Origin of the sequence: Streptomyces sp. NPDC059255, from assembly GCF_042752355.1 — a bacterium.
Taxonomy (GTDB): Bacteria; Actinomycetota; Actinomycetes; order Streptomycetales; family Streptomycetaceae; genus Streptomyces.
In genome coordinates, this window is record NZ_JBHYZP010000032.1 from 17,056 (window position 1) to 74,726 (window position 57,671).

Below are 57,671 nucleotides of genomic sequence, written 5' to 3' on the forward strand. Positions count from 1 at the left end.
GCAGGTGTTCGGTGCGAACAGCGCGGGGCAGATCTGGACGCGTACGCAGGTGTCGATCGGTGGGGACTGGTCGGCCTGGACACAGCTCGACGGCGGGTTGTCGCAGGTGGCGGCGGAGACGAACGCGGACGGCCGGATCGAGCTGTTCGGCGTGAACAGCGCCGGCCAGGTGTGGCACCGTTCGCAGTCCACCCCGGGTGGGGCGTGGTCGCCGTGGGTCCAGTTCGACGGTGCGCTGGCGTCGATCGCGGCGGCGCGTAACGCGGATGGCCGGTTGCAGGTGTTCGGTGCGAACAGCGCGGGGCAGATCTGGACGCGTACGCAGGTGTCGATCGGTGGGGACTGGTCGGCCTGGACACAGCTCGACGGCGCGCTGACCCAGGTGGCGGCGGAGACGAACGCGGACGGCCGGATCGAGCTGTTCGGCGTGAACAGCGCCGGCCAGGTGTGGCACCGTTCGCAGTCCACCCCCGGTGGCGCCTGGTCGCCCTGGGCCCAGTTCGACGGAGCCCTGAGGCCGTAACCCGGCCCGGAACCGCACGGAACTGCACGGAGCCGCACCGTGCGCGCCGGCCGCGGCGGGGCCCCGGCCGGCGCGCGACGGTACCTCCCGCCGTCAGGGAGAGCGCTGGAGACCCGCCGCGGCCGTCAGCGCCTCCAGCGCGCTCGCCTGGGTGCGCCAGTCGGTCTGGTTGGGGCTGGTGCCGGACCAGCGCTGGCCGAGCCGGTTGAGGGAGTCCCGGTCGGTGGTCCAGATCGACTCGGCCTGTTTCCTGATGTACGCCCGGTACGGGGCCGAACCGGTGGCGTCCGCCAGATCGGCGAGGTGCCGCATGAAGATGCCCTTGAACTGCTTCTGGTTGTCGTCGCAGGACCGCGTACCGGTGTCGCAGGACTCGGTCAGCACCCCGTCGCTGGTCAGCACCGGAGAGGCCAGTGCGGCGTCGGCCAGCCGTCGGGCCGTGTCCAGGTACCGGGCGTTCCCGGTCGAGCGCCACAGCTGGGTGAAGGCGCCGATCGCGAGGCCCTGGTTGTAACTCCACACGGTCTGGCCGTTGTTGCCGCAGCCGCCGGTCAGTCCGTCGTTGACCAGACCCGACGAGTTGATCAGCCCGCTGGCGAGGTACCAGTCCGCCGCCGTGGCCGCGCGGGCGCCCCACGCGGTGTCGCCGCCGATCCGGTCGTGCAGCGAGGTGGTCAGCCACAGGTACAGCCCGTTGGTCACGGCGTTCTTGTAGGTGTGTTCCCGGTCCCACCACACCCCGCCGCCGCACGTTCCGGTGTCCCAGTGCTGCCGCACGTACTCGGTGATCGTGACCGCCTCGTCGAGGTAGCGCCGCTCGCCCGTGTAGTCGTACGCCGTCAGCCAGGCCACCGCCCACCAGGCCGCGTCGTCGACGGCGCGGCTGATGAAGTGGCCCTCGACCGGGTCCGAACCGCGCCCGCCCGCCGGGAAGACACCGCGGTTCTGCTCGAAGGTACGGGCGATCACCCAGTCGTAGTCGCGCCGCCCGGTGCGGTCGGCGAAGTCGACGACCGAGGTGAGCGCGACCGCCGAGTTCCACCAACTGCTCCGCCACCAGCCCTCGTCGGTGTGGTACGAAGCCATCAGCGCGTCCGCCGCCGCGCGCTCCCGGGTCGGCGCGGGCCTGACCCAGGCCGTGCAGCCGCCCTCCTGGTGGGACGCCTCCCGGCCACAGGCACGGACCGCGCCGCCGTACAGGAGACCACGGGGGTCCCGGGTGGCGAACATGACGGTCCGGGCCGAGGCGGCCCCGGCCCGCACGCTCGTCCGCCCGAGGGAGGAGCCCTCGGGCCAGCTCCCGCCGCCGTCCCAGGACCGGTCGAGCCAGATCTCGTCGCCCGGACCGCCGTTCTCGACGACACCCCAGGCCATACCTGTTCGCCGGTCGACATGGAGGCTGATGGCGCGCCCGAAGAGGGTGGCCGACGGCACGGGGGTGTCGTCGCCCGCCGCGGTGGCCGGATCGGCGCCGTCGCACGAGGCGCCGTCGCACACCGTCGGATACACCCAGTCGGTACAGGTGACCGCGGCGGCGTCGCCGCAGGCGCGGATCCAGCCGCGCCGGTGGCCCACCGGATCGGTGAGGTTGTACATCAGAGTGCGGGTGCCGGTCCAGGTACCGGGGATGCCCGCCCTGCCGAGCAGCGGCTCCCAGGTGGCGCCCCGGTCCCAGGACCGGTCCAGCCAGACCGAGTCGCCGCTCGCACCGTTGTCGATGCTCGCCCAGGCCATGCTGTCCGGGTCGGAGACGTGCAGCCGCAGGATCCGGCCGTTGATGTTCCGTTCCGGCACCGGGAAGGTGTCCTGCCGTGCCTTCGAGGGGTCCAGGGTGTCGCACGCCAGGGCGCAGACCGGCGTCGCGGCGCGGGAGACGGCGGGGAGGGCGACGAGGCCGGTCAGGGCCAGGATCAGGGCCAGGAGGCCGCCGAGGAGGGGACGGGTCCGCACTGACATGACGTACCGCCTTTCCGTGAAAGCCGTACGCGAAAGGGAAGGGACGGCCCGGCACTCCCCAACTCCCCCGAACACCACAGCACCGACCCGGTCGCTTGTCCAGGCCTCACGCGGACAACGTTGTCGGCCACGCGGGAGGAGTGAGCGGCCTGTCCGCCCCGCGGCGGGCCGCCCCCGCCCTTCGGCGGCCGGGTACCCTACGGGCCCGTACCGACGAGGTCAGCCCCCAACTCGGCCTCCGGGAAAGCCCCGACCGGCTCCGGCGTCCGCGCGCCGCACGGCCGGCCCCGCCCGAACCGAAGGACATCATGCCTCTCACCGGCACCGGAGACACCGTGGCCGCCGCAGCGGCGGCCGGCCACGCGGCCGCCGCGTTCAACATCATCCAGATCGAGCACGCCGAGGCCGTCATCACCGGCGCCGAGGCGGCGAACGCGCCGGTCATCCTCCAGATCAGCGAGAACGCCGTGCGCTACCACGGCGCGCTCGCCCCGCTGGCCCGCGCCGCCCTGGCCGCCGGGGAGCGGGCCGGCGTTCCGGTCTCCGTCCACCTCGACCATGTGACGGACCCGGCGCTGGTCGGGGAAGCCGTCGAACTCGGCCTGCACTCGGTGATGTTCGACGCCTCCACCCTCGACTACGCCGACAACGTCAAGGCCACCGCCGACGTGGTCGCCCGGTGCCACGCGGCGCGCGTATGGGTCGAGGCGGAACTCGGCGAGGTGGGCGGCAAGGACGGCGTGCACGCCCCCGGTGTACGCACCGACCCGGTGGAGGCCGCCGCCTACGTCGCCGCCACCGGTGTCGACGCGCTCGCCGTGGCGGTCGGCACGTCGCACGCCATGCTCACCCGCGACGCCGAACTGGACTACGGGCTGATCGGCGCGCTGCGCCGGGCCGTTCCCGTCCCCCTGGTCCTGCACGGTTCCTCGGGGGTGTCCGACCCCGGACTCGTCGAAGCGGTCGGCCGGGGCATGACGAAGATCAACATCTCGACCCACCTCAACAACGCCTTCACCGCCGCCGTGCGTGACCACCTCGCCGCCCACCCCGCCACCGTGGATCCCCGTCGCTACCTCGGGGCGGGCCGGGCGGCCGTCGCCACCGAGGTCACGCGACTGCTCGGCATCCTGCGCCAGGACCGCCAGGACCGCCCGGCCTGAGAACCCCGGTCCGGTCTTCCCACGGGAGGGCGCCGCCGCCTAGCGTGTGACACATGGAACCGCGGCAGGAGTTGCCCGTACAGCACTTCGACCACTGTCCGTGGCTCTTCGGGAACGAGGCGACCGGGGAACAGCGCCTCGCGCAGGCGGAGCGGCAGCGGTCGGTCGGCGGGGACAGCGAGGTCGGCGAGCGGTGTTACGTCGCCGGGTCGGCGGCCGTGTTCCCCGACCGGCTGCGGCTCGGCGACGACTCGTACATCGCCGCCCACGCCTACGTCACCGGCGAGTTGACCACGGGCACCGACTGCACGCTCAACCCGTTCACCGTCGTCCGCGGCACCGTCATGCTGGGGAGCGGGGTGCGGATCGGCGCGCACACCTCGCTGCTCGGCTTCAACCACTCCACCGCTCCCGACCGGCCGGTCTTCCGGCAGCCCCACACCAGCCGGGGCATCGTCGTCGGGGACGACGTGTGGATCGGCTCGCACGTGGTCGTGGTGGACGGCGTGACCATCGGCGACCACTGTGTGATCGGCGCGGGGGCGGTGGTCACCAAGGACCTGCCGGAGTGGACGGTGGCCGCCGGCAATCCCGCCCGGCCGCTCCGCGACCGGCGGGACACCGCAAATGCCTCCCCGGCCCGCGCGCAGGGCGGCGATGCCCTGGCCCGGTTCGCCGAAACGGCCCGGGGGCAGGCCGCGGACATCGTCGCCCGGTGCTGGGACGGCGAGCGGTACGCCGACCGGCCCGGGGCCGCCCCCACGGTGCGGGCGCACTGCGACGCGGTGGAGATCGCCGACCTGCTGCTCGCCACCCCTCCCGGGCAGCTCGACCGGGGAGAGCACGCCCGGCGGCTGTCGGCCCTGCAGGACCCGGGGACCGGCCTGGTACCGGAGTTCGGCGCACCGCTCGGCGCAACGCCGTCCGTGCCGCACGACGACGGCTTCCCCGGCGAAGGGCCCGCGCTCTACCACGTCCTGTCCGTCGGCTACGCCCTCGACCTGCTCGGTGCCTCGTTCCCGCATCCGGTGCGCGGCGCCCGGGAGATGACGGCCGAGCAGCTCGTCGCCCGCCTGGAGCGGCTGCCGTGGCGTGACGGGGCGTGGGGAGCGGGGGCGTGGATCGACAGCTGGGCCACGGCCGCCCACTGGAACCTGCGCCGCCCGGACGCCGAAGCCACCCGGCCGGGCAGCCTGGAGGCGCTCTTCGGCTGGCTGCTGACCCGGGCCGATCCGAGGACCGGTATGTGGGGCAGCCCTTCGCCGGTGGCCGGATGGCTGCAGGTCGTCAACGGCCACTACCGGCTGACACGCGGCTCGTTCGCGCAGTTCGGGCTGGAGGTGCCGCACCCGCGGCGGGTCGTGGACGCGGTGCTGGAACACGCCCGCGACCTCCGCCACTTCGGCGCGGGCCGGGAGAACGCCTGCAATGTGCTGGACGTCGCCCATCCGCTGTGGCTGTGCACCCGGCAGCTCGGCGGGGACACCGGTGGCGACGGCGGCTACCGCTCGGCCGAGATACGCGCCTGGGCCGAGCGGCAGCTGGCCGCCGCCCTGCCACGCTGGCAGGACGGCCGGGGCTTCGGCTTCGGCCCGGGAACGTCCGGGCCGGGACCCGAACCGGGGCTCCAGGGGACCGAGATGTGGCTCGCGATCGTCTGGCTCCTCGCCGACCTGCTCGGCCGCTCCGACGCCCTCGGCTACCGCCCCCGTGGTGTCCACCGTCCCGAACCGGTCCACGACGGCCCGCCGCGGACATGACCCCCGCTCCGGCGTCCGGACGGCTTCGTCCGGCGCCGGCCGGCCTCAGCCGGTGCGGTGCGCGGTGCGCCGACCGCCCGGGTGAGGGAACCGGGCGCGCACAGGCGCTCACCCGCACGCGGCCGAACCCCGTACCGCGTCGTACTTCGCCGTACCCACGGGTGGTCCGTACGTCCCCAACATCGGGGGCCTCCCCTCACAACGGGACATGTGACATAGTACTGAGGTGCCCGCTCCTCCTCGGCCGCTTCGGCCTCTCCGGATCGTCGTCGTGGGCGCCGGCATCGTCGGCGCGGCGACCGCCCGCGCCCTGGCCCGCGCCGGCTGCGACGTGACCGTCGTCGACCGCGGCGCCACGGCCGGGGGCACCTCCGCCGGCGGCGAGGGCAATCTGCTCGTCTCCGACAAGGAACCCGGCCCCGAGCTGCGGCTGGCGCAGCGTTCGCTCGCGGCCTGGGCGCGGATCGAGGACGAGCTGCGCGACGAACTGCCCGCCGGATTCCCCGGTCTCGAACTGGAACGCAAGGGCGGCCTGGTGGTCGCCACGACCGAGGCCGGCGCGGCGGCCCTGCTGGCGTTCGCGGACACCCAGCGGAGTGCCGGGGTGACGGCCGAGACGGTGGACGACGCCGGGGCCCATGAGCTGGAGCCCGATCTGACACCGCACAGCACCGCCGCGGTGTTCTACCCCGAGGACCTCCAGGTGCAGCCGGTGGCGGCGACCGAGGCGCTGCTGGCCGCCGCCCGCCGCCACGGCGCCCGGGTGCGGCAGGGCGTCGAGGTGACGGGGCCGGTGCTGTCGTCGGGCCGGCTGGCCGGCGTACGGCTGACCTCCGGGACCCTGCCCGCCGACGCCGTGGTGCTCGCCGCCGGGCCCTGGTCCGGCCTGGTCGCCGAGCGGCTCGGCGTCCGCCTCCCCGTGCGTCCGCGGCGCGGCACGGTGCTGGTGACCTCGCGGATGCCGGCCCGCGTACGGCACAAGGTGTACGACGCCGACTACGTGGGCGCGGTCGGTTCGGGCTCGGCCGACCTGCAGGTCTCCAGCGTGGTCGAGTCGACCGCCGCCGGGACCGTCCTGATCGGCTCCTCCCGCGAGCGCCGCGGCTTCGACGAGCGGATCGAGGCCCGGGTGCTCGCCGCGCTGGCCGCCAAGGCACTGCTGCTCTTCCCCTTCCTGGCCGACGCGCAGACGATGCGCGCGTACGGCGGGTTCCGGCCCTTCGTCCCCGACCACCTGCCGGTGATCGGCGCCGACCACCGGCTGCCCGGTCTGTGGCACGCGACCGGGCACGAGGGCGCCGGGATCGGCCTGAGCCTGGCCACCGCCGACCTGCTGCGCGACCAGCTCCTCGGCGGCGCCGACGCTGCCGCGGAGCCGCTGGCCGCCGAGTTCCGCCTGGACCGTCCCACCCTGCTGCCGCACCTCGAAGGGGCCGCCCGATGACGGGGATTCACATCGAGGTCGACGGGGACCGGATCGCCGGCCTCGCCGGCCAGACCATCGCCGGAGTGCTGCTGGCCGACGGGCGGGTGGCCTGGCGGCGTACCCGCACCGGCCGCCCTCGCGGGGTCTTCTGCGGGATCGGCGCCTGCTTCGACTGCCTGGTGACCGTCAACGGCCTGCGCGACGTACGGGCCTGCCAGCGGCGGGCCGTGGACGGCGACAGGATCGACCTGCAGGAGGACGATCGTGACTGAGGTACTCGTCGTGGGCGGCGGACCGGCCGGGATGGCCGCGGCGCTGGCCGCCCGCCGCCACGGCGCCCGGGTCGTGCTGCTCGAAGCCGGTGACGACGTCGGCGGGCAGTACTGGCGGCATCTGCCGGACGGGCGGGAGGACACGGACGACCGGGGAGACGCGGACGAGCGGCTGTGGCAGCACGGCTGGGACCGCTTCGTCGCGATGCGCGCCGCACTGCTCGGCGACGCGGGCTGCGAGGTCGTGACCGGCGCGCACGTCTGGTCCGTCGACCGGCGTGACGACGCCCCGCCGCTGGTGCACGTGCTCGTCGGGCAGCCGGACGGGCAGGGGCGCGAACCCCGTACCTACGATCCGGCGGCCCTGGTGCTCGCCACCGGGGCGTACGAGCGCACCCTGCCGTTCCCCGGCTGGGATCTGCCCGGGGTCTTCACCGCCGGGGCGGCGCAGGCGCTGGCCAAGGGCGAGCGGGTGGCCGTCGGCCGCCGCGTCCTGGTGGCCGGCGCCGGGCCCTTCCTGCTGCCCGTCGTCGCCGGCCTGCTGCGGATCGGCGCCGAGGTCGCGGGCGTGGTCGAGGCGGCGGGCCCGGCGCAGCTCGCCGGGGGCTGGGCGGCCCGGCCGTGGCGGCTGTTCGCGGCCCGGCGCAAGGCCGGTGAACTGGCCGGTTACGCACGCCAGTTGGCCGCCCACCGCATTCCGTACCGGACCGGCGCGGCGGTCGTCGCGGCGCACGGCACCGAGCGCGTGGCGGCGGTCACCGTGGCGCGCCTGACCCGGGACTGGACGCCGGTCCCCGGCACCGGACGGCGGATCGAGGTCGACGCCGTCTGCGTGAGCCACGGCTTCGTCCCGCGCACCGAGCTCGCCACCGCGGCCGGCTGCGCGGTCGGCGCGGACGGCGCGGTCACCGTCGACGAGCGGCAGCGCACCTCGGTGCCCGGGGTGCTGACGGCCGGTGAGCTGACCGGTATCGGCGGCGTCGACCTGGCGCTGGCCGAGGGCGCGATCGCCGGGAGCGTCGCCGCCGGGGGCACTCCCGCACCGGGCGCGGTCCGCGAGCGGGCGGTCTTCCGGGAGGTCGCCGCGCGGCTCGCCACCGCCCACGGCATCCGCCCCGGCTGGCGCTCCTGGGTGGACGACGACACCGTGGTGTGCCGCTGCGAGGACGTCACCGCGGGCGCCCTGCGGCGGACCGCGGAGCTGACCGGATCCCGCGGGCTGCGCTCGCTCAAACTGACCACCCGGGCCGGCCTCGGCCTGTGCCAGGGCCGCACCTGCGGCCGCGCGGTCGAGGACCTGCTCACCGGTGCGCACGGCCCCGGCCTGCTCGACCCGGGCCGTACCGCGCACCGGCCGATCGCGACCCCCGTACGCCTGGGCGAACTCGCCGCTTCCCCCAGGACCAGCAACCGAGAGGACGTCCCATGAGTTCCGCACCGACCGACCTGCGCGGGGTGATCGTCGCCACCGCGCTGCCCTTCAAGGAGAACCCCTCCGCCCCCTCCGGGCTGGAGGTCGACTACGACCGCTACGCGGAGCACTGCGACTGGCTCATCGGCAACGGCTGCCACGGCGTCGGTCCGAACGGATCGCTCGGCGAGTACTCGGCGCTGACCGACGCGGAGCGCCGCAAGGTCGTCCAGGTGGCCGTCGAGACGGTCGGCGGGCGCGGTGTCGTGGTGGCCGGGGTGCACGGGCCCGGCTGGCACCAGGCCAAACACTGGGCCGAACTGGCCGCCGAGGACGGCGCCGACGGCGTGCTGGCGCTGCCGCCGACGATGTACCGGGCCAGCCGTGAGCAGGTCGTCGAGCACTACACGAAGATCGACGAGGTCGGGCTGCCGATCATGGTCTACAACAACCCGGTCGACACCAAGGTCGACCTGGTCCCGGACCTGGTGGCCGAGATCGCCCAGCTGCCCCACGTGACCGCCATCAAGGAGTTCAGTGGGGACGTACGCCGGCTCTTCGAGATCACCGAGCTCTGCGACATCGACGTGGTGGCCGGCGCCGACGACGTGCTGTTCGAGCTGATGGCCGACGGGGCGGTCGGCTGGTTCGCCGGCTTCCCCAACACCTTCCCCGCCGAGTCGGTGGCGATCTACGACCACATGCTGGCCGGGCGCTTCGAGCAGGCCCGGGAGCTCTACCGGCACCTCGTCGCGGTGTTCCGGTGGGACTCGCGCACCGAGTTCGTCCAGGCCATCAAGCTCGGCATGGAAATGGTCGGCCGGTACGGCGGCCCGTGCCGCCCGCCGCGCGGCCCGCTCTCCGCCGAGCACGACGCCCGGGTGCGGGCCGACATGCGGCGGGCCATCGCCGCGGTCGAGGCGCACCGCGTGACGGCGGCCTGAGATGCGTACGTCACGGCTGTTCTCCGCGGTCGACTCGCACACCGAGGGCATGCCGACCAGGGTCGTGACCGGCGGCGTCGGGGTGATTCCCGGCGCCACCATGAACGAGCGGCGGCTGTACTTCGCCGAACACCTCGACCACGTACGGCGGCTGCTGGTGAACGAGCCGCGCGGCCACGCGGCGATGAGCGGCGCCGTCCTGCAGCCGCCGACCCGTCCCGACGCGGAGTTCGGCGTGCTGTTCATCGAGGTGTCCGGGTGCCTGCCGATGTGCGGCCACGGCACGATCGGGGTGGCCACGGTGCTGGTCGAGACCGGGATGGTCGAGGTCGTCGAGCCGGTGACCACCATCCGTCTCGACACCCCGGCCGGGCTGGTGGTGGCCAACGTCGCGGTCAAGGACGGGCACGCCGACAGCGTCACACTGGAGAACGTGCCCGCGTACTGCGACCGGCTCGACGCGACCGTCGAGGTGCCCGGCCTCGGCGAGGTCAGGTACAGCCTGGCGTTCGGCGGGAACTTCTACGCCATGGTGGACCTCGACGACGTACGGCTGCCGTTCGACCGCGCACGCAAGGACGAGATCCTGAGCGCCGGGCTGGCGATCATGGACGCGATCAACACGTCGGCGCCGCCCGCACACCCGCTGATCGACGGGGTCGGCCACTGCCACCACGTGGAGTTCATCGCCCCCGGTTCGGACGCCGCGCACTCGCGGCACGCCATGGCCATCCACCCCGGATGGTTCGACCGGTCGCCCTGCGGAACCGGTACGTCGGCCCGGATGGCCGAGCTGCACGCACGCGGTGAGCTGGCGCTGCACCGGGATTTCGTCAACGAGTCCTTCATCGGCAGCCGGTTCACCGGCCGCCTGGTGGGGGAGACGACGGTCGGTGGCCTGCCCGCGGTGCTGCCGACCATCACCGGCCGGGCCTGGGTGACCGGGATCGGCCAGTACATGCTGGACCCGACCGATCCCTACCCGGCGGGTTTCGAGTTCTGAGCCCCCGGGTGCGGCCGGGCCGTGCACGACCACACGCTCCGGCGGTCGGTGACATAGCGGGGGACACCGGCGCGGGTACCGGTACCGGTGGCGTCGGTCGCGGTGTTGTCGGGCCCCCGTCTCGATGTACCCCCGCACCTGCGACGACCGGTGAATGGGATACTCGGCACTGCGTCGGCCGACGGCGGTCGGCGGGATGTGACATTTTAGTGGTGGGAGGACGGCGCGGATGAGCTCATCAATCATCGGCCCGGTGTCGGTGGGGGCGAGCCTGCGCGGCACGGTGGAGGACGCGGTGGCCGCGGCCATCGTCTCGGGTGAACTGGCCCCGGGGACCCTGGTCACCGCGCCGACGCTGGCCGCGCGGTTCGGGATCTCCGCCACCCCGGTCCGTGAGGCCCTGCTCAACCTGCAGGGACGCGGATTCGTCGACGTGGTGCGCAACAAGGGCTTCCGGATCACCGAGGTCAGCGAGCAGGACCTCTGGGAGATCGTGCGGCTGCGCCAGCTCCTGGAGGCGCCGCCGATGCGGGAGATCGCACGGGCGCTGCAGCCCGAGGCCGCCGCCGACCTGCGGCGCAGGGCCCAGGTGATCGTCGACTCGGCCGCCGCGGCCGATCTGGCGGCCTACCTCGCCGCCGACATGGCCTTCCATCTGCGGCTCCTGGAACTGCACGGCAACCGCCGGCTGCTCGCGATGGTGAAGGATCTGCGGCAGCAGACCCGCATGGTGGGCCTGGCCGACATGATCGGCACCGCCGAGCTGGCCCGTTCGGCGGCCGAACACCACAGCCTGGTGGACCTGTTGGAGGCGCGCGACGGGCGGGGCGCGGAAACGCTGCTCACCGCCCACATCGGCCATGTGCTCGGCTGGTGGAACGGCCGCTCGGAGGAGTGAGGCACCGGTGTGACGAGCCCGCCCGGCCGAGCCGGGCGGGCTCGTCGGCGTGTGCCCGAACCGGAGTGTCACCCCGGTAAATTCTCGCGGAACCTCTTCTCCCGAGAGGTGTCACATACTACTGTCTCCTCAAGTGACCGGGCTCGCTGTGATCCCGGTCTCTCCGTGGGACCGGTCGTGGGCGCTTCGCTCTGCCCGCCGGCCCACCGGATTCGCAGCGCATCTGCCCACCGTTTCCGCACATAGTCGCTGGTCCGCCGGCCCGTCACCCGTCCCGCTCCGCCGGACGGCCGGGCTGCCCGCACCCGACCGGAAGGTAGGACCCCTTGAAGAGAACCTCGTCTTCAGCGGCGCTCGCTGGGCTGGCGGTCGGCGCACTCGCCCTTTCGGCATGCACCGGTGGCGGCACCTCGTCCAAAGCCACCGGCGGTGGGAGCGGCGGGACCGCGGCCAAGGGCGGGACCGTACAGGTCCTGCAGTCGACCGACTTCTCCTATCTCGACCCGACCCGCGGCTGGGACGGCGGCGTCAACGCGTTCTACCGCCTGATATACCGCCAGCTCATCACCAAGGCACCCAACGACGCCAAGGACCCCAACGCGATGGTCCCCGACCTCGCGGAGAGCCTCGGCAAGGTCTCCGCCGACGGTCTGACCTGGACCTACAAGCTCAAGGACGGGATCAAGTTCGACACCGGCGCGCCGATCACCTCCAAGGACGTCAAGTTCGGCATCAGCCGTAGCTGGGACCCGGAGATCGGCATCGGCTCGCCGTACCTCAAACAGCTGGTCGACGCCCCGAAGGGCTACCAGGGGCCGTACCGCTCGGGCGACCTGCCGACGATCGAGACACCCGACGACAAGACCATCGTCTTCCATCTCAAGGCGCCCTTCCCCGAGTTCGACGCGGCGCTCTCCCAGCCGGCGGGCACCCCCTTCCCGGTCGGCACCGGCGGGGGTGACTCGTTCATCAAGGACGTCGTCTCCTCCGGCCCGTACGACCTGGAGAAACTCACCCCGGGCAGCCTGATCCAGCTCAAGCGCAACCCGCACTGGGACGCGAAGGGCGACACGGTCCGCAAGGCCTACCCCGACGCGTGGCGCTTCACCGTCGGCGTCGAGGGCGCCACCATCGACGAGCGGCTCATCGCGGGCCAGGGCACCGACGTCAACGCGATCTCCGGCACCGTGCAGACAGCCACCATTGCCCGCCTGCAGACACCGCAGGCCAAGGCGCAGACGGTCAAGGCGCCGTCGACCTGTCTCACATACATGGGTCTCAACACGACGAAGAAACCGCTGAACGACGTGAAGGTGCGTCAGGCCGTCAACTACGCGGTGGACAAAGGCTCGGTGCTCAACGCCAGCGGCGGCCGGCAGCTCGCGACGCTCTCCACCGGCCTCCTGCCGGCGACGGTCTCCGGGCACGTCGACTACGACCCCTATCCGAGCGCGGACAACGCCGGTGACCCGGCCAAGGCCAAGCAACTGCTCACCGACGCGGGTTACCCGAACGGCTTCACGATGACCCTGGACGTACGCGCGAAAGAGCTCGACCAGGGCCAGGGCGAGGCGATCCAGCAGGCGCTCAAGCGGGCCGGTATCGAGGTCAAGCTGAACGTGATCGACGCGGCGACCTACTACGAGACGATCGGCACACCGTCGCAGCAGCACGACGCGGCGATCACCGGCTGGTGTCCGGACTGGGCGTCGAGCGCGTCGACGTTCCTGCCGCCCCTGTTCGACGGCCGGAAGATCACCGCCAAGGGCAACCAGAACCTCGCCCAGTTCAACGACGACGCCGTCAACGCCGAGATCGACCGGATCGGCGCGATGACCGACCTGGCCGCGGCGAACAAGGCCTGGGGAGAGCTGGACAAGAAGATCATGGCGCTGGCTCCCTTCGTCCCGCTGAACGTCGCGAACCGCATCTACCTGCCGGGCAGCAACCTGGCGGGGGTGGTCGCCCCCAGCGGAGACGTCGACTACGGGATCATCGGTCTCAAGGACCCGGCGAAGGGCTGACATGACGATCCCGTCAACCGGGACGCAGGTGCCGGAGGTGTCCGTAGAGGTCACCCCCGGCACCGCCCCCGACCCCCGCCGGAGCGTGGTCCGGAACCTGCTGCGCGACCCGGTGGCCGTGGCCTGCCTCGGCTACATCGCACTGATCGTGCTCATGGCGGTGTTCGCACCTCTCATCGTCCGGGTCAGCGGCTGGGACCCGTACGAGTTCGACCAGAGCGCCATCGACCCCGACCTCGGCGGCATGCCCGTCGGGTCCTGGGGCGGCATCTCCGGGTCGCACTGGCTCGGCGTCGAGCCCGGCAGCGGCCGGGACATCTTCGCCCGGATCGTGTACGGAGCCCGCTCCTCGATGCTCATCGCCCTCGGCGCGACGCTGCTCACCACGGTGCTCGGCATGGTGTTCGGCCTGCTCGCCGGCTACTTCGGCGGCCGGACCGACATGCTGATCTCGCGGGTCATGGAGTTCCTGATGGCGTTCCCCGCGCTCATCTTCATGATCGCCGTGCTCTCCGCACTGCCCGCGGACGACCGGCAGTACCTGCTGGTCGTGGTGATCTCGCTGTTCGGCTGGCCGTACCTGGCCCGGATCGTGCGCGGGCAGACCATGTCGCTCAAGGAGCGCGAGTTCGTCGAGGCGGCCCGCGCGTCCGGCGCCTCCCGCACCACCATCGTCTTCACCGAGATCCTGCCCAACCTGCGCTCGACCATCCTGGTCATGGTGACCCTGGCGATACCCGGCTACATCGGTACCGAGGCCGGGCTGTCCTTCCTCGGCGTCGGCCTGGTGCCGCCCACGCCGTCCTGGGGGCAGATGATCTCCAGCTCGGTGAACTGGTACGCGGTGGTCCCCACCTACTTCCTCGTCCCGGGCGTCTTCCTGGCGCTGCTGGTGCTGTCCTTCATGGTCCTCGGCGACCGCATCCGGACCGCCACCGAGCCGGGAGGCCGCTCATGACCCGCTACGTCGTGCACCGCGTGCTGGGCATGCTGCTCGTGCTGTTCCTGGTCTGCCTGTTCACCTACGTCATCTTCTTCGCCCTGTCGCCGGACCCCGCCGTACAGATCTGCGGCAAGAACTGCACCCCGGAGCGCATCGACCAGATCCGCGCCAACCTCGGCCTGACCGACCCGTTCCTCAGCCAGTTCCTGCACTTCCTGCAGGGGCTGTTCGCGGGCCGCGACTACGGCAGCGGCCCGTCCGTGGTGCACTGCCCGGCTCCCTGCCTCGGCTACTCGTTCCAGACCTCACAGCTCGTCACCGACATGATCCTGCAGCGGCTGCCGGTCACCGCGGTGGTCGCCCTCGGCGCGGCCGTGCTCTGGCTGGTCATGGGCGTGATCGGCGGTCTGCTCAGCGCCGTACGCGAAGGACGCTTCACCGACCGGTTCATCGCCGGACTCACCCTGGCCGGCATGTCGGTCCCGAACTACGTGCTCGCCCTGGCCCTCCAGTACGTGCTCGTGGTGTGGCTCCAGTGGCTGCCGTTCCCGCAGGCCGTCCAGTTCGCCGACGACCCGGGACAGTGGTTCCTCAACTTCATCATGCCGTGGACGGTGCTGGCCATCGGCTACGCCTCGTCGTACACCCGCCTCACCCGGGCCAACGTCATCGACACCCTGGACGAGAACTTCGTGCGGACCGCGAAAGCCAAGGGCCTGCGACCGGCCCTGGTGTGGCGGCGCCACGCGCTGCGGCCCGCGCTCACCCCGATCGTCACCATCGCGGGCATGGACTTCGCCGGACTGCTCGGCGGCGCGCTGATCACCGAGACGGTCTTCGGGATCAACGGCGTCGGCAAACTCGCGGCGGACTCCATCACCAAGAACGACCAGCCGGTGATCATGGCGGTGACGCTGCTCGCGGCCTTCTTCGTCGTGGTCGGCAACATGGCCGTCGACCTCGTGTACTCGGCGATCGACCCGCGGGTCGGAAGAGGAGCGGCGTCATGAGCGACCTGCTGCGCGTGCGGGGCCTGACCGTCGCCTTCCACGGCGCCCCGGTGGTCGACGCCGTCGACTTCGCCGTACCGCCCGGCGGCGCCCTCGGCATCGTCGGCGAGTCCGGCTCGGGCAAGTCGATGACCAGCCTCGCGATCATGGGGCTGCTCCCGAAGGGCGCCACCCGGACCGGCCGCGTCGAGTTCGACGGCGGCGACCTCACCACCCTGACCGAACGCGGGATGCGCGCCGTGCGCGGCGACCGGATCGCGATGGTGTTCCAGGACCCGCTCTCCTCGCTCAACCCGTACTACACCGTGGGCACACAGATCGCCGAGGCCTACCGCTCGCACCGCTCCGGCGTCAGCCGACGCGCCGCCCGCACCGCGGCGATCGAGGCGATGGAACGCGTGCACATCCGCGACGCGGCCCGCCGCGTCGACGAATACCCGCACCAGTTCTCCGGCGGCATGCGCCAGCGCGTGATGATCGCCATGGCGCTCAGCACCGAGCCCAGCCTGATCATCGCCGACGAGCCGACCACCGCGCTCGACGTCACCGTCCAGGCCCAGATCCTCGACCTGCTCGCCGAGGTACGCCGCGACACCGGCGCGGCGCTCATCCTCATCACCCACGACCTCGCCGTGGTCAGCGAGGTCGCCGACACACTGATCGTCATGCGGCACGGCAAGGTCGTCGAGTCCGGCACCGCCGAGCAGATCTTCTGCGACCCGCGGCACCCGTACACCCGGGCGCTGCTCGAAGCGGTCCCGCGGATCGACGACGAGATCGGCGAGCTCCAGACCCTGGGAGGCGACACATGAGCTCCGAACCACTGCTGCGGGCCCGGGACCTGGTCAAGGAATTCCCCGTCGCGGGTACGGCCGGACTGCTGCGCCCCGCGCGCACGTTCACCGCCGTCGACACCGTCTCCTTCGACCTGCACGCGGGCCGGACCCTCGCCCTGGTGGGGGAGTCCGGCTCGGGCAAGTCGACCACCGCGCGGCTCGCGGCCCGGCTGATCGACGTCACCTCGGGCACCGTCCACCTCGACGGCCGCGACATCACCGCCCTGCACGGGAAGGAGCTGCTGGAAGTGCGCCGCCAGATCCAGGTCGTGTTCCAGGACCCGTTCTCGTCGCTCAACCCCCGGCACACCGTCGAACGGATCGTCACCGCCCCCCTGCGCTACCAGAAACGGCCGATTCCCGGCGGCCCCCGGACGGTCGCCCGCGCGCTCATGGAACGGGTGGGGCTCGACCCCGATCACGTCGACCGCTACCCCGCGCAGTTCTCCGGCGGGCAGGCGCAGCGCATCGGCATCGCCCGCGCGCTCGCCGTGAGCCCGCGCGTGCTGGTCTGCGACGAGGCGGTCTCGGCCCTCGACGTCTCGGTGCAGGCACAGATCATCAACCTGCTGCGCGAACTCCAGCGCGAGGAGGGGTTCGGCTGCCTGTTCATCGCCCATGACCTCGCCGTGGTCCGGCAGATCGCCACCACCGTCGCGGTGATGACCGGCGGCCGCGTCGTGGAATCCGGCGAGCGGGACGCGGTCTTCGACGACCCGCGCCACGAGTACACCCGTACCCTGCTCGCCGCCGTGCCCCGGATCCGCCCCGAGTGGGACGCGCGCCGGCGGGCCAACACGAGCGGAGCCACCGCGTGAACCCGGTGGAGTACCCCCTGCCCGGCGCCTGGGTACGCGAGTTCACGGTGCCCGCGCCGCTCGACTGGTCCGATCCCGGCGGAGCGGGCATCGAGCTGTTCGTCCGGGAGTTCACCGACCCCGACCGCCGCCACGACGACCTGCCGCTGCTGACCTATCTGCAGGGCGGCCCCGGCGGCGCCAATCCCCGGCCCGCCCCGCTGGGCGGCTGGCTGCCGGAGGCCCTGACCCACTACCGGGTCGTTCTGGTCGACCAGCGCGGCACCGGGCGCAGCACCCCGGTCGACGGAACCGACATCGCGGGCTTCCCCGACGCCCGGGCGGCCGCCGACCACCTGCTGCGCTTCCGCGCCGACTCGATCGTGCGCGACCTCGAACACGTCCGGACCCGGTGCTACGACGGCAAGCGCTGGGCCACCCTCGGACAGAGCTTCGGCGGGTGGATCACCCTGACCTATCTCTCGTACGCGCCCGAGGCACTGACCGCCTGTTACGTCTGCGGCGGGATCCCCGGCACACCGCCCGATCCGGACGAGGTCTACCGGCGTACGTTCGACCGGGTGGCCGGCAAGACCGCCGACTTCTACCGGCGCTACCCGCGGGACGCCGCCGCGGTGGCGGCGATCGCCGACCGGCTCGCCGCCGGTGACGTGAGGCTGCCCGACGGCTCGCCCCTGTCGGTGCGCCGGTTCCAGACCCTGGGCGGGGAACTCGGCTTCGGCGCCGGCCATCAGCGCCTTCACTGGCTGGTCTCCGAGGCGGTCCGCCGGGACGGCCGCCTCGACGACGCGTTCCTGGAGACCGTGCTGGTGAAGACGTCGAACGCGGGCAACCCGCTGTTCTGGACCCTCCAGGAGTCGATCTACGGCGACGGACCGAACGGTCCCTTCCGCTGGTCGGCCCAGCGCGAACGGGACCGGCGGCCGGAGTTCGCCGGGGACCGCCGGCCGCTGCTGTTCACCTCGGAGATGACGTTTCCGTGGATGTTCGAGGAGATCCGGGCGCTGCGGCCGTTCGCGCCCGCGATGGCCGAGCTCGCCGAGCAGCGGGTCTGGAGCACGCTCTACGACCCGGCCCGGCTCGCCGCCAACGACGTCCCGTTGGCCGCAGCCGTCTACGCCGACGACGTGTTCGTCGACGCCGGGCTGCAGCGCGACACCCTGACCCGGGTCGGCAACGCGGCGACCTGGGTGACCAACGAGTACGAACACGACGGCATCGCCGACGGCCGGGTACTGCGCCGGCTGCGGGAGATGGTCCGCGACCGAGGAGGCGAAAAGCGTTGACCGAGACGACCACCACGCCGGCCGGCGGAACGGCCACCCCGCCGTACACCGGGGGGACCACGCCCTATGCCGGGGGGACCACCCCGCCGTACGCCGGTACGAAACCGCCGCGGCTGGCCGACGAGAGCCCCGGCTTCCTGGCCCGCATCGGGCAGGGCTGGGCCGCACGCGACATCCCGGCACCGGTGAGCCCGGCCGCGGCACGCGCGGCGGCCGAGCACCGGGCCCGGCTGAGCGCCTGCCTGCCGGACCGGACCCTCGTCCTGGCCGCGGGCCGCGCGCCCCGCCGTAACGGCGACGCCGACTACCCGTTCAGGGCGGACAGCGACTTCGTCTGGGCCACTTCGTGCCAGACCGAGGGCGCCGTCCTGGTGATGACACCGCGGCCGGGCGGCCATGACGCGGTGCTGTACATGCCGGCTCCGGCCCGGCCCGGCGAACGCGACTTCCACGCCAGCGCGGCGTACGGGGAACTGTGGGTCGGCCCCTCGGCGGGGCTCGCGGCCTGGTCGGCCGCGCTGGACCTGCCGGTGCGGCCGATCGGCGACCTCGGCGAGCGGCCCGGCGGCCCCGCGGACGACGTCCGCGCGGCGCTCTCCGACCTGCGCATGATCAAGGACGACTGGGAGATCGCCCAACTGCGGGAGGCCGTGGACCACACGGTCACCGGATTCGCCGCCGTCGCCGACGAGATCCCGCGGGCCGTCGCCGACGCCCTGGGGGAGCGCTGGCTCCAGGGCACCTTCGACCGGCACGCCCGCACCGTCGGCAACGGGCCCGGCTACAACACCATCGTCGGCTCCGGCGAACACGCCCCGATCCTGCACTGGGTCCGCTGCGACGGCCCGGTCCGCCCCGGCGAGACCCTGCTGCTCGACATGGGCGTCGAGGCGAACTCGCTGTACACCGCCGACGTGACCCGGACGCTCCCGGTGGGCGGCACCTTCTCACCGGCCCAGCGCCGGGTGCACGACCTGGTCGAGGCCGCGCACCGGGCCGGCATGGACCAGGTGCGCCCCGGCGCCACCTACACCGACTTCCACTTCGCCGCCATGGAGGTGCTGGCGCGCGGACTTCACGACTGGGGGCTCCTGCCGGTCTCGGTCGACGAGGCGCTCGCCCCCGAGGGCCAGCAGCACCGCCGCTACCTCGTCTGCGGCATCGGCCACCACCTGGGCCTGGACGTGCACGACTGCGCGACCTCGACGTACGAGCGCTACCAGGGTGCGCCGCTGCGGCCCGGCATGGTGCTGACGGTCGAACCCGGCCTGTACTTCCATGCCCACGACGAGACCCTGCCCCCCGAACTGCGCGGGATCGGCGTACGCCTGGAGGACGACCTCCTGGTCACCGGGACCGGGCACGAGGTGCTGTCGGGCGCGCTGCCGATCGACGCCGCCGGGATCGAGACATGGGCGGCCCGATGACCCGCGCGACTCCCTTCGCCCTGCGCGACGTCGAGCTTCTCGACGGGGTGCACTCCCGGACCAGGGACCAGATGCTGCATCTCGCCCGGGTGTTCCCCGTGGACCGGGTGCTCGCCGTCTTCCGGGCCAACGCGGGGCTCGACACCCACGGGGCGCTGCCCCCCGGCACCTGGGAGGACTTCGGCCACCCCGACGAGCGGGCCTGGTCCGAGGCCGACTACCCGGGCCCGGGCGTGGCACCCACGGCGAGCCTGCTGCGCGGGCACTACGCGGGGCACTTCCTGTCCATGCTCTCGCTGTCGTACGCCTCGACCGGCGAGGAGCTCCTGCGGGACAAGGCGGACGAGACCGTCGCGGGCCTGGCCGAGGTGCGCGACGCGCTCGCGGCGACCGGGCGTTACAGCCATCCGGGGTTTCTGGCGGCGTACGGCGAGTGGCAGTTCTCGCGGCTGGAGGACATGGCGCCGTACGGGGAGATCTGGGCGCCGTACTACACCTGCCACAAGATCATGGCGGGGCTGCTCGACGCGTACGAGCTGACCGGCTCCCGGCAGGCGCTGGAGATCGCCACCGGCATGGGCCACTGGGTGGCCGGCCGGATCCTGCGGCTGGACCGGGCGCGGCTGCAGCGCATGTGGTCCCTTTACATCGCCGGCGAGTTCGGCGGCATGAACGAGACCATGGCGCGACTGCACCGGATCACCGGAGAGCCGTCGTTCCTGCGCACCGCCGGGGCCTTCGAGGTCGACCGCGTGCTGGACGCCGCGGTGGCGGGCCGGGACGTGCTCGACGGCATGCACGCCAACCAGCACCTCCCCATGCTCGTCGGACACCTCGACCAGTACGACGCCACCGGCGACCGCCGCTACCTCGACGCGGTCGTCGCCCTCTGGGACCAGATCGTGCCCGGCCGGACCTTCGCGCACGGCGGCACCGGCGAGGGCGAACTCTGGGGCCCCGCCGACACCGTGGCCGGGTTCGTCAAGCGGCGCAACGCCGAGACCTGCGCCACCTACAACCTGCTGAAGATCGCCCGTTCGCTGTTCGGGCACACCCTCGACCGCCGGTACGCCGACTACGCCGAGCGCGCCTCGCTCAACCACATCGTCGGCTCCCGGGCCGACGTCACCTCGGACACCAGCCCCGAGGTCATGTACATGTACCCGGTGGACCCGGGCGCCCTCCGCGAGTACGACAACGTCGGCACCTGCTGCGGCGGCACCGGCCTGGAGAGCCACGTCAAACACCAGGAATCGGTGTGGTTCCACGCACCCGGGCAGTTGTACGTCACGAGTTACGTACCCTCGCGGCTGCGCCACGCCGACGGGGAAGTGACCCTGCGGACCCGCTACCCCCGCGACGGGAAGGTGGCGGTCGAGTTCGGCCTCGCCTTCTCCGGCGCACTGCACCTGCGCATCCCGCCCTGGGCCGCCGCCCCCCGGATCGACGGCGTGGAGACACCCGTGCCGGCCACCGGGTTCGTGACACTGCGCCGCGATTTCCGCCCCGGCGACATCGTCGAGCTCGACCTGCCGATGCCGCTGCGGCTGGTGCCCACCCCCGACGACCCCACCCTGGTCAGCGTGGAACTCGGCCCCACCGTGCTGCTCGCGCGCGACGACGCCACCACCACCCTGCCGGTCGCGGCGGCCGCCCACCGGCGTCTCGACGGCACCATCGCCGGGCACACCACCGATGGGGACCTGGTCTCGGTGCTCGGCCGGACCTTCGAACCCGCCTGGTCCGGCGGCGCCCACCGGCACCACATGTACCTGCGCCTGGCCGACCCGGAGATCGCCTTCCTGGGCAGCGCGCCCGGGGTGCCCGACCGCCACGACGCCGACGGCTGGTCGTTCCTCACCGGCCTGTGGGCGGACGGCGGATACGCCGGCATCGCCGCGTTCTTCACCGCGGTCCACCAAGGGGTGGTGCGGGCCGCCCGCACCGGGCTGCTGAGCCGGGACGAGGCGGCCCTGGTGCTCCTGGCGGCCGCCGCGAGCACCCTCGACGGCCCGGCTGTGCCGCGCCGCGGTGTCATCGGCCCGGACGGGGCGGACGCGGTGCGCGTGACCCGGACGGTCCCGGCGGACGGGCGGCCCGCCGAGGACGTCGTCGCCTGGTCGCTCCCGGCCGACATCGGCGTGGGGGATCCGCTGCCGGTGGTCCGGGTGGAGGTGACCGGCGATCGTGCCCCGTCCGGCTGGTACACCCGGGAGCCGGGCTTCGCGGTGACCTCGCTCTCGCCCGCCACCCTGGAGGCCGCGGTGGGCGAGGGCGCCTGGCGGCCCGCGACCGGGGTGACCGCCCTGGACCGCGAGGGCCACCACGTGCTCCGGGGCCGGGCCACCGACTCCTCCGGCCGGACCGTCCACGCCACGCGCGAGATCGCCGTGGACACGCGGCCCCCGGCGGTGCGTGCCGAGGTCCGTCCGCTCGGACCGAGCAACGTCGAGGTGACCCTCCACGCCGACGACGACGTGTCCGGCGTGGACCGCGTCCAATGGCGTACCCCGGAGACGTTCTGGGGCGTCTACCAGGAGCCGTTCACCAGGGCGCTGCGCGAGGAGCCGCAGATCCTCGAGTTCATCGCCACCGACCGCGCCGGGAACACCACACCGGTCCAGCGGGTGGCGCTGCCGCCGCTGCCCTGAGAATCCCGGGTGATTTTCCCGAACCGAAGGTTGCCGAAAGGGTTTTCGTACGTCAGTGTCAACAGTAATAGATGCCCCGTCCATCAGTGTCGGCCTTCACGCGCGCACCGGAGTCCTCTGCGTCCACCGTCCTTGTCCGGTGCCCGGGAAAAGGCCCGAAAGGTCGGCGTGGCAACCATCATCGGCCCCCAACGGGATGGTGTTTCCGTCGTGACGCTTCTGCAGGCTCGATTACGGCCACTGTGGCTCGCTGTCGTACTGACTCTCACGCTGGTGACCGGTGCCTCGGTCGCGCCGTCGGCGACGGCCCGCCCGTCGGCGCCCGCCGCGAAGTCCGTGTACATCCCCGCGAGATGGACCCAGACGGGCGAGGTGCCCTGGTCGGCCGACCGGAGCCGGGAGTCCGACAACTTCATCCTGCTGTGGGGCGAGAAGTCGGGCACCAACCCGGTGTCGGCGCCCTCGCCGTACAACTTCGACCCGAACAGCGTCATCACCCAGTTGGAGAACCTCTACCGGTTCTACGTCAGCACGATGGCCTTCACCCCGGAGACCGGGCTGCTGGCACAGCACAAGATCATCGTGATCGTCACCCGGACCTGGAACCGCACCGCGCTGGACGCCTGGGCCAGTGGCGGCTCTGTGGACAACAGGGTCGGCGTCATCAACGTCGCCCCGGGCGCCGCGCTGCCCGGTTCGTGGGGGCTGGCGCACGAACTCGCCCATGTCTTCCAGAACTACACGTTCCTGGGCCGGTCCGGCGCCGGCTTCGTCGATCCGAGCGCGGGCACGTTCTGGGAGACCAGCGCCGAGTTCATGGCGATGCAGGCGCTGCCCACCACCGCGGCGGGGGACCTCACCCGCTGGCTGCGTTCGGAGAACCTGTACTTCAGTTCCAGCCGGCACCACTACGGCAACTGGATGCTGGCGCAGTACATCAAGGACCGGGACGGTCTGGCGATGTTCAACCGGATCTGGAACGAGGCGCGCAGCACCGAGCACCCGCTGGAGACGTACCGCCGGATCGCCGGGATCACCCAGTCCGAACTGAACCGGCGGGTCGGCGAGTACGCCACCCGCACCGTCAACTACGACTTCGGCAACCGCTCGACGCTGATGCCGTTCCTCAACAACGTGTACGGCGCGGGCTTCCTCAACGCGTACAACGGGGGCAACGTCGAGGCCGTCGACCAGGGCCTGGGCCACTACCGGATCAACGCGCGGGTCGCGCCCTCGGACTACGGCTTCAACAAGATCAAGCTCGTGCCCGCGCAGGCCGGTGGGCTCGTGAAGATCCGGCTGAAGGGGCACGCGGAGACCGGCGCGAGCGGCTGGACGTTCGGACTGGTCGCGATGCGGGGCGGCACGGCACGCTACTCGCCGCTGACCTCGGGCACCGACGGGCAGATCAGCTTCCAGTTGCAGTCCGGCGAGAGCGAGGTCTGGCTGGTCGTCACCGCCACCCCGACCGCGGTGCCGCACTACGGCTTCCTGGACGGCTACACCAAGGCCCGGCGCTTCCCGTACGAGTTCCGCCTCTCCGGTGCCACCCCGTCCGGCTTCGAGCCCGGCCATGTCAAGCCCGCCGCGACCGGCGGCGGACACTGGCACGCCAACGGCGGCGGCTGGGTCTCCAACAGCGCCAATGTCGCCGCCTCGGCCTATGTCGGCCCGAAGGCCGCGGTCTACGCCGGTACGGTCACCGGCAACGCCCGCGTCGAGGGGCTCGGCTGGGTCAACGGCGGTACCGTCGGCGGCAACGCCGTGGTCAAGGACAACGCCCTGATCCAGGGCGGCGCCAACCTGTCCGGGAACATCGTCGTCGGCGGGGACGCCGAACTCGCCATCACCTGCGCCGCCGGCACCTACCTGATGTTCAACCCGGACCGGGGCTGCGACGGCCGCGGCGGCGAGTCCGACATCAACCCGTCGTTCACCGCCTTCCCCAGCGCCGACCTGGCGATCTCCTAGCACGGTGGGCCGCCTCGGCAGGCCGCCGGAATCGGAGAAGTCCCCGCCGGGGAAGGATTCTTGATTCGGTGGCCTCCGGAATTCCCCCGCTCCCGGCCCGATCTGCCTCCCCGGGCCGGGAGCGTGTTCGGTCCGCCGCACCCCGGCGGGCCTTTCCGGCGTCGTCGGTCGATATCGGCACCGAAAACGTTTCGGAAAAGCATTGCGATGCCGTCCATGACCGAAGAAACCCTTTACCGACTTGGACCGGGAGTGAATGCAGATATGACGCACAACGCGATGTCCCGTCGCCGGCTGCTGCGGTACGGAGCGGGGGCCGCCGGTGCGACCCTGGTCGGCGTGGCCGAAGCCGGACCGGTGGCCGCGGCCCCGGCCGGCCCGGTGGGAACGGGCGGCGTCGCCGGCCGGCCGCGGGTCGACCGCCTCCCGGTTCCCGCGTCGTGGCGGGCCGTCCCGTTCTCCCTCGACCAGGTCGACCTCGGGGCGAGCCTGTTCACCGAGAAACGCGACCGTATCCTCGCCTACGCCCGCGCCTACCCCGTCGACCGTGTCCTCAGCAATTTCCGCGCCGCGGCGGGGCTGGACACCGGGGGCGCCGAGCCGCCGGGCGGCTGGGACGACGCGACGGGCAACCTGCGCGGGCACTACAGCGGGCACTTCCTGTCGATGCTCGCCCAGGCGTGGGCGGGCACCGGGGAGGCCGTGTTCAAGGACAAGCTCGACGCCGTCGTCGCCGGGCTCAAGGAGTGCCAGGATGCCTGGACCGCCCAGGTCGGCCGGCCCGGCACACCGCCGCCACCGGCCGTGTGGTCGACCGGCCGGGCCGGCGGCGGGCTCCAACTCACCGGTGACGGACAGTACGTCGGGCTGCCCGACGCCACCGTGGACGGCCTCGACACGTTCACCATCGCCGTGTGGGTACGGCTCGCCGAGAAGCGGACCTGGTCGCGGGTGTTCGACTTCGGCACCGGCACCGGCACCTACATGTTCCTGACCGCCGACGACGGCGCCGGCCCCCGCTTCGCGATCACCACCGGCGGCAGCTCCGCCGAGCAGCGGATCCGGGGCGCCGCGCCCGTGCCGGTCGGACGGTGGGTCCATCTCGCGGTCACCCTCACGGGCGGCACGGGGACCCTCTACGTCGACGGCGCGGTCGCCGGCACGAACCCGGCGATGACCCTCTCGCCGGCCGACCTGGGCGCCCCGAAGAACAACTGGATCGGCCGTTCCCAGTTCGGGGACGCGCACCTGGCGGGCACCGTCGACGAGTTCCACCTGTACGACCGTGCCCTCGACGCGGCGGAGATCGCCACGCTCGCGGCCGCCGAGGGAGGCACGCACGGCAACCTCGCCTGGTACCGGTTCGACGAGACGTCCGGTTCGGCGGTCGCCGACTCCTCGGGACGCGGCTGGGACGCGGCGGTCGTCACCGGCCTCGGCGGTGCCCCCGGCCCGAGCCACGCCGGTTTCCTCGCGGCCTACCCCGAGACGCAGTTCATCCAGCTGGAGTCGTACGCGACGTACCCGGCGATCTGGGCGCCGTACTACACCTGCCACAAGATCATGCGGGGGCTGCTCGACGCGTACACCCTCACCGGCAACACGACGGCGCTCGCCGTCGCGACGGGGATGGGGGAGTGGGTGCACAGCCGGCTCGGCGCGCTGCCCCGCGAGCAGCTCGACCGGATGTGGTCGCTGTACATCGCCGGGGAGTACGGCGGCATGAACGAGGTCATGGCCGACCTGTACGCGCTGACCGGCGACGCGACGTTCCTGGCCACGGCGCGCTGCTTCGACAACACCGCTCTGCTCGCCGACTGCGTGGCCGGCACCGACAGCCTCGACGGCAAGCACGCGAACCAGCACATCCCGCAGTTCCTCGGCTATCTCCGCCTCTTCGAGAACGGCGGCGGCGAGGACTACCGGAAGGCCGCGGCCCACTTCTTCGACATGGTCGTGCCGCACCGCACCTACGTGCACGGCGGCACCGGCCAGGGCGAGGTCTTCCGCGGACGGGACGTCATCGCGGGCAGCATCGTCACGACGACCAACGCCGAGTCGTGCGCGGCGTACAACATGCTCAAGGTGGCGCGGGGGCTGTTCCTGCACGCGCCGGACGCGCGGTTCTTCGACTACTACGAGAAGACGCTGGTCAACCAGATCCTCGCCTCCCGGCAGGACACCGACAGCACCGACGACCCGCTGGTCACGTACATGGTGCCGGTCGGCCCCGGCGTGCGACGGGGATACGGCAACACCGGCACGTGCTGCGGCGGCACCGGGCTGGAGAACCACACCAAGTACCAGGACTCCATCTACTTCCGGTCACCGCGCGGCGACGCGCTCTACGTCAACCTGTATCTCCCGTCGACCCTGCGGTGGGCGGAGCGGGGACTGACCGTGACCCAGCGCGGCGACTACCCCAGGTCGGACACCACCACCCTGACGATCACCGGCGGCGGCCGGCTCGACCTGCGCCTGCGGGTGCCGTCGTGGGCCCGCTCCGGCTTCACGATCACGGTCAACGACCGGCAGCAGACCGTACGGGTGGGCAGCGACGGGTACGCGAGCCTCGCCAGGACCTGGCGGAACGGCGACCGGGTCGAGGCCCGCTTCCCGTTCCGGCTGCGGGTCGAGCGGGCCCTCGACGACCCCGGTCTGCAGGCCCTGCTCAACGGGCCCGTCGCGCTCGTCGCCAAGTCGGCGAGTCCGGGGGCCCTGCCGATGTCGTGGTACGGGTCCCTGACGCTCTCCGGCGACCTCGCCGCCGTCGCCGAGGCGGGGGAGCGGCCGATGACGTTCACGGCGGGCGGGGTGCCGTTCGAGCCGTTCTACCTGGGCGACACCGACCCCTACCACGCCTACTTCCGCCGGGAGGAGCCGCGGATCGTGTTCGCCGGCACCGACGCGGGCGTCGCGAACCGCGCCGACGCGAGCGGCACCACCTTCCTCGACCGGCTGTGGGCGGGCGCCCCGTTCACCGACCGCCGGGCGTTCCTGCGGGCGGTGAACGCCACCGTCCGTGCGTGGGAGGCCGCCGGGCTGCTGAGCCGGGCGGAGGGCGCCGCCGTCACCGAGGCCGCGGCCGCGGCGCCGATGAAACCCTGACGTCCGGCGGCCCGCGGGCCGTGAGGTATGAAGGGTGTTCCCGACCGACCGTCCTCCAGGGAGTTTCCGCGTGACGGCAGAGCTCGACGACTACCTCGCCTCCTTCGCGGAGCCGACCGGATATCTCAACTTCGGCAACTACGGGCCACCGTCGCGCGCCGTCGTGGAGACGATCGGCCGGCTCACGGCGGAGGCGAGCGCCGGTGTTCCCTCGGCGGGACTGCACGCGCGGGACGAGCACGCGCTCGCGGCGGTCGCGCGCCTCACCGGGTTCGACCGCGGCGCGGTGGCGCTGACGCCCAGCACGTCCTTCGGTCTTCTGCAGATCGCCTTCGGACTGCCGGGGGGCGCGGTGCTCGTCAGCGGCGCAGAGTTCCCCTCGAACCTGTACGCGTGGTGGCGGGCGCGGGACGCCGGGCTCATCACCGTGCGTACGCTGCCCGCCGTGCCCGGGGACGGGCTCGCGCCGGTGACGCCCGAACGCGTGGCGGCCTCCCTCACGCCGGACACCGTCGCGGTGGCGGTCAGCGCGGTGGACTTCCGCACCGGCTTCCGCGCCGACCTGGCCGGCATCCGCGCGGCGATCGGCGACCGCCTCCTCGTGGTCGACGGCATCCAGGGGTTCGGTGTCGTCGACCACGACTGGACCATGGCCGACGCACTCGTCGTCGGCGGTCAGAAGTGGCTCAGAGCGGGGTGGGGCACGGGCTTCGTGGCCCTCTCCGCGCGGGGCCTCGCCCGCCTCCGGCCGGTTCTCGGCGGCTGGACCGGTGTCGAGATGCCCTCGCACTACGACGGCGTGCCCCACGAACCGCTCCCCGGCGCGCAGCGCTTCTCGACGACCAACGGATCACCGTTCGCGTCCGGGGCGCTCGCGACGGCGCTCGCCCAGCTGGAGTCGGTCGGGGTCGCCACCGTGCAGCGTCGTATCGAGGAGACGGCGACCGCCTTCATCGACCGGCTCCTCGCCGCGGACCTGCCGGTGCTGTCGCCCGTCGCACCGCACGAGCGCGCGGGCCTCGTCGTGGTGGGCATCGCGCACGGCGCGGCCGGAACCGTCCACAAACGGCTCGACGCGGCGGGCGTGACCGCGACCGTGCACGGCGACGACCGCATACGTTTCAGCATCCACGCGACCACCACACCGGCCGCGCTCGACGCGGCCCTGACCGAGCTGGGAGCACCCGCCTGACGAACTCCGGGCCCGTTACGCCTCGCCGCAGGCCTCACCGACCGCGCTCGCACTCCAGGGACTGCAGGGCGACCGAGTCGGCCATGGCCTGCATGCCCTTGTCGTTGGGGTGCAGATGGTCGCCCCCGTCGAACGTCGGCAGGATCCGCCGGGCGTCGTACGGGCTGCGCAGCACCTTGTCGAAGTCCGCGACGGCGTCGACCGCCCCGCTCGTACGGATCCACTCGTTCACCTCGGCGCGTACGGCCTCCTTCTGGAGACTCCACTCCGACCAGCCCTGGAACGGCAGGACGGTGGCGCCGACGACGCAGAGTCCCGCCGCGTGCGACCGGTCGATGATCTCGCGGTACCCCGCCGTCAGGGCGGCGGCCGTGACGCCGGGGTGCGACACGATGTCGTTGATTCCCTCGAACAGGACGACCGTGCGCACACCCGGCAGCGACAGCACATCCCGGTCGAGCCGCTGGAGCGCGCTCGGCGCGGCGCCGTCCGCCAGGACCCGGTTGCCCGAGATCCCCGCGTTCGCCACGCCTGTCACGGTGGAGTCCGCGGAGGCGCGCAGCCGTCGGGCGAGGTGATCGGGCCAGCGCTGGTTCTTATCGGTGCTCGACTGCCAGCCGTCCGTGATGGAGTCCCCGAGCGTCACGACGGCGCCGCCGTCGCCGCGGTCCGCGTCCACGGTGACCGCGTCCAGGTAGAACCACGACCCCAGCCGCTCCGTGTACGCGCCGTCGCGCTCCTCCGCCGCGTGGTCGCCACGCGTGGCGTACGACGTCCGGAGCGCCATCCCGTGACCGGTCGCGGATCCGCCCGCGTCCCGTACGTACAGACTGACGGCCAGATCGCTCGTCGCCGGGACCCGGCCGGGCAGCCGGTCGCTGTAGCGGATCTCGCCCGGCGCCAGAGTCACGGACGCGGACCCGCCGAACACGATCCTCCGGTTGCTGCCGGGGCGCAGCCGGGCGCCGCTGTCGCGGAGCCCGGCGTACGCGCCGCCGATGACCAGGGGCCGGTCCCCGAAGGCGTTGGAGACCCGGACCCGCAGTCCCGTGCCGCCCGAGCTCGTCCGCAGGACCAGCCGGTAACTCCGGTCGCCGGCCGCGTCACCCATCCGGTCCGCGCTCGCCGCCCAGGTGACGACGGACCGCGCGGGAGGGGGAGGGACGACGATGGTCCCGGCGGCGCCGGCCGGACCGGCCGGCGGAGTGTGCGCCGGTCCCAGCAGTGTCGTGCCGAGAGCCGGCACACCGATCAGCACGAGGCGTACGGCACGGAGCACGGCTCGGCGTACGGACCCGCTCATCCGAAGTCCCGCAGGGTGACGGTCCTCCCGGACCGGATGTCCACCTCGTGCGAGACGCCGCCGGCCGTGACCCTCGTCCTGCGCCCGCCGACACTGCGGATCCTCGCCTCACGGACCTTCCCGTCACGCCAGCTCAGATCGACGACGAAACCGCCGCGCGCGCCGATGCCGGTCACCGAGCCGGACCGCGCCCAGGCGGCGGGCAGCGCCGGAAGCAGCTCGATATGGCCGGGCCGCGAGTGGAGCAGCATCTCGATCATGGCGGCCGGGGTGCCGAAGTTGGACTCGATCTGGAAGATTCCCCGGCCCTTCTCGACCTCGTAGATGTCGAAGAGGTTCATCGAACTGCCGTTGCCGCCGTCGACGGAGGGCCGCAGGTTGTTGATGACGAGCGCGTACGCGTGGTCCGCGTGCTTCAGCCGCGCCCAGCACAGGGCGCGCCAGGCGTTCGCCCAGCCGAAGCTCTCCATGCCACGGGCGGCGAGGAGTTCGGTGGCGCCCTTCACCAGCGCCGCGGGCGAGGCGTCGGGGCGGATACGGTCGCCGGGGAACAGGCCCATCAGCGGCGAGAGATGACGGTGGGTGGTCTCGCCGAGGTTGTCGGGGGACATCCACTCCTGGAGCCAACCGCTCTTCGGACTGACCTCGGGCAGGTACAGCCGTTCCTGGAGCCCGGCCACCGTCCTGGCGAACGCCGCGTCCCTGCCCAGGAGCCCGCATGCCTCCCGGTAGTTGGCGAACAGGTCGCGGACCACCTCCTGCGCGTAGGTGATGCCCTTCGTGTCCTGGGGGCCGTGCTCGGGTGACCAGTCGTTGTCGGCGACGAGGACCTCGCGCTCCTCGCCGGTCTCCGCGTCCTCGACCGTCGTGGTCACCAGCCGGGTCTCCCAGAACTCGCAGGCACCCTTGAGCATCGGGTAGATCTTCTTCACGTGCGCGAGATCCCGCGTGTACTGGTAGTGCTCCCACAGCGAGTTGCAGAGCCAGGCGTTTCCCGGCGGGTGCCACCACCAGCCGAGTCCGCCGTAGATGTTCGTCGAGTACGCCACGGTCCACCCGGCGACCCGGCCGGAGGAGTTGCGGAACCGGTTGCGCGGATCGTTGAAGTGGGTCCGGGTGTGCTCCGACCAGACCGGAAGCTGTGCGAGGCAGTAGTCGGTGAACGCGTCGAAGGTGCGCGAGAGCGCGGTGCGGTCGGCCAGCCAGTAGTTCATCTGAAGGTTGATGTCGGTGTGGTAATCGCCCATCCAGTCCGGGTCGTTGCCGTCCAGCCACGGCCCCTGGAGAGCCACCGGCAGACCGTCCCGCGAACTGCTCACCATCAGATAGCGCCCGAACTGGAGGTAGAGCGCTTCGAGTTCGGGGTCGGGTACGTCCTGCTGCGCACGGTGCTTCAGCCGCTCCCAGGTGTCGAGGGCTCGCTGCTCGGTCGTCGAGGGGCCCAGCGAGATGCTCATCCCCGCGAACTGGTCGCGGTAGTCGGCGACATGGGTGTGCAGCAGAGTGGTGGGGGAGTGGCGTACGGCGTCCCGGACCTTGGTCCTGGCGAGCGCGGTCGGATCGAGCCCCGGGGCGCGGAAGCCCGTGGCGGCGTCGGGGGCGTAGTCCGTTCCGCCGCTGATGACCACGGTCAGGTCGGCACACCGCGTGAAGACGATCCGCGAGCCGCTTGTGGTGACCGAACCGCTTCGGCTGCGCGCGGTGACGGCGGCGCCGTAGCGCAGCCCGTTCGCGAATTCCGCGCCGAGGAACAGGCTGTCCGTCCGCGCGTCCGCCGAGGTGGTCTCGCCATGGGTGCCGTCGAGCGAGAGGGTGCCGGTGTAGTGGCCGCCGCCGCCCTGCGAGAAATGGACGACGATGGCGTCGTCGGGGTGGCTGGCGAAGACGCGACGCTCGTAGGCGACGTCGGACCGGAGGTAGCCGGAGGTGACCAGGCCCTCGTCGAGGTCGAGTGCGCGGCGAAAGTCGTGGACCGTGCCCAGATCGTGGTCCGGGATGTCGACCGTCACCCGCGCCAGTTGAGTGAGGCTTCCGAAATCGGCACGTCCGTAGGGGAATTGACCGTCCGCTTCCAGTTCGTCGTTGATCCCGCCGGTCCACATCGTGGCGTCGGAGACGAAGAGCAGTTCGTGCCCGGGGTCGTTGCCGACCAGGGCGCCGAGCCGGCCGTTGCCGACGGGCAGGGCCCGTTCGAGCATCGTCGTGTCACCGGCGGGGGCGCGGTACCACATCCGGGTCGTCGGGCCCTCGCCGTCGGAGAGCAGGGGGGAGACGGCCGGGCGCCTGGGCGGCGCGGAGGCCGCGAAGGCGGGCAGGCCGCCGAGTGCGGAGAGGGCTCCGGCGCCGGCGGCCAGGGAGAGCACACGACGGCGGGCGGGGCCCGGGCCGTCGTCGGGGCCGGACCGCGCGGGACGGTGCGCCTGCTGGTCATGCACGGAAGAACTCCATTCCTGCGGACGGGAGGTACGCGGAAGTACGGAGCGGGGTCAGAGGCGCGGTACGTCGATCCTGTCGATGTCCGGCGCGTACCCGTCACCGCTGTCGAAGGTGACGGTGTTACTGCCCGCCTTCAGTGTGACCGGCACGCTGATCGAGTCGACCGCCGACCAGCCGCCGGTGGCGGGGAAGGCCGTCGCGACAGGTGCCTTGCCGTTGGCCGAGACACCGACCGGCCGCGGATCGCGGGAGGTGTAGGCGACCTTGACCAGATAGCGGCCGGCCTTGCCGACGACCACGTCCGTGAACCGGAGCGTGCTGCCGGTGTACAGGTTGCCGACCTTCCTGGCGCCCGAGCACTCGTCGCAGCCCGCGACCGCGGCGGAGCCGGTCAGGACGTTGTCCGGCGACTCGGCTTCGTACCCGGTCGTCCGCAGCTCCGCTCCCTGCGGAGTGACGGTGAACAGCCGTGAACCGTGGGCCGGTACGGCCTGGGTGATGCCGTCCTTGTGCCGGCCGAGGCTCTCGCGGTTCCACACGTCCCGTACGGAGGCCTGGCCGGTGAAGCCGAGTGCCTGCCAGTCGGCGGTCACGGGCGAGGGCGAGTCCCCCTGGTTGAACAGCGCGACGGTGTAGCTGCCGTCGGGGTTCCCGGACGCCCAGACCTGCTCGTCGCCGACGGAGGTGACGGGCTTGGCGGGCCTCCCCGGCCGCTGGTTGATCTCCAGCACGTCACGGTTGGTCATCAGCGACAGACCGTAGTCGTCCAGCTGGGTGAGGTCGTCCCCGCTGTACAGCGGGGACTTGGCGATCGCCCAGAGGGTCATGTAGCTCTGCCGTTCGGCCTTGGTCAGACCGCTCATGGCAGCGCTGCCGACATTGATCGCGTCCAGGTCGTTCCAGCCGCCGGGCCCGGCGTAGCGGGTCCAGCCGGGTGTGTCACGCCATCGGTCCTCGACCGAGTTCTCCCACGACACCAGGGTGTTGCAGTAGCACTCGACATCCGTGTCGACCCGCCATCCGTTGGACGTGGCCTGCCAGTCCTCCGCGTAGTCGATGTCGAGCGACCACGAGATCTCCAGGTGGATGGGGCGTCCGGTGTTCTTGATGGCCTGCTGCCAGGCGGCGACATCCGCGCGGTTGTCGTAGTTGTCGCCGCTTTTGAAGGAGCCGGGGCCCACCCCGTCGAGTTTGAGGAAGTCGTATCCCCAGTCGGCGATGAGCCGGGCCTGCGAGTCGATGTACTTCTGCGCGCACGGCTTCGAGAAGTCGATCTTGTACGAGCTGTCCCAGCCGTTGGTCGTCCGCAGATCGCCGTGGACGATGTCCCGGGTGGTGCAGTCGTCGGTGTTCCAGATCCGCGGCTCGCCCTCGCCGTACGCCTCCTTCTCCAGACCCACGGGGAGGTAGATGCCGGCCTTCAGTCCCTTGCCGTGAATACGGTCCGCGACCGCCTTCATCCCGCTCGGGAACCGCTCGGTGTCGGGCCTCTGGCGCGCGTACGCGTCGAACTCCGGAGTCCAGTCCCAGCCGCGCCACCAGCCGGCGTCGATGTTGACGTACTCGTAGCCGAACCTCTTCAGCTTCGACGCCAGGGCGTCCGTCTGCCGGTTCACATTGCTCTCGGTGAGGAAGCTGTAGTTGCCGCGGGGGTTGACCCCCGGATACGAGGTGGTCTGGAGGCTCCAACTGCTCCACCCCCTGTACGGCTTCTCGGCGACGGCCGTCCCGCCGGTGGCGGCGGCCGGGGCCGTGGACACCGCGCCGGTGGCCTCGGCCGGGCCTTGGCCCTGGGCCGTCGTCGGCACGGCGACCGCGAGACCTGCCGTGACGGCGAGGACGAGCGCGGCGCGCAGGGTTCTCGCGGCGGTGCGGGTGGGTGGGCGCATGGGAAGGGGCCTCCTGTTGTCCGGTGAAGAGGGGCGGTACGGGGGCGGGTCCGGCTACTTGCCCGCGCCGATCGTCAGACCGCTGATGAACTGGCGCTGGAGCGCGAAGTACACGATCAGCGTGGGAACCGCGGTCATCAGCGCGCCGGCCGCGATGAGGTTGGGATTGGTGAAGTACTGCCCCTCCAGGCTCGCGAGCGCGGAGGTGACGGGACGCTTGTCACCGGTCTCGATCAGTACGAGCGGCCAGAAGAAGTCGTTGTAGATCCAGATCGACTCCAGCGTCGCGAGCGCGGCGAACGCCGGGCGGCACAGCGGCAGCACGATCTGGAGGAACTGCCGCCAGACGGGAGCGCCGTCCACGAGCGCGGCCTCGGTGATCTCCTTGGGGATCGTCTTCATGTAGTTGCTGAGCACGAAGGTGCAGAAGCCGCACTGGTAGGCGACGTGGATGACGATGATGCCCCAGTAGGAGTTGTAGAGCAGATACGAGTCGCTCATCCAGCCGGGCAGGTTCCACTGGAGGTACAGCCGGTACAGCGGTGTGATGAGCACCTGGGCGGGGAGGAGATTCCCCGCGGTGAACAGCATCAGCAGCGCGATGTTCCAGCGGAAGTCGAAGCGCGAGACGTAGAAGGCGACCGCGGCGGAGAAGAACAGCGTGCCGAGTACCGCGGGCACGGTGACGAGCACCGAGTTCCAGAAGAAGTGCGCGAGACCCGACTGCGCCCAGGCATCGGTGAAGTTCTCCAGGCTCAGACCGCTCGGCCAGGACAGATAGCCGTTCCTCGCGGTGTCCTCGTACGGCCGCAGCGAGGTGTACACCGCCCACAGCAGCGGGACCAGCCAGAGCAGCGAGACGCCGGCGAGGAAGAGATGACGGCCCGTCTGGGCGCGGGGGCGTGACGCCTTCGCGGGAGGCGCCCCGTGCGGTGGCCGTGGCGGGGCGGCCGGGGATGTGGCGGTCGCGGTCACCGCTCCTCCTTGTCCTTGCGGAAGTTCTGTACGAGGAAGGTGCAGATGGCGGTCAGCGAGACCAGCAGCATGATCACCGCGATCGCCGAGCCGTAGCCGATGTGGCTGGTCTCGCCGACGATGTTGTCGGTGATCAGGAGGGAGAGCAGCTCCATGCCGGGCTTGCTGCCGATGCCGCCGCCGAGGACGTACACGATGTCGAAGGCGCGCAGCGACTCCATGGCCGTGACGACGAGGATGACGATGTTGACCGGTTTCAGCGCGGGGAAGACCACGCGCAGGAACGTCTGCCGGCCGTTGGCGCCGTCCAGCGCGGCGGCCTCCTTGAGCGCCGGGTCGAACCCCTTCAGCCCGGCCAGATAGAGGATCATGATGTAGCCGGTGTGCCGCCACGCGGACGCGACGAGCACCGCCCACAGGTTGAGGTCCGGATCGCCGAGCCAGTCGATGTGGGTGCCGGGCGAGGCCGCGCCGATGATGCCGTTCAGCAGGCCGTTGTCCGGGTTGTAGATGATCTCCCAGATCAGCCCGACCACCGCGAGGGACAGCACCATGGGCAGGAAGATCGCGGTCTGGTAGATCCGGGTGAAACGGATCTTCCGGTCGAGCTGGTACGCGAGGAATATACCGAACGGCGTCGGCAGCAGTGCGGTGAAGAGCAGCCAGATGACGTTGTGCTGGACGGCCGGCCAGAACGGCGGGTAATTGGTGAAGATCTCGCGGTAGTTGTCCCAGCCGATCCAGTCGATCTCGGAGAGCGAGATGCCGTCCCAACGGGTCAGGGAGAGCGCGAACGAGGCGAGCGCGGGCAGCCAGACGAGGACCAGCAGGGCCAGCAGCGGTACACCGACGATGACACCGAGGAAGAGCCGGTCGCGCAGGCCGAGCCGGCGCGGCCGGCGCCGGCGCGCCGAGGCGTCGCGCGCGGCCGGCGTGACCGGTTCCTCCGGTGCTTCGAGCGTGGACGTCATAGGAGTGGGCTTCCCTCGGACGGAGGCGACGGGGGCCGGGCGACGGGGGCCGGGGAGCGGGGGCCGGGGGCGGATCAGCCGGAGAAGAAGCGCCCGCGCTGGGACTCGATCTTCTTCAGCGTGGCCGCCCCGTCGTCGGGGTGGCCGAGCCACTGCGTCAGGCCGGGCAGCACGACGGTGGAGACGAACCCGGGATCGCTGTCGCGGTCGCCGAACTGGGTGATGTGCCGCGCGGCGCCGATCAGCTCGGCCGACTTCTTCTGCAGCGCGTTGTATGTGCTGGTGTCGGCCTTGCTGTGAACGGCGACATTGCTCGGGTCGACACTCAGGTAGATGCTCTCCGCCTCGGCGCTGCCGAGGAATTCGAGGAACTTCCGCGCGCCTTCGGCGTTCTTGGGCTTGCGGCTGAGCATGAATCCGTCGGTCGGCGCCTCGACGCTGTCCCTGCCGTGCGCCGGGTCGATCTCGGGGAAGGGGAAGAAGTCGATGTCCTCGCGCAGTGCCTCGTCGGTGACCTGCTGGCCGAGGAAGAGTCCGATGACGGCCATGCCGGACTTCTTGTCGAGCAGCGACTGCGCCGCGTCCTGCCAGGAACGCCCGCCGCCGCCCGGCTGGTAGTACGGGGCGAGTTCCCGCCACAGGTCGAGGACGGTGTTCATGCGCCGGTCGCTCCAGGCCACGCCGCCGCGCATCAGATCCATGTGGAAGTCGTAGCCGTTGGCACGCAGGTTCAGATAGTCGAAGGCGCCGAGGACGGACCAGCTGTCGCCGCCGCCGTAGCCGGAGGCGATCGGGGAGAGCCCGTCCTTCTTCATCTTCTTGGCCAGCGCGACGAACTGCGCCCAGGTGGCCGGCGCCGTGTAGCCGCGCTCCGCGAAGACGCTCTTCCGGTAGAAGACGGCCCACGGGTAGTTGTACAGCGGAACGAAGTAGTACGTGCCGTCCGTACCCCGGGAGAGCTGTTTGGCCGCCTCGCTGAAGCCGGAACCGATGGTCTCCCACACGTCGTCGACCGGACCGGCCAGCTTCTTCTCCGCGAAGTACCGCATGCGGTAGCCCGCGAACCAGGTGAAGGTGTCGTCCGGGGTGCCCTGGAGATAGCTGGAGATGCTCTTCTGGAAGGTGTCGTGGTCGACCGTGTTGGTCTTGGCCTTCAACCCGGTCTTCTCGGTGAATGCCCTGGTCATGGCCGCGTACGCCTTCTTGGGGGTGGCGTCGGCGCCGTTGGACCCGAAGGTCACGGACTTCGGATCCGCGGCGGGAGGACCGCCTCCGCACGCCGCCAGGGCAGGCCCGGCGAGGGCGGCGGCGCCCACTCCCATCAGCCCGTTGAGGACACCGCGTCGTCCCGGACCACCGGTGGCGGGCGTGCGGCTCTGCTGCGTCATCGCTTCTCCCGGAAGGTGTCTGACCCTGTGAAGGTCTGGATCGCGGTGGCCGCGGCCCCGCGCGCCCACTCCTCGAACGGCAGCGGACGGATGATCACGTCGCACTGATCGGCGGTACTGAAAGCGGTCGCGGCGAACGCTTCCTTGATCTGGGCGGCGAACAGGTCGTACGCCGCGAGTCCCTCGCCCGAGATGATCACGCGCTCGGGGCCGAGCAGATTGACCACCGCGCCGATCGCCCGGCCGATCGCCGCGCCCGCGTCCGCGTATGCCGCGCGGGCCTCCGGACGTCCGCCGTGCGCCAGTTGGAGCGCCTGCGCGGGGCCGGCCGGGGACTCGCCCGTGTCGCGCCGGATACGGCGCACGATGGCCGAGTCCGAGGCGATCGCCTCGACGCAGCCGTGGTTGCCGCAGTGGCACAGCGGTCCTCGCGGATCGATGGACAGATGGCCGATCTCACCGGCCACGCCGTGCGCCCCGGAGACCACCCGCCCGTTGACCACCAGGCCGCAGCCGATCCCGGCACCGACGGTGATCAGGGCGAAGTCGGTGAGTCCCACTCCGGCGCCGAACCACTGCTCGGCGACCGTCAGCGCCCGGACGTCGTTGTCCACGGTGGCGGGCAACCCGGTCGCCGCCGCCGTGAGTTCGGCGAGGGCGATGTCACGCCAGTCGAGGAACGGGGAGTAGCGGACCACTCCGGCCGCCCGGTCCACATCGCCGGAGACGGCGACCGCGAGGCCCCGCACCCGTACCCCGAACCCCTCGGCCTCCGTCCTCAATTCCTCCGTCAGTTCCGCGATCACGGCGATCACGGCACCGGGCGCACGATCGGTGAGCGCCACGTGGCGGGCCAGCCGGATCCGGCAGCACAGGTCCGCGAGGACCGCGATCACCTCGTCGGCCGTCACCTTCACACCGATGAACAGGGCCCGGCCGCCGTCCACCCGCACCGGGTTGGCGGGCCGGCCGACGGCGGGCGGGGCACTGTCGTCGGCGGCCTCGACGAAGTACCCGGCCGCCAGGAGCGGGCGCACGGCCTTGGTCACGGCGGCCGACGAGAGGCCGGTGCGCCGGGAGAGCTCCACACGGGAGAGCGGGCCCTGGGAGAGCACGGTGGTGAACACCAAGGAAGCGGCGGGGGTGGCCGCGGGGAAGGCCTCCACTGGGTCGGTCGTCGGCATGGGCCGGAAACGTAGGTGAGTTAATTTCCTCTGTCAATAAAAAAAGCAGGAGTCCTCAGAAACGAAAGTTGATCAGCCTCACATCCTGCAAAGGGCGGATGAGATACGTCCCGTGCTCCGCAACTCCTGGGAAGCCACCGGCTTCGGCCGTCCGACAACACCGACGCGGCCGACCGGGCGGAAACTCTGGGTGCTCGCCTGGCGGCGGGCGCCCCGCCGGGGTCGGCCGCAGCTGCCCGTCCACCTCGCCGGCCTCGGCCCGGCGGCGGTCCACCGGGACGTGACGACCGGGGTCACGCACCACGCGACCGTACTGATGGAGCACGGACTGCCACTGGAGCTACCGGCGGGGGACTGGGCGGGCACGGCGGTCCATCTGAAGCGGGTGTCATGACACCCATCAGGAACCCCCATCAGGAACGCACAGATTCCGACAGGATCATTGATTCGTTTGTGATCGAGTCCTAGGGTGAGGCTGACCCGGTGACCTCACCGTCATCTCCCGTGTCATCTGACGCAGCGTCAAGTTCCTTACGCACACGCCGTATTCGAGCCTTGATCAGGAACGTGGTTTCCCGTTCGCTCCGAGGAAGGTCACGGACATGCCGCACCCGCACGTGTCTCCCACGGCCGTCAGCCGCCGTCGTCTCCTTGAGGGCGGAGCCGCCGTCCTCGGCGCGCTCGCCCTGTCCACGTCGCCCGTACCGTCCTACGCGGCCGGCCGGCGCGAGGCGGTCGCCGGGGCCCCGGAGTGGAACGGCCGTATGAATGTCTTCCGGCTGGGAGCCGAGCCGGCGCACACCACCCTGATGCCGTACGCGACCCTCGGCCAGGCGCTGGCCGCCGACCGCACCCGCTCGCCGTACCGGCTCACGCTGGACGGCACGTGGAAGTTCGCCTACGCCGACCGCCCCGACGACCGGGATGCCGACTTCCACCGCACCGATCTCGACGACACCTCCTGGGACAGCATCCCCGTCCCCTCCGCGTGGCAACTGCACGGCTACGACTTCCCGATCTACGTGAACATCACATACCCGTGGTGGGGCGCCAACGGCCAGGGCGAGGAGGCGCAGCCGCCGGCCGCCCCCACCCGCTACAACCCCGTCGGTCAGTACCGCCGCACCTTCACGGTCCCGCGCGACTGGGCGGGACGGCGGACCTTCCTGCACTTCGAGGGAGTGAAGTCCGCCCACTACGTCTGGATCAACGGCGAGCTGGTCGGCTACCACGAGGACTCCTACGATCCCGCCGAGTACGACATCACCCGGTACCTCAAGCCGGGCACCAACCAGATCGCGGTCGAGGTCTACCGCTACTCCGACGGCGACTGGCTGGAGGACCAGGACATGATCCGGCTGAGCGGTATCTTCCGCTCGGTCCACCTGTACTCCACACCCGCCGTGCATCTGCGCGACTTCAAACTCGACACCCCGCTGAGCGACGACTACACGGCGGCCGAGCTGTCGGTCACCGCCAGTGTGCGCGACTACGGTGGCGAGGGCGCCGGCCGGTACGCGGTCGAGACCCAGCTGTACGACGCCGGCGGGCACCCGGTGTGGAGCCGGCCGCTCCAGCAGACCGTCACGCTCGACGCCGGCGAGGAGACGACCGTACAGGCGGCGAAGGCCGTGCCCGCGCCGCGCCTCTGGTCGGCCGAGCATCCGCACCTCTACACCGCAGTGCTGCGCCTGCGCGATCCGGCGGGCAAGGTGGTCGAGACCCTCTCCCACCGGGTCGGCCTGCGCGAGTTCGCGCTCAAGGACGGGCTGATGCGGATCAACGGCAAGCCGGTCTCCTTCCGGGGCACCAACCGGCACGAGATGCACCCGACCCACGGCTCCGCGCTCACCCGCGCCGACATGGTCGAGGACATCGGCGTCATCAAGCGGCTGAACATCAACACCGTCCGTACCTCGCACTACCCCAACAACCCGCTGTGGCTGGAACTCGCCGACGAGTACGGCCTGTACCTCGTCGACGAGACCAACCTGGAGACCCACGGCATCCGCGGCGAGTACCCCGGCAACCACGCCGAGTGGACCGAGGCATGCGTGGCCCGCGCCCAGAACATGGTCCACCGCGACAAGAACCACGCGTCCGTGGTCATCTGGTCGCTCGGCAACGAGGCGGGCGGCGGCAGCACGTTCAACGCCATGTACGACTGGATCCGCTCCTACGACACCACCCGCGTCATCCAGTACGAGGGCGACGACCGCCCGGGCATCAGCGACATCCGCTCCGAGATGTACGACAGTCCCTCCCGCGTCGAGGCGCGGGCGAAGGACACGGGCGACACCCGGCCGTACGTCATGATCGAGTACTCCCACGCGATGGGGAACTCCAGCGGCAACTTCAAGAAGTACTGGGACCTCGTCCGCCGCTACGACGTGCTCCAGGGCGGCTGGATCTGGGACTTCGTCGACCAGGCCCTGAGCTGGCCCACCCCCGTGCGCAAGCTGCTCACCGAGTCCGGGCCCGCCGCACTGAACGGCGAGGTCATCGCCCCCAGCGGCACCTTCGCCCGCGCCACGGGAGTCTCGGGCGGCACCGTCTTCGCCCGGGACGCGAGCCTCGACCTCACGGGCTCGTTCACGCTGGAGGCATGGGTCACCCCGGGCGTCACCGGCTATCACCAGCCGATCATCGCCAAGGGAGACACCCACTACGCCCTGAAGCAGTCCGGCCGGACCCTGGAGTTCTTCATCCACGACGGCGGCCAGTGGGTCACCGCGAGCTGGCCGCTGCCGGACGACTGGACCGGCCGCGAGCACCATGTGGCGGGCGTCTTCGACGCCGGGGCCGGCACGCTGACCCTCCACGTCGACGGCGCGGTCCGGGCCACCCGGACCGCCCCCCGGGGCCCCGCCGTCAACACCGCGCCGCTGGCCCTGGCCACCGATGTCGACAACCCGACCCGCGAGTTCAGCGGCACCATCCGCCGGGCGCGTGTGTACGCGCGGGCGCTGAGCGCCACCGAACTGGCCTCGGGCAGCCGCGGCCCCCGTGACGAGGGCGTACGGTTCTGGTTCGACGCCGCCACCGTCGGCCTCACCGAGAAGCGGCCCCGCGACAGGACGTTCCTCGCCTACGGCGGCGACTGGGGCGACAACCCCAACGACGGGGCGTTCTCCGGGGACGGCATCGTCACCGCCGACCGCGGCAGCACCGGCAAGGCCGTCGAGGTCAAGCAGATCTACCAGGCGATCAACGCCGCGCCCGTCGGCGGCGACACCGTCACCTCGGGCCGGGTTACCCTCACCAACGAGTACCTCTTCACCAACCTCCGTGAGTTCGACGGGCATTGGTCCCTCGCCGCCGACGGCAAGGTCGTCCAGCGCGGCAGGCTGAGCCGCGACCAGCTGGACGTCGCCCCCCTCACCAGCAAGGACATCACGGTCCCCGTCAAGGTCCCGGCGAGGCCGGCCCCCGGCACGGAGTACTTCCTGCACCTCTCCTTCACCACCAAGGAGCGGGCCAAGTGGGCCGAGGCCGGCTTCGAGACGGCCAAGCAGCAACTGCCCGTCGCCGCGGGCAGTCCGGCCGTGACGCCGGTGGCGCTGGAGACCGTACCGGCGCTGCGCCACGAGGAGAGCGAGAAGACCGTCACCGTCACGGGAAGAGGCTTCTCCGTCACCGTCGACAAGAGCACCGGCACCATCACCTCGTACGAGGCCCGGGGCGTCCGGCTGGTCACCTCGGGCCCCGTGCCGAACTTCTGGCGGGCGCCCACCGACAACGACCGGGGCAACGGCCAGCACACCCGCAACCAGACCTGGCGTGACGCCGGCTCCCTGCGCGAGGTCACAGCGGTCGGCGTCCGCGCGCTGCGGGACAAGGCCGTCGAGATCAAGGTCAGCGGCACACTGCCGACGACCGTGGAGTCGGCGTACACCACCACCTACACCGTCTTCGGCAACGGCGAGATCAAGGTCGACCACACCCTGCACCCGGGTGCGTCGAGCCTGCCCTACCTCCCCGAGGTCGGCACCCTGCTGTTCCTGCCGAGACACCTGGACCGCCTGCACTACTACGGCCGCGGTCCCGAGGAGAACATGTGGGACCGCAACAACGGCACCGATGTGGGCCTGTACTCGGGCACCGTCGCCGGGCAGTGGACCTCCTACCTGCGCCCGCAGGAGAACGGCAACAAGACCGACGTCCGCTGGGCCGCGCTGACCGGCCGTGACGGAGCCGGCCTGCTCGTCTCCGGCGAACCGCTCCTGGAGGTCAACGCCTCGCACTTCACCCCGGAGGACCTGTCGGCCGGAGTGCGCCACGACTACCAGCTCACCCCGCGCGACGCGGTCGTCCTGCGCCTGAACCACCGCCAGATGGGTGTGGGCGGCGACAACAGCTGGGGCGCCCACACCCACGACGAGTACAAACTCCTCGCCGATCGCGACTACTCCTACACCTACCGGCTGCGCCCCCTCACCGACGTCGGCGAGGCGACGTCGGCGACGCGTCGGCCGACGGCGGGGGAGTTCGCGTAGGGGCCGGATACATCGGATGCGTCGGTTCGGCTGGCGGCATTCTGAGTGGAGGAGAAATGAGAGCTCCCGTTTCACCTGCGGATTTACCGATACGGAAATTCCGATACGTCGGAGGTCTTCCCCTGCTGCGGTAAGGCCCTGCACCATGCCAGGAGGTTCACCACCTGACATGGGAGGCGTATACGTGACCCCGACGACAGGGAACGGGATCTCTCGACGAGGCGCGATCGGCACGGCGGCCGCGGTCGCGGCCGCCGGCTGGTCGGCCGGGTCCGGTGCCGTCCTGGCGGCGCCCCGGGACTCCGCCGGAGCGCGGAGCTTGCACGAACGGGTGGTCAGGGCCGCCGCCCTGCGGTGGCGGCGGATGCCCGGCGACTGGAAGGACGGCCCCTTCCTCGGCAACGGCCTGCTCGGCGCCCAGGTCTACCGGGGTGCGACGCCCAACTCGGTGAAAGTCATGGTCAGTCACGGCCAGGTGCAGGACCAGCGGCCGCAGTGGCGCGCCCCGTACGGCTTCTCCCGCCTGCCCATCGGCCACTTCGACCTCACGCTCGCCGGTGAGGTGACCGGCATCGACTGGACCCTGGACCTCTGGGACGCCGAACTGCGCGGCACCATCACCACGACCCGGGGCAGCGTCCGCTTCTCGATGCTGGTGCACAACACCCGTACCGCGCTGCTGATCTCCACCCGGCCCAGCGCGGGCGAGGAGGCCGCGGCCTGGTCGTTCACCTGGCTGCCCGCGACCTCGCCGCGTACCAAGGACAAACCCGCCGACTACACCGGCAACCCCGACCCCCGCACCGGCTCCGCGCGGGGGACCGGATACGTGGAACAGCCGCTGATCGCGGGCGGCGGCTGGACCACCGCCTGGCGCGAACGGCGCTCGGGCACCGCCAGGCTGCTCGCCGCGCACATCGTCTACCGCTTCCCCGACGACCTGTCGGGCACGACGGAGTCGGCCCTCTCCGAAGTGGCCCGCACCCTGGCCGTGGACCCGGACCGGCTGGTACGCGAACACCGCGAATGGTGGCACCGCTTCTACCGGCGCAGCCTGCTGTCGTTACCCGACAAACGCATCCAGGACTTCTACTGGATCCAGCTCTACAAGGCCGCCTGCGCCACCCGGGCCGGCGGGCCCTCGATGTCCGAGTGGGGGCCCTGGTACCCGGAGACCGGCGGCAGTTGGACCGCGGTCTGGTGGAACCTCAACGTGCAGATCGCCACCTGGCTGATCCAGGGCTCCAACCACCCCGAACTCGACTCCGTCACCTCCACCTTCAAGGACTTCGAGAAGCACCTGCCGGTCTCCGTCCCGCCCGAGTACCGGGACGGCCGCACCTACGCCCTGGCCCACCCCTCGGACTGGACGCTGCGGCCCGGCGCCAAGACCGTCGGCATCCCCGGCACCTCCACCAAGACCGACAACAACGGCAACCTCATCTGGGCCCTGCACAACATCTGGCTCAGCCACCGCCACACCATGGACATCGGGATCGTGCGCGACGTCCTCCACCCGATCCTCGTCAACGCGGTGAACTTCTACGACCACTTCCTGTACGAGGGCGGCGACGGACGCCTCCACCTGCCGCTCACCCGGTCACCCGAGTGGGCGGACGCCACCGACTGCACCTACGATCTCTCCCTGCTCCGCTGGGGCTGCGCCACCCTCCTCGACTGCCTGACCGTGCTCCGTACCGACCACCCGCGCGCCGGCCGCTGGCGCGAGATCCTCACCCGGCTCGTCGACTACCCGCGTGACACGACGGGGATCATCATCGGCGCCGGAAAGCCGCTCACCGAATCCCACCGGCACTTCTCGCACATGCTGTGGCTGTATCCCCTGCACGAGCTGACCTGGGACCGGCCCGCCGACCGGGACATCATGCGGACCACGTTCGACCACTGGGTCAAGGACCGTGGCCTGTGGGCGGGTTACAGCTACGCCGTCGCCTCCGTCATGGCCTCCCTCATGGAACGGCCCGAAGAGGCCCTGGACTTCCTGACGTACTTCACCGACGGCAATGTCGTCCACCAGAACTGGGGCGCCCGGCTGACCCCGAACACCATGTACGTCGAGGACGGCAATCTCGGCACGGAAAGCCCGCTGGCGGCGGCCCAGTCGGTCCTGGAGATGGCCGTGCAGAGCCATGGCGGCGTCGTCCGGGTCTTCCCCTCGGTGTCGTCACGCTGGCCCGACCTCTCCTTCCAGTCCCTGCGCACCCAGGGCGCGTTCCTCGTCGACGCGGACCGGTCGGGCGGCCGGACCCGATGGGTACGGGTCCACAGCGAGGCCGGCGCGCCCCTCGTCCTCGACCACGGCATCGACGGCGCGGTCGACGTACGGGACGAGCGGGGCCGGCGGCTGCGCCACCGGGAGACGGCGCCCGGCCGGGTCGAGATCGCGCTCGGCCGGGCGGGGACCGCCGTGGTCAGCCCCCGCGGCACCCGCCCGGACCTGGGTCCACGGGAGGTGCCCGCCGTCGGTGAGGCCAGGCCCTGGGGGCTGCCGGACTGAGCCCCGGCGCCCGCGACGGCTCGTACGGCCCAGGTACGGCCCCTCCGCCGAAAGGACCCCGCACCCCATGTCGCGCATCACCGCGGTCGACGTCTTCCCCGTGGCCGTACCCTTCGCCCGTCGGTTCGTGCTCGGCAGTGGCACCGTCGGCACCCCGGACCGGGCGGGTACGGTGATCTTCGTCCGGCTGACCACCGAGGACGGGGTCGTCGGCTGGGGCGAGCAGCGGGCCCTGCCGAGCTGGAGCTACGAGACCGCCGAGACGATCGCCGTGGTCATCAAGCGGCATCTCGCCCCCATCCTGCTCCAACTCAGCCCTTTCGATGTGGAGTTGTTCCACGCACGGGCGAACCGCCTACTGGCCCCTTCGGTCTCCGGCGGCTTTCCGTTCGCCCGGGCCGCCGTCGACATCGCCCTGCACGACGCGGCGGGCAAACTGGCGGGGCTGCCCGTGCACGCCCTGCTGGGCGGCAAGGTGCGCGACACCGTGCCACTCTGCTCGGCCATCGGGGTGGGGGAGCCGTCCGAGGTGCGCGAGCACGCGCGGGCCTCCGCCCACTACCCGGCGTACAAGGTGAAGATCGGCGGAGACCCGGACGCCGACGCCGCGGCCGTCACGGCCGTCGCCGAGGTCGCCGGGGGCAAGCCCATCTGGCTGGACGCCAACCAGTCCTACCCGCCGAGCGCGCTCAGGCACCTGCTGCGCGCTCTGCACGGCATACCGGGGATCCACTGTGTGGAACAGCCCGTGCCGAGCACCGACCTCCTCGCCCTGCGGCGGCTGCGGAGCATGATCGACCTCCCGGTCGCCGTCGACGAGGGCAGCTTCACCGCCCAGGACCTGGCGCGCGTCATGCGCCTCGACGCCGCGGATCTCGTGGTCCTCAAGATCTGCAAGTCCGGCGGCATCCGCAACGCCCTCAAGACCGCCCAGGTCGCCCTGGCCGGCGGCCTGGAGGTGCTCGGCAGCGGCCTGACCGACTGCGGCATCGGCTTCGCGGCGGCGCTGCACCTGTTCAGCCAACTGGAACTGGCCCTGCCGGCCGAGCTGAACGGACCCGAGCTGCTGTCCGGCCTGTACGTCGACAAGCTGGACATCGTCTCGGCCGTCGCGACCGTCCCCACCGCTCCCGGCCTCGGTGTCGAGGTCGACGAGGAACGCATCCGCGCCGAGTCGACGGACCTGGCCTTCGCCTGACCCGTACCTCCCCGCGACCGGCGCGGGGAGGTACGGGCCTAGGGTCTGTTGTTTGGATCAGGCTGGATCAGGGAGCGGGGTCTGGTTCCGTGGATCGCAAGGCGGAGGAGGGAGGCGACGCGGAGCGTCGTCGACCGACGACAACGCGGCGAGGCGCGGTGCCAGGGCACGCGAGCCCAGCATGATCCAAACGACAGGCCCTACGCCGGTGCGCCGAGGAACCCGGTCACCAGACGGCGGGCGTAGGCGGCGTCGAGCTGGTCGGGGCGGAAGAGGAGGCGGTACATGACGGGGGCGACGACGCGGTCGAGGACCGTGCCGACTTCGGGTGTGTCCTCGCCGCGGCCGGCCGCCCGGGCGAGGATGACGTCGATCTGCTCGGCCGCGTAGGCCGAGCACTGACCGGCGTTGCCGCCGTCCGGGTCGCCGAGCAGGGCGTCACGGATGTAGGCGCGGCCCGAGGGGGAGGCCATCTCCTCCAGGAACTGCTCGGCCCAGGCCCCGAGATCGGAGCCCAGGTCCCCCGTGTCCTCGGGCGGCGCCTCCGGCCGCAGGCGTTCGACCGCGACGTCCGACAGCAACTCCTGCAGATCGCCCCAGCGGCGGTAGACCGTGGAGGGCGTGACACCGGCACGGCCGGCGATCAGGGGCACCGTCAGCGCCTCCCGGCCCACCTCCGACTCCAGTTCCCGTACGGCGGCGTGCACCGACGCCTGCACCCGGGCGCTGCGCCCTCCGGGGCGCGCCATTGGTCTGGGACTCATACAGTCAGCTTAACGCAATTTCATTGCTTCAAGAGGTCGTGGCGCCGAGGCGTGCCTGCTCGTACGCGTGCCCCGCCTGCAGCAGCACGGCCTCACCGAGGGGCCGGCCGAGCAGTTGCATGCCGATCGGCAGGCTCGCCGTGTCGTGGCCGACGGGCAGGGACAGTGCGGGCACGCCGGTGATGTTGGCGGGGGCCGAGAGGCGTACGTAGGCGTCGGAGACACCCTCGGTGGTGCCGTCGGGCCAGGTGATGGTGGACTGGCCGGTCTCCACCGCGGTCGCCGGGACCGTCGGGGCGGCGATCATGTCGACCTCCTTCAGCAGCTCCGCCCAGGCCTGCCGCATGAGGGTGCGGGCGCGCTGGGCGCGCAGGTAGTCCCCGGTGGGCAGGAGTTCGCCGGCTTCGAGGAGGGCGCGTACGTCCGCCTGGTAGAGCTCGGGGACCGCGCGCAGTGTGCGCTCGTGGTAGGCGGTGGCCTCGGGGACCATCAGGCCCCAGTGGGTGGCCCGGAGGTAGCGCGTCATGGGGATCTCGACCTCGACGAGGCGTGCGCCGAGGCTCCGGAGCTGGTCGACGGCGCTCCGGACGGCGGCCTCGACCTCGGGGTCGATGTGGTCGAAGTAGAAGGTGCGCGGCACACCGACCCGCAGCCCGGTCAGGTCCGTCACCGCGCCCGGCCGGTACGCGGAGGTGTCGGGCGTGGCCAGGGAGGCGGGGTCGCGGGGGTCGTGGCCGGCCAGGGCGGCGAGGACCAGCGCCGCGTCCTCGACGGTGCGGGTGATCGGCCCGACGTGGTCCAGCGACCAGGACAGGGACGTGATGCCGTGCCGGGGGACGAGGCCGTAGGTCGGCTTGAGGCCGACGACGCCGTTGAGCGCGGCGGGCACCCGGATCGATCCGCCGGTGTCGGTGCCGAGGGCGAAGGTCGCGCCGCCCGCGGCGACGGCCACGGCGGACCCGCCGCTGGAGCCGCCGGCGATCCGGTTCCGGTCCCGGGCGTTGCTGGTCTGCGGGGTGATCAGACCGTAGGCGAACTCGTGTGTGTGGGTCTTGCCGACCAGGATCGCGCCGGCCGCGGTCAGCCGGGCGGTGACCGTGCTGTCGGCCCGCGCGCGGTGCTCCGCGCGGACCCGGGAGCTGGCCGTGGTGGCCATGCCGGCGACGTCGATCAGGTCCTTCAGCCCCATGGGGATGCCGTGCAGTGGGCCACGCACGCGGCCCGCCGTGATGTCGCGTTCGGCCGCGCGCGCCGCCGCCCGGGCCTGCTCCGCCGTGACGGTGACATAGGCCCCCAGGAGTGGCTCCACCTCCTCGGCGCGGTCGAGGACGGAGTCCACCAGCTCGACAGGGGAGAGCCTCCGCTCCCGGATCGCGTCGGCGGCTGCGGCGAGGGACAGTTCATACGGTCGCATCGGGCTCCTCCCCTTCCGTCTCTTCCGCGCGGTAGGCGGCGGCCGGTGGTGTGTCGGCGAAGTCCAGTTCGCGCAGAACCGCGACGACGGAGTGGATGTGGTTGACGGTGGCGGCCACCGCGGCGTGGCGGTCGGCCGGCAGGGGGAGCCCGGCACGGCCGGCCCAGCGGGCCGCTTCCGGTGGTGTGAGGTCATCGGCGGACATGAGCGCTCTCTCCTGTATCTGCAGGGGGCGAGGGAGTTCCAGCCGCAAAAGCTAACAGTTTGCGTTAATGCGCGCCAGGTTCTACGGTGACTTAACGCAAACAGGTTGCGTTTGGTGCGAGGGTCCCCTGCCCGGCGTCACACCGGGCCGCCCTCGCACCGCGCATCAGAACGGCGCACCGCACGGCGCACTTCACCCCTCCCAGGAAGCGAGCGACCATGAAACCCCCACCGGCCCACGGGGCCACCGCCCTCCCTTCCTGGACGGTGGGCGACGTCACCGTCCATCGCATCGACGAAGTCCTCCTGCCGCCCGCCGTCGGCCCCTGGCTGCTGCCCGACGCCACCAGGGACGTCGTCGACCGGCACGATTGGCTGCGCCCCGACTTCGCCGACGGGGACGGCACCCTGCGCATCGACAGCCACAGTTTCGCCTTCACCGTCGGCGGGCTGCGGGTGCTGGTCGACACCGGCATCGGCAACGGCAAGACACGGGCCAACCCCGCCTGGCACGACCTGCGGACCGACTACGTCGAGCGCCTCACCGCCGCCGGGTACGCCCCGGAGAGCGTCGACCTGGTGATCCTCACCCACCTGCACACCGACCACGTCGGCTGGAACACCCGGCGGGTGGACGGCGCCTGGGTCCCCACCTTCCCCCACGCCCGCTACGTCACCTCCCGCGCCGAGCGGGAGTTCTGGGCCGCCCACGCCATGGACGAGCCACGCGAGCAGATGTTCCGCGACTCCGTGATCCCGGTCGAGGAGGCGGGACTGCTCGACCTCGTCGACGTACCCGCCGAGGGCGTCGAGACGGCCCCCGGCCTGCGCCTGATCAGCACCCCCGGACACACTCCCGGCCACATCTCCCTCAAGCTCATCAGCCAGGGGGAGACCCTGCTGATCACCGGGGACTGCGTCCACCACCCGGTCCAGCTCGCCCATCCCTCCATCGGCGCTTGCGTCGACATCGATCCGGAGCGGTCCGAGGCCTCGCGCCGCGAGCTGCTCGGCTCGCTCGCCGACACCGACACCCTGGTGCTGGGCACCCACTTCCCGCCGCCCACCGCCGGCCGCGTGATCACGTACCGGGGCGCCTACCGGCTCGTACCCGTCCCCCCGGCCCCCCGAGCGGCCGCGCGGTGACCCCACCCGCACGGCCCCGGACAGCCCCGCTCACACCGCGAGGTCTCAGGAGTGTGGAGTCCGGCTGTCCGCCCTGACCGTGTCCGTGCCCCAGCTCGCCAGGAGGCGCAGTGCCTCCGCCGCCGCGGAGCCCGGCTCCGCGTGGTACACGCACAGGAACTGTTCGTGGTCGTCCGCGAGGTGCATCGTCTCGTACGCGAGGGTGAGGTCGCCGACCAGCGGATGCCGCATCCGCTTCACGCCGTGGCCCTTCTCCTTCACGTCGTGCGTGGCCCACAGCCGCCGGAACTCGTCGCTCTTGACGGAGAGTTCACCCACGAGTGCCGACAGGTCCGGGTCCTGCGGATGCTGGCCCGCGTACAGCCGCAGATAGCTGACGATGTCGGACGCCTTGGAGTCCCAGTCCAGGAACAGCTCGCGGTAGTCGGGGGAGAGGAAGGTCAGCCGCGCCCAGTTGCGCTCCCCGGGAGGCAGCTTGCCCCAGTCGCCGAAGAGCGCCGCCGCCATGCGGTTCCAGGCGAGGATGTCCGAGCGCGCCCCGCTGATGTACGCGGGCATGCCCTCCATCGACTCCAGCAGCTGCTGCAGCGCCACCCGCACCTGCTGCCGCCTGGCCACCCGGTACTTCCTGCGCTGCTTCGGCTTGGCGAGGTGGGTGAGGTGTGCGTGCTCGGCATCGGTCAGGCGCAGGGCGCGCGCGATGGCGTCGAGCACCTCCGCCGACACATTGCGCCCGTTGCCCTGCTCCAGGCGTGTGTAGTACGCCACCGAGACCCCGGCCAGCTGTGCCAGTTCCTCCCGCCGCAGCCCCGGCACCCGCCGGTGCCGCCCGTGCGAGGGGATCCCCACGTCCTCCGGTTTGAGCCGGGCCCGCCGGGTGTGCAGGAACTCGCTGAGTTCGGCCCGGCCGTCGAGGCCGTCGGGGAAGGCTGCCGGTCCGTCGTCCGTGGCGGGGATGTCGTCCATGCCTCCCAGTATTCCCCGTCGTACGACCAGGTTCCTGACCCCGCCAGTAGTAGGACCACTGGACGTACGCAAAGCGGTGACCTGGGTGAACAGAGTTCGTGGAGGCACTCTGGGGACATGACCACATCTGTTGCCGCATACGCCGCTCCCAGTGCCAAGGCCCCGCTGGAGCGCACCACCGTCGAGCGCCGCACGGTCGGCGAGTTCGACGTTCTGATCGACATCAAGTTCGCCGGCATCTGCCACTCCGACATCCACCAGGCCCGTGAGGGCTGGGGCGAGGCCATCTTCCCGATGGTGCCCGGTCACGAGATCGCCGGTGTCGTCGCCGAGGTCGGCCCCGGCGTGACGAAGTTCAAGGCCGGCGACCGGGTAGGTGTCGGCTGCATGGTCGATTCCTGCCGTCGTTGCGAAAACTGCCTGGCCGGGCGGGAGCAGCACTGCCTGGCCGGGAACGTCGGCACGTACAACGCCGTCGGCCGTGACGGCGAGCCCACCTACGGTGGGTACTCGCAGAAGGTCGTCGTCGACGAGAACTTCACGGTCCGTATCCCGGACGGGCTGTCGCTGGACGTGGCCGCGCCGCTGCTCTGCGCCGGTATCACCACGTACTCCCCGCTCAAGCACTGGGGCGCCGCGCCCGGCAAGAAGGTCGCCGTGGTCGGTCTGGGCGGCCTCGGTCACATGGCCGTCAAGATCGCGCACGCCCTGGGCGCCGAGGTCACGGTCCTGTCCCAGTCGCTGCGCAAGAAGGACGACGGCCTGAAGCTGGGCGCCGACCACTACTACGCCACCAGCGACCCGGCCACCTTCGAGAACCTGGCCGGCACCTTCGACATCATTCTCTCCACGGTGTCCGCGCCTTTGGACTTCGGCGCGTACCTGGGCCTGCTGAAGACGGGCGGCGCTCTGGTGAACGTCGGCGCCCCCGAGGAGCCCGTGGCCCTCAACCTGTTCTCCCTGATCAGCGGGAACAAGACCCTCGCGGGTTCGGCGATCGGCGGCATCGCCGAGACCCAGGAGATGCTCGACTTCTGTGCCGGGCACGGTCTCGGCGCCGAGATCGAGCTGATCGAGGCGAGCCGGATCAACGAGGCGTACGAGCGCGTGCTCACCTCGGACGTCCGCTACCGCTTCGTGATCGACACGGCCACGATCTGAGCTGAGCGGCGGTCCCCCGGTCCGCGACCGCCCGGGCCTGTCAGCCGTTGATGATGTCGGTGAACCGCCGGATGTCGATGTTTCCCCCGGAGGCGATGACACCGATCCGCCGGGGACGGCCCCCGATCCGTCCGGCGAGCAGGGCGGCCAGGGCGGTCGCGCCGCTGGGTTCGAGGACGATCTTCAGCCGTTCGAAGGCGAAGCGCATGGCGCCGCGGATCTCGTCGTCGCTCACGAGGGCGATGCCGTCCACGAGCCGCTGGTTGACGGCGAAGGTGATCTCGCCGGGGGTGGGCAGGGCCTGCCCGTCGGCGAGGGTCCGGGGGACGGGGATGGTGACGCGTTCGCCGGCCTCCAGGGAGCGTTTGGTGTCGTCGCCGCTGTCGGGCTCGACACCGACGGTGCGGATACCGGGGTACAGGGCCTTGGCGGTGAGGGCGCTGCCGGCCATGAGACCCCCGCCTCCGACGGGTGCGACGAGTGTGTCCAGTTCCCCGGTCTCCTCGAAGAGTTCGAGGGCCGCGGTGCCCTGCCCGGCGATGACGTGCGGGTGGTCGTAGGGAGGGATGAGCGCGAGGCCGCGTTCGGCGGCGAGCGCCTCGCCCAGCGCGGTGCGGTCCTGGGTGTAGCGGTCGTACGTGACGATCTCCGCGCCGTATCCGGCGGTGGCCTCCCTCTTCGACCGGGGGGCGTCCTCGGGCATCAGGATGACGGCGCCGGTGCCCAGTTCCCGGGCGGCCAGCGCGGCGGCCTGGGCGTGGTTGCCCGAGGAGTACGCGGCGATGCCCCGTGCCAGCTGCCCGGGGGACAACTGCGCGGCGGCGTTGTAGGCGCCGCGGAACTTGAAGGCGCCGACGCGCTGGAAGTTCTCGCACTTGATGAACACCTCCGCGCCGACGCGGGCGTCGAGGGTGCGGGAGGTCAGCACCGGAGTGCGGTGGGCGACGCCGTCGAGGCGTACGGCGGCCTCGCGGACGTCGTCGAAGGTCACGGGCAGGGCGGCGGCCATGGGGGTGTCCTGGTCCTCTGACGGTCGGGGCGGGGGAGCGCGTCAGGCGCCGGGGCGGGGCGGCCGTACGCGCGACGGCGCACGCCCCGGACCCGGGGAGGCCTTCAGGGTCGCTCGGCGGGATCCTGCCGGGTCCGCGCGGCGGGACCGGCCTTCTCCGCGCCCCCGTCCTCGGGGAGCAGGCTGGAGATCGGAACCTCGCTCACCCCGCGCTCGGCCAGCGCCCGGGCCCGTACCTCGGCCAGATGTGTCACATGGTCGAGCAGGCGGGCGCGGGCGCGCTCCGGCCGCTGATCGCGGATCGCCTCGAAGAGCGCCGTGTGCTGGGCCTGGATGAGATCGCGGTCGAGGAGTTCCACGAAGACCGTATTGGTCAGCGGGCGTACGAGATGGACCGAGGTCATCGCGAGTTCGAGGATGCGGTTGCCGGACGACCGGGTGATGGCGGTGTGGAATTCGAGGTCGGTGGCGAGCCACGCGGCCATGTCGATCGCCGGATCCAGGGCGCGTTCGAGGGGCGCGGCCATCGCCGCGAGGTCCTGCTCGGTGCGCCGTTCGGCGGCCAGGGCCACGCACTGCAGCTCCAGGGCCACGCGTGCCTCGTCCACCTCGCCGACCGACACGTCGCCCGCCCGGAACCAGAGCATGATCGCCTCGCTGAGCCGTGAGGCGACATCCTCGGCCGCGGGCACCACCACATAGGTCCCGCCCGCGCTGCCCCGGGTGGAGCTGATCATTCCGCTCGCGAAGAGCAGCTTCAGCGCCTCACGTGCCGTGCCACGGGCGACGTCGAAGGCCGCCGCCAGCTCCAGCTCCGTCGGCAGCCGGTCGCCGGGCTCCCACTGCCCGGCGAGGATCGCCTGACGCAGTTGCTTCGCGATCTGACCGGACGCGTCGCGCCGTGTCAGCGCCTCGGGCCGGAACACGGACGTCTTCGCTTCCCCCACGGACCCTCCTCCAAAGAGATCTGTTCGTTACCTCGGACACACTTGCATGACACGGGACAGCCACTACTGTCCAATGTTAGACATTGGACGTCGGACCGATCGTGCGTTTCTTGAGGCTATCGTGCCCCCTTCCCCCGGGCGCCGTGCCTCCGATCGCCCGCCGTACGGCGACACCCCATGACGCCCGGCCGACCCGGGGGCGTTCCCCGTCACGAGAGGCGGACATAGCGATGAGTGCGCACATCGACCTGAACTGCGACATCGGCGAGGGCTTCGGTCGCTGGCAGATGCCCGCCGACGCCGAGCTCATGGAACTGGTCAGCACCGTGAACGTCGCCGCCGGGTTCCACGCCGGCGATCCGTCGACCCTCCGCGCCACCGTCGACCGGGCGGCGGGGCACGGGCTGGACATCGGCGCGCATGTGGCGCTGCCGGATCTGGTCGGATTCGGCCGACGCCGCATGGACCTGTCCGCACAGGAGGCCTACGACATCTCCCTCTACCAGATCGGCGCGGTCGCCGGGTTCGTCCGCGCGGCGGGCAGCGCGCTGACACACGTCAAACCGCACGGCGCGCTGTACGTGATGGCCAGCGCCGATGTGACGATCGCGGACGCGATCGCCCGTGCCACGGCGGCCGTCGACAGCTCGCTCCGGCTCTTCCTGCTCGACGCGCGCTTCGCCGGTCACGTGCGCGACGCGTACGGGGTCCACGTCGAGCCCGAGGGCTTCCCGGACCTGGCGTACTCACCGGACGGCCGGCTCGTGCTCGAACGGACCAAGGAGCCCCGGCCGCCCGAGCGGGTGGCGCGCCGTGCCGTGCGCATGGTGACCGAGAACGTGGTCGACGCGACCGACGGCTCCGCGGTCCCGGTCCGGGCCCGCACGCTGTGTCTGCACAGCGACGCGCCGAACGCCGCCGCGACCGGCCGGGCGGTGCGGGACGCCCTCGCCGCGCACGACATCACCGTGCGCCCGCTCAGCGGCCTCGGCTGACGCCCTCGTACGACGGTCCCGGCGGCCTCGCCCGACCACCCTTGCCGGACACCCTCCCGCCCGACCGGTCCCGCCCCCGGTCCCACCGCTGATCCCCTCGGAAGCACACGACGCACGCAGGAGCACACCATGACGGAACACTTCGCCCTCGACGAGACCACGATCGCCGACGTCCACGCCGCGTACCGGGCCGGCACGCTCACCGCCCGCGCCCTGGTGCGGGCGTACCTCGACCGGATCGCCACCGTCGATGCCCCCGACGCCGACGGACCCGGGCTCAACTCCGTCCTGGCCGTCAACACCGCCGCGCTCGACGACGCGGACGCGCTCGACGAACGGCTGCGGACCACCGGCGAGCTCTCCGGCCCGCTGCACGGGATCCCCGTCGTGCTGAAGGACCAGATCGAGACCGCCGGACTGACCACCACGTACGGTTCCCGGACCGCCGAACACAATGTGCCGGACCGCGACGCCACGATCGTCGGCAAGCTGCGGGAGGCGGGCGCGATCATCCTCGCCAAGACCACCATGCCGGACTTCGCCACCTCCTGGCACTCGACCTCCACGGTCAGCGGCCTGACCCGTAACCCCTACGCCCTCGACCGCGACGCGGGCGGCTCCAGCAGCGGTACGGCCGCCGCGGTCGCCGCCAATCTCGCGACGGTGGGCATCGGCGAGGACACCGGCGGTTCGATCCGGCTGCCCGCCTCCTTCTGCAATCTCGTCGGCCTGCGCGTGACGCCGGGCCTCATCAGCCGCGACGGCATGTCCCCCCTGGTCGAGCCCCAGGACACCCCCGGGCCCATGACCAGGACCGTCACCGACGCGGCGATCCTGCTCGACGTACTCGCCGGATACGACCCGGCCGATCCCTACACCGCCACCGCGGCGATCGCGCGGAACCGGACCGGCTCCACGGACGCGCGGAACCGGACCGGCTATACGGACGCCCTCGACCCGGACGCGCTGAGCGGAGCCCGGATCGGGGTGCTGCGCCAGGCGTTCGGCAGCGCCGACGACCCCGAGGCCGAGGCGGTGAACTCCGTGATCGGCGCCGCCCTCGACCGGATCGTGGCGGGCGGAGCCGAACTCGTCGACGTCGAGGTCCCCGATCTGGACCACTACGTCGCCTACACGTCGGTGTACTTCTCCCGTTCCCGCGCCGACATGGACGCGTTCCTGGCGACCCGCCCCGGGATCAAGGCCACCTCCGTCGCCCAGGTGTACGCCGACGGCCTCGCCCACCCCAACCTCGACCTGTTCGCCGGAATCGCCACCGGCCCGGCCCGCCCGGCCGACGACCCCGACTACCACCAGCGGCTGGAGGCCCGCGAGCGGTTCCAGCGCGACATCATCGGTGTCATGGCCGCGCACCGCCTCGACGCGCTGTGTTTCCCCGATGTGCGCATCGCGGCGCCGACCCACGCCGATGTGCTCGCCTCGCGCTGGACCTGCCTGGAGTTCCCGACCAACACGGTGATCGCGTCCCAGCTCTGGATGCCTTCCATCACCGTCCCGGCCGGATTCACCGAGGACGGGCTGCCCGTCGGTCTGGAACTCATGGCCCTCCCGTACCACGAGGCGGACATGCTGGCACTGGCCTACGGAGTCGAGCGGGCGACCGGCTCCCGGCGCACACCCGACATGGGGTGACTGCGGCCCGGGTGACCGCGGCCCATGCCCCGGGCCACCGCGCGCTCCTTCCGGGACGCGGTGCCCCGGGGCCGTACCGGGTCACCGTGCTTCGTAACCGGTTCACCGTGCTTCGTACTTGTCGATCTCGACGACCTTCGCGTGCGACGGGCCGGCCGTGTCGAATCGGTGGCCGAGCCACTCCCTGGCCAGCCTGCGGGCGACCTCGATGCCCACCACCCGCTGTCCCATGCAGAGGATCTGCGCGTTGTTGGAGAGGACCGACCGCTCGACGGAGTAGCTGTCATGGGCGGTGACCGCGCGCACTCCCTTGACCTTGTTGGCCGCTATGGCGACCCCGAGTCCCGTCCCGCAGACGAGGATCGCCCGGTCGGCCTCGCCTCGCGCGATCATCTCGGCGGCCCGGATGGCCACGGTCGGGTACGGGGTGTG

Annotated in this window: 43 protein-coding genes (1 of these 43 running past the window's edge); 28 read left to right on the top strand and 15 right to left on the bottom strand. The window is 71.7% G+C overall.

The window, feature by feature from the left end; translation table 11 throughout:
* Window positions 1–523, top strand: a 523-nt coding sequence (locus ACFXKG_RS30040; RefSeq protein ID WP_384845734.1) for a tectonin domain-containing protein, incomplete at its 5' end; no start/stop codon positions are given.
* A gap of 93 nt (window positions 524–616) precedes the next feature.
* Here ACFXKG_RS30040 and ACFXKG_RS30045 read toward each other — a convergent pair.
* The gene (locus tag ACFXKG_RS30045; protein ID WP_384845736.1) at window positions 617–2,479 is read right to left on the bottom strand and encodes a glycoside hydrolase family 76 protein; all 1,863 of its coding nucleotides are present in this window, start codon (window positions 2,477–2,479) and stop codon (window positions 617–619) included.
* Window positions 2,480–2,787: 308 nt separating this feature from the next.
* Between ACFXKG_RS30045 and ACFXKG_RS30050 the strand changes: the two genes are divergently transcribed.
* From ACFXKG_RS30050 to ACFXKG_RS30140, 19 genes are all read left to right on the top strand, one after another.
* Window positions 2,788–3,642, top strand: coding sequence for a ketose-bisphosphate aldolase (locus tag ACFXKG_RS30050; protein ID WP_384845738.1), 855 nt, complete (start codon window positions 2,788–2,790; stop codon window positions 3,640–3,642).
* Window positions 3,643–3,695: 53 nt separating this feature from the next.
* Entirely contained in the window at window positions 3,696–5,402 is a 1,707-nt protein-coding gene (locus ACFXKG_RS30055) for an acyltransferase (RefSeq protein ID WP_384845740.1), read from the top strand.
* Window positions 5,403–5,628: 226 nt separating this feature from the next.
* Window positions 5,629–6,846 (top strand): NAD(P)/FAD-dependent oxidoreductase, encoded by a 1,218-nt coding sequence (locus ACFXKG_RS30060; RefSeq protein ID WP_384845742.1) that lies wholly within the window; start codon window positions 5,629–5,631, stop codon window positions 6,844–6,846.
* Window positions 6,843–7,100 carry a 2Fe-2S iron-sulfur cluster-binding protein gene (locus tag ACFXKG_RS30065; RefSeq protein ID WP_384845744.1) on the top strand — a complete coding sequence of 86 codons (258 nt, stop codon included), beginning with the start codon at window positions 6,843–6,845 and terminating at the stop codon, window positions 7,098–7,100. Before ACFXKG_RS30060 ends, ACFXKG_RS30065 begins: the two co-directional genes overlap by 4 nt.
* Window positions 7,093–8,529 carry an NAD(P)/FAD-dependent oxidoreductase gene (locus ACFXKG_RS30070; RefSeq protein ID WP_384845746.1) on the top strand — a complete coding sequence of 479 codons (1,437 nt, stop codon included), beginning with the start codon at window positions 7,093–7,095 and terminating at the stop codon, window positions 8,527–8,529. Before ACFXKG_RS30065 ends, ACFXKG_RS30070 begins: the two co-directional genes overlap by 8 nt.
* Window positions 8,526–9,455 (top strand): dihydrodipicolinate synthase family protein, encoded by a 930-nt coding sequence (locus tag ACFXKG_RS30075; RefSeq protein WP_384845748.1) that lies wholly within the window; start codon window positions 8,526–8,528, stop codon window positions 9,453–9,455. The genes ACFXKG_RS30070 and ACFXKG_RS30075 overlap by 4 nt, the downstream gene beginning before the upstream one ends.
* A gap of 1 nt (window position 9,456) precedes the next feature.
* Window positions 9,457–10,458: a proline racemase family protein gene (locus tag ACFXKG_RS30080; protein ID WP_384845750.1), complete on the top strand. Its 1,002-nt coding sequence runs from the start codon at window positions 9,457–9,459 to the stop codon at window positions 10,456–10,458.
* 229 nt (window positions 10,459–10,687) lie between these two features.
* Window positions 10,688–11,356, top strand: coding sequence for a GntR family transcriptional regulator (locus ACFXKG_RS30085; protein ID WP_384845752.1), 669 nt, complete (start codon window positions 10,688–10,690; stop codon window positions 11,354–11,356).
* 326 nt (window positions 11,357–11,682) lie between these two features.
* Window positions 11,683–13,380: an ABC transporter substrate-binding protein gene (locus tag ACFXKG_RS30090; RefSeq protein ID WP_384845754.1), complete on the top strand. Its 1,698-nt coding sequence runs from the start codon at window positions 11,683–11,685 to the stop codon at window positions 13,378–13,380.
* Between the two features lies 1 nt (window position 13,381).
* Window positions 13,382–14,338, top strand: a complete 957-nt coding sequence (locus tag ACFXKG_RS30095; RefSeq protein WP_384845756.1) for an ABC transporter permease — start codon at window positions 13,382–13,384, stop codon at window positions 14,336–14,338.
* Window positions 14,335–15,333: an ABC transporter permease gene (locus ACFXKG_RS30100; RefSeq protein ID WP_384845758.1), complete on the top strand. Its 999-nt coding sequence runs from the start codon at window positions 14,335–14,337 to the stop codon at window positions 15,331–15,333. Before ACFXKG_RS30095 ends, ACFXKG_RS30100 begins: the two co-directional genes overlap by 4 nt.
* Window positions 15,330–16,145 (top strand): ABC transporter ATP-binding protein, encoded by an 816-nt coding sequence (locus ACFXKG_RS30105; protein ID WP_384845760.1) that lies wholly within the window; start codon window positions 15,330–15,332, stop codon window positions 16,143–16,145. Before ACFXKG_RS30100 ends, ACFXKG_RS30105 begins: the two co-directional genes overlap by 4 nt.
* Window positions 16,142–16,987, top strand: coding sequence for an ATP-binding cassette domain-containing protein (locus ACFXKG_RS30110; protein WP_384845762.1), 846 nt, complete (start codon window positions 16,142–16,144; stop codon window positions 16,985–16,987). Before ACFXKG_RS30105 ends, ACFXKG_RS30110 begins: the two co-directional genes overlap by 4 nt.
* Entirely contained in the window at window positions 16,984–18,273 is a 1,290-nt protein-coding gene (locus tag ACFXKG_RS30115) for an alpha/beta fold hydrolase (protein ID WP_384845764.1), read from the top strand. Before ACFXKG_RS30110 ends, ACFXKG_RS30115 begins: the two co-directional genes overlap by 4 nt.
* On the top strand, window positions 18,270–19,700 hold the full coding sequence (locus ACFXKG_RS30120) for an aminopeptidase P family protein (protein ID WP_384845766.1): 1,431 nt from the start codon (window positions 18,270–18,272) through the stop codon (window positions 19,698–19,700). The genes ACFXKG_RS30115 and ACFXKG_RS30120 overlap by 4 nt, the downstream gene beginning before the upstream one ends.
* Complete coding sequence (locus tag ACFXKG_RS30125) at window positions 19,697–22,351, top strand: beta-L-arabinofuranosidase domain-containing protein (RefSeq protein WP_384845768.1); 2,655 nt, start codon at window positions 19,697–19,699, stop codon at window positions 22,349–22,351. Before ACFXKG_RS30120 ends, ACFXKG_RS30125 begins: the two co-directional genes overlap by 4 nt.
* Window positions 22,352–22,561: 210 nt before the next feature.
* Window positions 22,562–24,322, top strand: coding sequence for a DUF6055 domain-containing protein (locus ACFXKG_RS30130; protein WP_384845770.1), 1,761 nt, complete (start codon window positions 22,562–22,564; stop codon window positions 24,320–24,322).
* Between the two features lie 264 nt (window positions 24,323–24,586).
* Window positions 24,587–27,430 carry a beta-L-arabinofuranosidase domain-containing protein gene (locus ACFXKG_RS30135; RefSeq protein WP_384845772.1) on the top strand — a complete coding sequence of 948 codons (2,844 nt, stop codon included), beginning with the start codon at window positions 24,587–24,589 and terminating at the stop codon, window positions 27,428–27,430.
* A gap of 70 nt (window positions 27,431–27,500) precedes the next feature.
* Window positions 27,501–28,622 carry an aminotransferase class V-fold PLP-dependent enzyme gene (locus tag ACFXKG_RS30140; protein WP_384845774.1) on the top strand — a complete coding sequence of 374 codons (1,122 nt, stop codon included), beginning with the start codon at window positions 27,501–27,503 and terminating at the stop codon, window positions 28,620–28,622.
* A gap of 34 nt (window positions 28,623–28,656) precedes the next feature.
* Here ACFXKG_RS30140 and ACFXKG_RS30145 read toward each other — a convergent pair whose 3' ends face one another.
* From ACFXKG_RS30145 to ACFXKG_RS30175, 7 genes are all read right to left on the bottom strand, one after another.
* The gene (locus ACFXKG_RS30145) at window positions 28,657–29,925 is read right to left on the bottom strand and encodes an SGNH/GDSL hydrolase family protein (protein ID WP_384845776.1); all 1,269 of its coding nucleotides are present in this window, start codon (window positions 29,923–29,925) and stop codon (window positions 28,657–28,659) included.
* On the bottom strand, window positions 29,922–32,360 hold the full coding sequence (locus tag ACFXKG_RS30150; protein ID WP_384845778.1) for a glycoside hydrolase N-terminal domain-containing protein: 2,439 nt from the start codon (window positions 32,358–32,360) through the stop codon (window positions 29,922–29,924). The genes ACFXKG_RS30145 and ACFXKG_RS30150 overlap by 4 nt, the downstream gene beginning before the upstream one ends.
* A gap of 51 nt (window positions 32,361–32,411) precedes the next feature.
* Entirely contained in the window at window positions 32,412–34,250 is a 1,839-nt protein-coding gene (locus ACFXKG_RS30155; RefSeq protein ID WP_384845780.1) for an alpha-galactosidase D, read from the bottom strand.
* Window positions 34,251–34,304: 54 nt separating this feature from the next.
* Entirely contained in the window at window positions 34,305–35,225 is a 921-nt protein-coding gene (locus tag ACFXKG_RS30160; RefSeq protein ID WP_384845782.1) for a carbohydrate ABC transporter permease, read from the bottom strand.
* Entirely contained in the window at window positions 35,222–36,196 is a 975-nt protein-coding gene (locus ACFXKG_RS30165) for a carbohydrate ABC transporter permease (RefSeq protein ID WP_384845784.1), read from the bottom strand. Before ACFXKG_RS30165 ends, ACFXKG_RS30160 begins: the two co-directional genes overlap by 4 nt.
* Before the next feature lie 74 nt (window positions 36,197–36,270).
* Window positions 36,271–37,584 carry an ABC transporter substrate-binding protein gene (locus ACFXKG_RS30170; RefSeq protein WP_384845786.1) on the bottom strand — a complete coding sequence of 438 codons (1,314 nt, stop codon included), beginning with the start codon at window positions 37,582–37,584 and terminating at the stop codon, window positions 36,271–36,273.
* Complete coding sequence (locus ACFXKG_RS30175) at window positions 37,581–38,768, bottom strand: ROK family protein (RefSeq protein WP_384845788.1); 1,188 nt, start codon at window positions 38,766–38,768, stop codon at window positions 37,581–37,583. Before ACFXKG_RS30175 ends, ACFXKG_RS30170 begins: the two co-directional genes overlap by 4 nt.
* A 112-nt stretch (window positions 38,769–38,880) precedes the next feature.
* On the opposite strand from ACFXKG_RS30175, the gene ACFXKG_RS30180 reads away from it, so the two are divergent.
* From ACFXKG_RS30180 to ACFXKG_RS30195, 4 genes are all read left to right on the top strand, one after another.
* Window positions 38,881–39,162 carry a GH36 C-terminal domain-containing protein gene (locus tag ACFXKG_RS30180; protein WP_384845790.1) on the top strand — a complete coding sequence of 94 codons (282 nt, stop codon included), beginning with the start codon at window positions 38,881–38,883 and terminating at the stop codon, window positions 39,160–39,162.
* Between the two features lie 208 nt (window positions 39,163–39,370).
* Window positions 39,371–43,264: a glycoside hydrolase family 2 TIM barrel-domain containing protein gene (locus tag ACFXKG_RS30185; RefSeq protein ID WP_384845792.1), complete on the top strand. Its 3,894-nt coding sequence runs from the start codon at window positions 39,371–39,373 to the stop codon at window positions 43,262–43,264.
* A 184-nt stretch (window positions 43,265–43,448) separates the two neighbouring features.
* Window positions 43,449–45,782, top strand: coding sequence for a hypothetical protein (locus tag ACFXKG_RS30190; RefSeq protein ID WP_384845794.1), 2,334 nt, complete (start codon window positions 43,449–43,451; stop codon window positions 45,780–45,782).
* 67 nt (window positions 45,783–45,849) lie between these two features.
* On the top strand, window positions 45,850–46,980 hold the full coding sequence (locus tag ACFXKG_RS30195; protein WP_384845796.1) for a mandelate racemase/muconate lactonizing enzyme family protein: 1,131 nt from the start codon (window positions 45,850–45,852) through the stop codon (window positions 46,978–46,980).
* A gap of 200 nt (window positions 46,981–47,180) precedes the next feature.
* Here ACFXKG_RS30195 and ACFXKG_RS30200 read toward each other — a convergent pair whose 3' ends face one another.
* The 3 genes from ACFXKG_RS30200 to ACFXKG_RS30210 are packed head-to-tail and all read right to left on the bottom strand — an operon-like array spanning window position 47,181 to window position 49,363.
* Window positions 47,181–47,744 (bottom strand): TetR/AcrR family transcriptional regulator, encoded by a 564-nt coding sequence (locus tag ACFXKG_RS30200; RefSeq protein WP_384845798.1) that lies wholly within the window; start codon window positions 47,742–47,744, stop codon window positions 47,181–47,183.
* Window positions 47,745–47,772: 28 nt separating this feature from the next.
* Complete coding sequence (locus ACFXKG_RS30205; RefSeq protein WP_384845800.1) at window positions 47,773–49,158, bottom strand: amidase; 1,386 nt, start codon at window positions 49,156–49,158, stop codon at window positions 47,773–47,775.
* Complete coding sequence (locus ACFXKG_RS30210) at window positions 49,145–49,363, bottom strand: hypothetical protein (RefSeq protein WP_384845802.1); 219 nt, start codon at window positions 49,361–49,363, stop codon at window positions 49,145–49,147. Before ACFXKG_RS30210 ends, ACFXKG_RS30205 begins: the two co-directional genes overlap by 14 nt.
* Before the next feature lie 218 nt (window positions 49,364–49,581).
* Between ACFXKG_RS30210 and ACFXKG_RS30215 the strand changes: the two genes are divergently transcribed.
* Entirely contained in the window at window positions 49,582–50,508 is a 927-nt protein-coding gene (locus ACFXKG_RS30215; RefSeq protein WP_384845804.1) for an MBL fold metallo-hydrolase, read from the top strand.
* 45 nt (window positions 50,509–50,553) lie between these two features.
* On the opposite strand, the gene ACFXKG_RS30220 is transcribed toward ACFXKG_RS30215, so the two are convergent.
* Window positions 50,554–51,474: a helix-turn-helix domain-containing protein gene (locus ACFXKG_RS30220; protein WP_384845806.1), complete on the bottom strand. Its 921-nt coding sequence runs from the start codon at window positions 51,472–51,474 to the stop codon at window positions 50,554–50,556.
* Between the two features lie 117 nt (window positions 51,475–51,591).
* Here ACFXKG_RS30220 and ACFXKG_RS30225 point away from each other — a divergent pair, with 117 nt between their 5' ends.
* Window positions 51,592–52,635 carry an NAD(P)-dependent alcohol dehydrogenase gene (locus ACFXKG_RS30225; protein WP_384845808.1) on the top strand — a complete coding sequence of 348 codons (1,044 nt, stop codon included), beginning with the start codon at window positions 51,592–51,594 and terminating at the stop codon, window positions 52,633–52,635.
* 40 nt (window positions 52,636–52,675) lie between these two features.
* On the opposite strand, the gene ACFXKG_RS30230 is transcribed toward ACFXKG_RS30225, so the two are convergent.
* Window positions 52,676–53,644 (bottom strand): threo-3-hydroxy-L-aspartate ammonia-lyase, encoded by a 969-nt coding sequence (locus ACFXKG_RS30230; protein ID WP_384845810.1) that lies wholly within the window; start codon window positions 53,642–53,644, stop codon window positions 52,676–52,678.
* A gap of 104 nt (window positions 53,645–53,748) precedes the next feature.
* Window positions 53,749–54,591 carry a FadR/GntR family transcriptional regulator gene (locus tag ACFXKG_RS30235; protein WP_384845812.1) on the bottom strand — a complete coding sequence of 281 codons (843 nt, stop codon included), beginning with the start codon at window positions 54,589–54,591 and terminating at the stop codon, window positions 53,749–53,751.
* Window positions 54,592–54,821: 230 nt separating this feature from the next.
* On the opposite strand from ACFXKG_RS30235, the gene ACFXKG_RS30240 reads away from it, so the two are divergent.
* On the top strand, window positions 54,822–55,586 hold the full coding sequence (locus ACFXKG_RS30240) for a LamB/YcsF family protein (RefSeq protein ID WP_384845814.1): 765 nt from the start codon (window positions 54,822–54,824) through the stop codon (window positions 55,584–55,586).
* A gap of 129 nt (window positions 55,587–55,715) precedes the next feature.
* A complete protein-coding gene (locus tag ACFXKG_RS30245; protein ID WP_384845816.1) occupies window positions 55,716–57,239 on the top strand; it encodes an amidase in 1,524 nt (507 codons plus the stop codon).
* A gap of 102 nt (window positions 57,240–57,341) precedes the next feature.
* Here ACFXKG_RS30245 and ACFXKG_RS30250 read toward each other — a convergent pair whose 3' ends face one another.
* Window positions 57,342–57,671: the 3' portion of a ribose-5-phosphate isomerase gene (locus ACFXKG_RS30250; RefSeq protein WP_384845818.1), read on the bottom strand. It continues 129 nt past the right edge of the window; the window shows 330 of its 459 coding nt (coding positions 130–459); the start codon falls outside the window, past its right edge; the stop codon is at window positions 57,342–57,344.

What these genes read in the sequence shown, in the direction of transcription:
- ACFXKG_RS30065 (WP_384845744.1), top strand. Translation starts at nt 6,843, where the DNA reads ATGACGGGGATTCACATCGAGGTCGACGGGGACCGGATCGCCGGCCTC.
- ACFXKG_RS30145 (WP_384845776.1), bottom strand. Translation starts at nt 29,925, where the DNA reads ATGAGCGGGTCCGTACGCCGAGCCGTGCTCCGTGCCGTACGCCTCGTG.
- ACFXKG_RS30045 (WP_384845736.1), bottom strand. Translation starts at nt 2,479, where the DNA reads ATGTCAGTGCGGACCCGTCCCCTCCTCGGCGGCCTCCTGGCCCTGATC.
- ACFXKG_RS30125 (WP_384845768.1), top strand. Translation starts at nt 19,697, where the DNA reads ATGACCCGCGCGACTCCCTTCGCCCTGCGCGACGTCGAGCTTCTCGAC.
- ACFXKG_RS30185 (WP_384845792.1), top strand. Translation starts at nt 39,371, where the DNA reads ATGCCGCACCCGCACGTGTCTCCCACGGCCGTCAGCCGCCGTCGTCTC.
- ACFXKG_RS30210 (WP_384845802.1), bottom strand. Translation starts at nt 49,363, where the DNA reads ATGTCCGCCGATGACCTCACACCACCGGAAGCGGCCCGCTGGGCCGGC.
- ACFXKG_RS30230 (WP_384845810.1), bottom strand. Translation starts at nt 53,644, where the DNA reads ATGGCCGCCGCCCTGCCCGTGACCTTCGACGACGTCCGCGAGGCCGCC.
- ACFXKG_RS30155 (WP_384845780.1), bottom strand. Translation starts at nt 34,250, where the DNA reads ATGCGCCCACCCACCCGCACCGCCGCGAGAACCCTGCGCGCCGCGCTC.
- ACFXKG_RS30105 (WP_384845760.1), top strand. Translation starts at nt 15,330, where the DNA reads ATGAGCGACCTGCTGCGCGTGCGGGGCCTGACCGTCGCCTTCCACGGC.
- ACFXKG_RS30205 (WP_384845800.1), bottom strand. Translation starts at nt 49,158, where the DNA reads ATGCGACCGTATGAACTGTCCCTCGCCGCAGCCGCCGACGCGATCCGG.
- ACFXKG_RS30200 (WP_384845798.1), bottom strand. Translation starts at nt 47,744, where the DNA reads ATGAGTCCCAGACCAATGGCGCGCCCCGGAGGGCGCAGCGCCCGGGTG.
- ACFXKG_RS30055 (WP_384845740.1), top strand. Translation starts at nt 3,696, where the DNA reads ATGGAACCGCGGCAGGAGTTGCCCGTACAGCACTTCGACCACTGTCCG.
- ACFXKG_RS30075 (WP_384845748.1), top strand. Translation starts at nt 8,526, where the DNA reads ATGAGTTCCGCACCGACCGACCTGCGCGGGGTGATCGTCGCCACCGCG.
- ACFXKG_RS30245 (WP_384845816.1), top strand. Translation starts at nt 55,716, where the DNA reads ATGACGGAACACTTCGCCCTCGACGAGACCACGATCGCCGACGTCCAC.
- ACFXKG_RS30170 (WP_384845786.1), bottom strand. Translation starts at nt 37,584, where the DNA reads ATGACGCAGCAGAGCCGCACGCCCGCCACCGGTGGTCCGGGACGACGC.
- ACFXKG_RS30050 (WP_384845738.1), top strand. Translation starts at nt 2,788, where the DNA reads ATGCCTCTCACCGGCACCGGAGACACCGTGGCCGCCGCAGCGGCGGCC.
- ACFXKG_RS30240 (WP_384845814.1), top strand. Translation starts at nt 54,822, where the DNA reads ATGAGTGCGCACATCGACCTGAACTGCGACATCGGCGAGGGCTTCGGT.
- ACFXKG_RS30135 (WP_384845772.1), top strand. Translation starts at nt 24,587, where the DNA reads ATGACGCACAACGCGATGTCCCGTCGCCGGCTGCTGCGGTACGGAGCG.
- ACFXKG_RS30080 (WP_384845750.1), top strand. Translation starts at nt 9,457, where the DNA reads ATGCGTACGTCACGGCTGTTCTCCGCGGTCGACTCGCACACCGAGGGC.
- ACFXKG_RS30165 (WP_384845784.1), bottom strand. Translation starts at nt 36,196, where the DNA reads ATGACGTCCACGCTCGAAGCACCGGAGGAACCGGTCACGCCGGCCGCG.
- ACFXKG_RS30225 (WP_384845808.1), top strand. Translation starts at nt 51,592, where the DNA reads ATGACCACATCTGTTGCCGCATACGCCGCTCCCAGTGCCAAGGCCCCG.
- ACFXKG_RS30220 (WP_384845806.1), bottom strand. Translation starts at nt 51,474, where the DNA reads ATGGACGACATCCCCGCCACGGACGACGGACCGGCAGCCTTCCCCGAC.
- ACFXKG_RS30195 (WP_384845796.1), top strand. Translation starts at nt 45,850, where the DNA reads ATGTCGCGCATCACCGCGGTCGACGTCTTCCCCGTGGCCGTACCCTTC.
- ACFXKG_RS30175 (WP_384845788.1), bottom strand. Translation starts at nt 38,768, where the DNA reads ATGCCGACGACCGACCCAGTGGAGGCCTTCCCCGCGGCCACCCCCGCC.
- ACFXKG_RS30215 (WP_384845804.1), top strand. Translation starts at nt 49,582, where the DNA reads ATGAAACCCCCACCGGCCCACGGGGCCACCGCCCTCCCTTCCTGGACG.
- ACFXKG_RS30085 (WP_384845752.1), top strand. Translation starts at nt 10,688, where the DNA reads ATGAGCTCATCAATCATCGGCCCGGTGTCGGTGGGGGCGAGCCTGCGC.
- ACFXKG_RS30095 (WP_384845756.1), top strand. Translation starts at nt 13,382, where the DNA reads ATGACGATCCCGTCAACCGGGACGCAGGTGCCGGAGGTGTCCGTAGAG.
- ACFXKG_RS30110 (WP_384845762.1), top strand. Translation starts at nt 16,142, where the DNA reads ATGAGCTCCGAACCACTGCTGCGGGCCCGGGACCTGGTCAAGGAATTC.
- ACFXKG_RS30100 (WP_384845758.1), top strand. Translation starts at nt 14,335, where the DNA reads ATGACCCGCTACGTCGTGCACCGCGTGCTGGGCATGCTGCTCGTGCTG.